Here is a 48,068-nt window from a genome sequence, read left to right on the forward strand (position 1 = left end):
TCCCGGCAGGAAGCGGACAAGGAATTTGGCGAGGATGTAAGAAACCATCACGGCGATCGCCGGAAGCAGGAAATAAACAATCAACGCGATTCCCGCAGCGGATACAGATCCGGCAAGCTGTCTTGCCGCAACAGCTATTCCTTTGTTTACGAATCGTACGACGATAAAATGGATCGCATAAAGGAACATGCTCTGGCGCATCCATGGACGGATCTTCGGAAGACGCACTCCGCAGGCAAAAGCCCAGCACGTCATCGGCACAGCCATACGATAAAAGCAGGTCCAGAGGACGGCTGCTTCAGGTGCCATCATCCTCCGGTAACAGAATACAGAAATCACGACTCCTGCCAGACCTTCTGCAAAACAGCGCCTTCTCACATGGTCCGGAATGCCACTGGCTGTATTTCCATCTTTGTCCTCTGGAGCAGCTTTCTTTTCTTTCGTTCCATGATCTTCCTTCCACCCGGCTGTTTCCTCCTCCATGCTTCTCTCCACCAGCCCGCGCCGATGGACTGCAAAGTATGCAGCAACCGAATAGTAAAGCAGGGCGTCCGTATTCGGATGGCGCATATCCAGATGGAGATGAACCGCAAATACAAGTCCCACGATCCAGAAAAGACCGATCGCCCGATTCTTAACAAGTGCGTAGATCAGCGGTGACACGATGATCAGGAAGATCAGCTGATAAAGATACCAGAAGATCGGCGCATACGCATACTGTGAGACCGCCCGCCAGATCTCCTGCACGGAAAATGGAATGATGTCACGTCCGACCACGGATCGTATGGCGAGAAACCGGGATGTTGCCATATAGCCCAGATAGTAGATGATATTCCAGACTACATAAGGGATCAGGACGCTGAAGATCCGGCTCTTCCATTTTCCGGTCAGCTTCCCCCAGGAAAAATTCCGGAAAAACAGGTAGGAGGACAGCAGGAAAAAGCCCGGAACGGCGATTTGTCCCAGTCCCACCGACACGAAATTTTCGATCCGGTCCGCAAGACTCCATATCCCATCCCGCGCCCCACCGGAAAACAGATCCACATTATAAGAGTGGACCCAGATCACAAATATGCTGAATAGAAACATCAGCCATGATATCTGGTCATGAAATCGTTTTTCTCCGCCGCCTGTCACCATACGCACTCCCCGCAGTTTTCTTTTATCTTATCATATCCCATCTGACATTTCCAGTAAGTGTTCAGTCATTCCATGTATTCCATGTATTTGCCCCGCAGACCGGAGGAAAATACATAATGACCGGCTGACCGTTTTGACAATGTCCTGTGCATGACAGTATTTCATTTGACATAACCAGAAATCCGCACTAATATTTAGCTCAGTACAGGTGCTTTAAAACACAACACCGCGCTTTCCATCTTACAGCGTATTTTAACTTTGTATACACTCCGGCATACAATATTTTTCTTTACCTGCGAATTTTAACTTTGAAAGAAGGTTTCTTTATTTATGTACGCTTTTTTCGAATCCATCCTGCGCGTGACCGCATGGCCGATGACGCCCCCGGCGCCCTATTCCGCCTTTCATATTCTTCTGACACTGTTCGGCGCAGGACTTGCGGTCTTTTTTGCCCGGATCTTCAGCAAAAAAATACGGTCCACATCAGCTCCCGAACCGTATTTTCGCCGTATTCTCTTTTCCTGCGGGGTGCTCCTCTCGCTCATGGAGCTCTATAAGCAGGCATTTTTATATGTCATCGAGTTTGACAGCCACTTCGACTGGTGGTACTTTCCATTCCAGCTCTGCAGCGTCCCCATGTACATCTGCCTGGCAGCACCGCTCCTGCGCTCCGAACAGACACTCCGCCGCGCCGCAACTTTTCTCCAGGACTTCGGTCTGCTTGGTGGAATCATGGCTCTGGCCGTTCCGCCGGGGCTCATGCATCCGTACTGGACGATGACGCTGCACGGGTTTATCTGGCATTTTATCCTGCTCCTTTTGGGGCTTTTATCCTGTATGTCAGGCAGTGCCGGACATACACGGCGGGACTATCTGGAAATTCTCCCGTTCTTTCTCCTCTGCTGCCTGATCGCCTGCGTGATCAACATCGCCGCAGGTCCCACCGCTGATGCCGACATGTTCTACATATCCCCATTCCACCCATCCTCGCAGCCGGTTTTCCACCAGATTGCCTGTGCGCTCGGTATCTTCTGTGGAAATCTGCTGTATGTTCTTTCAATGATAGTGGGCGGATTTCTAATGCATAGAATCTCATCACGGCTTGTCTAAACGTTCCTCGCATAAATAAAAGACCGATCTGCCATTCCATTCTTTGGTTCTTTATGATCTTTGGATATTAGTAAAAAATCAGGTATGGATATATCTGCTTTTTTACTGACCCGTTGCTTCTTATCTTTGGGTATTTATAGTATAATAAAACCATCACAGTCGAACGAAGATGATTCATTTGAAATACGTCCCAAAGTAAGACTATTCATTCATCAGCTTTTCAAATTCTTTAACAGAACCCGCTTTCGCAGCTAACTTTACCAGACAATACAAGTGTTCCTTATCCGCCTCGTCACGGATTTTCTTTTCAAGAGTCGCTGATACTCTTCCTTTTTCTTTTAGCAAACGTAAAATCATTTCAAGTGTTGCCTGATGTTCCCCTCGTTCTATTCCATCTTCTACTCCAACCGAATAAATGCTCATCCTGACATCCTCCCACTCTTCCGATTTCTTGACTTCTTCTACGATCCGGTTCAGATTCATAATTCTCTCATCCCGAACCAGGATCTCCGGATTGTCAAGTTCACTCTTTTTCATATATTGCAGCAGACTGACCAGTTCTGCCCGTCCATTTTTACTGGACATATTTAAAAAAATCTTTTTTGTTCCATCACCCAGATGAAGTCCCTGTATCTCTTCACACTGCTCTGTAAATGTATACATTGCCCGGTCCAGTCCGAAAATATCCTCCTGAGTAATAAATGTGACGATCGTGGACGGTAATTCCCGGTATTTCGTCTTCTTCCCCGCCTTCAGAATCGGTGTATCCAGTAGGCCCTGATAAAATCTGGATCTCCTGCGAACATCATCATTCTGGGTGTCATTCTGCATCTCTGTCACAAATTGGCGCTCGTCTTCCGACTCTGCCCACGCATCCAGCCGAATTGCCCTTTTTCCTATGGCATTTAGAACGACCTCTTCTACATGGACCCGCGCCAATTTCAAGTCCGGTTCATCCATGATAATACTGAGTACGCTTTCATGTGCTTCTGGATACTTCATCACCGATAGAAACAGTGCAAAATCACTCAGATTCACTCCTGCATCCTTGAAGGACGCAAGTTTCTGTCCATTTTCTTTCATTCAATCTTCCTTTCCTGTGTGCGGCAGGAAGATCTTTCCGATTCCTCCCTGCTTGTTTTCATTGGGTATTTAGCAAAGAGTCATCAGATGCTGTTTCCAGCTAAGAAATTTAGAATTTTAGATGTATAGAAACTTTGCCTGAGATAATAAAGACATTGATCTTTATATCTGGCTCTAAGATAACATATTCCTTTCAATAAGACAATGGACCAGACCATAAAATATTATTAAAATCCTGTAAACTGTTACAGTACACGGGCACTCCATGCCCGCGCACTGTAACAGGATTTTGCCGATGCTTCGCATTCCGAATCGGCAAAATCCACTACCACCACTGTATTGTACGGAATTTTCAGTTCAGAAAATTCCTACCCGTGTACAGTAACTGTAAACCTACAAGGTACTCTATCGGCTGCGATTTTCGGGTTCACACCATAAAAAGACCCCCAATAGCCTCATCAGCCGTCGGGGATCTCTTCGTGCAATCATATCTTAAGTTTTAGTTGGAGAATATCTATTTTATATTATAAATCTGTCTTAGTTTACATGAAACGCATCCATTCCCGGATATACCCCATTCTCTCCGAGTTCTTCCTCGATTCTGAGAAGCTGGTTATACTTCGCGACACGCTCGGATCTGGACGGGGCACCCGTCTTGATCTGGCAGGTGTTGAGAGCTACGGCGAGGTCTGCAATAGTCGTATCTGCAGTCTCACCGGAGCGATGGGAGGAGATTGCTGTGTAGCCGGCACGGTGCGCCATCTTGATCGCCTCCAATGTCTCAGATACGGAACCGATCTGATTTAACTTGATCAGGATGGAGTTTGCGCAGCCGAGCTTGATCCCTTTGGAAAGTCTCTCTGTGTTTGTTACAAAAAGGTCATCTCCGACTAGCTGCACCTTCGTTCCAAGCTCTGCGGTCAGCTTTTTCCATCCTTCCCAGTCTTCCTCATCAAGGGCATCCTCGATGGAAATAATCGGATATTTCTCAACAAGCTTTTTCCAGTGCTCGATGAGCTGCTCGGAAGTATAGACAGTTCCTGCCTTGGGGAGCTTGTACTCTCCGGTTTTTCCTGTCTTCCACTCGGAGGACGCCGCGTCCATAGCGATCCTGAAGTCACGGCCCGGCTCATATCCGGCTTTCTTTACTGCCTCGAGGATCGTCTCGATCGCTTCCTCATCAGACTTCAATGCCGGAGCAAAGCCACCCTCATCTCCAACGGAGGTTGCAAGTCCGCGTTCTTTTAAGATCGCAGCCAGTGCATGGAAGACCTCTGCACACCATCTTAAGCACTCCTTGAAGGACGGAGCACCGACCGGCATGATCATAAATTCCTGAACATCAAGACCGGAGGAAAGTGCATGGCAGCCGCCGTTGATAATGTTCATCATCGGAACCGGAAGACGGTTTCCGCCTATTCCACCGAGGAATCTGTATAACGGAATATCTAAGGAGATGGCTGCGGCACGCGCGCAGGCGATGGATACCGCAAGGATCGCGTTCGCGCCAAGCCTTGACTTGTCCTTTGTTCCGTCAGCCTTGATCATGGCACGGTCAACTGCGTAGATATCAGATGCATCCATGCCTGTCAGGGTCTCGTTGATAATTGTATTGATATTTTCAACAGCCTTTGTCACACCTTTTCCACCATAACGTGCCTGATCTCCGTCTCTTAATTCCAGCGCCTCGAACTCGCCGGTAGATGCACCGCTCGGCGCGGTTCCTCTCCCGATGGTTCCGTCTGCCAGATATACTTCCGCCTCAACCGTGGGATTTCCACGGGAATCTAAGATCTCCCTTCCAATGACTTTCTCAATTTCCAGATAATTCATCATCATAAGCTCCTTTCGAGTATCAACGCCAATTACTCTCCCACCCGGATCAGGCAGGAAAAACGACGTGATCTATTGATCTGTCCACCTGCGAAATCAACCACCGGCACATGTTTAGGAAATGCCAGTCAGTATTTCGGTTAGTTTTTTCTAACCATCATGATTTTATCATAGCATCATTTTCAGTTCAAGAGGATCGTATGCCAAAACATTCAATTGAAAAAAGTTGTCGTTACCATAAATTTATCGGCAATTCCCGGAATAAAAAAGAGTGTGTCTTTTTATGTAACAGAGAATTCCTCGAAATTTCCTGCTGCATAAAAAATGGACCATCCTGATATCCTTAGGATCGCCCATTTTTTCTATATTTATTCACATTTTTATTTCATCTGATATCAGCCCGTCACGTGCAGCAGATCAACCAGAAACAGCATCGCCAGTCCATAATAAACCACAATTGCGACAAGGTCGTTCACTGTCGTGATCAGCGGGCCGGACGCAACCGCCGGGTCTACGTTGATCTTCTTAAAGAACATCGGGATCAGTGTGCCGACCATACTGGAGATCACCATCGCTGTCACAAGTGCGATTCCGACACAACCGGAGACAAGCAGCGCATGGTGGATCGGATATCCCTTGATCACGCAGATATAGATTCCGAGGAAAAGCCACGCCATAACTCCAAGAAACAGTCCGTTCACGAAACCGATCTTCATCTCTTTCACAACAAGCATAAGCTTCTGCTTTGCAGTCAGTTCCTCATCCATAAGCACACGGATCGTAACAGCCAGAGACTGTGTTCCGACGTTTCCTGCCATGTCGAGGATCAGGGACTGGAAACACATAACAATCGGGATCACCGCAACGACAGATTCAAAAGCGCCCACAACGGAAGATACTACCATGCCCAGGAATAACAGAATGATAAGCCACGGAAGTCTCTTTTTCACGCTCTCCGTCAGCTTCTCGTTCAGATCCTCCTCCGCAGTCAAACCGGCTAATTTCGCGTAATCTTCGCCCATCTCATCATCCACGGCCTCAACGATATCCTGGGATGTGATGATACCGGCGATCGTTCCGTCTTCCTGCAGTACCGGGATGGAATCCTCAGCATAATCCTTGATCTGCTCGATACAGTCCGCAACCTTTTCATGATCCTTGACATACGGATAGGAGTGGCTGATCAGGTCCTCAAGGTCCGTATACTCTCTTGCGATGATCAGATCCTTCAGATCGATCGCACCGTAAAATTTATCCTCGTCATCGATCACATAGATCGTGGAGATATTGTCGTTTTCCCCTGCCTGCTCGATCAGTTCCCGCATCGCCTGGCGGATCGTCAGGTTATTGTGGATCATAATAAAGTTGGTAGTCATGCGGCTACCGATCTCATCCTCATCGTATGAGAACAGGAGTCTTACATCCTCGCTGGCTTCCTTATCCAGCATACCGACGATCTTATGCTTCGTCGTCGCATCCATCTCTTCCAGGACATCCACCGCATCGTCGGAGTCCATCTCGGAGACGATCTTTGCGGCGCTCTCGATCGGAAGCTCCTTCAGGTACGGCTCCGCGTCATCTAAGTACGCAAAGATCTCCGCAACCCGCTCCACACCGATCAGCGGATAGAGTTCCCGCCTCTCATCCGGCGTCAGCTTTGTGAGGGCATCCGCGATATCGTTATCATGATAATCGGATAACCGGTCGATCAGCTCCTCCTTCGGAAGTCCGCTGCGGATGATCTCGACCAGTTCTTCCACATAATGTTGTTCTTTTAAAACTTCTGTTTCCATTTCTGCCTCCTTTTCCGTTGTAACTGTCCTTTATCCGTCCAGTTACTTTTTATCATCAGGACTGTGCGTATCTTCGCGCCTCCTGATCGAATTGCCTAATTTCGGCAACAAAAAGAACACCGCCCAGGATAATTCCTGGCGGGGTCCAACCATACATCGCTGTGATGGACAGGCCGTTCCCTTGCGGTGTTCTCGAGACATCTCAATCTGGAATCCAGCTATCAGAGGGTTACATCATCGCACTGATAGCCGCATTCTGCGCCTGTCTGTTTTTCACACCGCATTTCGTACTTCGCCCTGTACTATCGCAACTATCCATGCAATTCACCTCCGTAAAATTTCTTGGTTTTAAATATTCTCTGCGAAAAAAGGAAACTGCTGCGTGCAGATATCTTTTTCCGCCCACAGCAGTATAACATTTTTCCATAGGAATTGTAAAGTAAAAATCTGGCAAAATAAAGGTAGGACATACGGTTAAAACATGTAAAATGTTCCGGCTGTCTGCCGTCCTGATCCTCACCGTCCACGATAACAGAAATACACGTCCATCCGGAAAAAGCCCGTAATTTTTCTCTACCTCATCAGCACCACCGTTGCCAGAATACACGCAAACCCGATCAGATCCGTCGGAGAAAAGCTGGAGTGCAGCCAGACGACGGACAAGGTTGCCGCGGTCAATGGTTCCAGACAGGACAGGAGTGCCGCTTTTACGGGGCCTACCAGAGCGATCCCCTGGAGGAATAACGTAAACGCACCGACAGTCCCAAGCAGGACGATCACCGCCATATAGAGCATCGCCCGTCCGTCCAGCCCTGCCGGGATCCTCCAGCTCTGGGCGATCAGGGACAGGGCGATCCCGCCGATGAACATCCCCATTCCGGACACCGGGATACTTCCGCGGTGTTTTACCGGTGCTCTGGAAAGCAGGGAGTAGCTTGCCGCGCCGATTCCGGCCATGAGTCCCCAGAAGAGTCCTCTCGGTGTGAGCTCCATGTTTCCGGGCTTTCCGCCGGTGGCGAGAAGCCAGACACCAAACAGCGCCAGAATAATGCAGAATACGGTCCGTTTATCCGGTGCTGTCCTTGTGGTCAGGCAGACATAGACTGCGATAAATACGATGGATAGATTCTGGATCACCGTTGCGGTTCCGGAATTCGTCCATTTGATGGCGCTGAGGTACGCGTACTGGCAGAGCGCCAGACCCGCAATGGCAAACAGAATGATCTCTATAAGACCTTTTTTGTCTTTTCCAAGTTCTTTCAGATTCAGGCTGTGCTTCGCAAATGCAAGAAGCAGTAATATGATCCCCGCCGATGTCATTCTCACCGCCGTCACCCACGTCGTGTCTACCGGATACTGGGAAAACAGCGCCTCACTGCAGGTTCCCGAAAGTCCCCAGCTCGTCGCCCCCGCCGTGCAGCAGAGAATTCCAAGTTTTTCTCTCTTCTTGTCCTTTGTGTCTGTCATAACACCCTCCAGATAATCGATCTTCATGATATCGTCATTGCAGCCTGCCCGCCTGGACCTGCTGCCCTGACATTTGAATTATATCGGGATTCCGAAGATGTGTACAGCAGAATTTCCATAAAAAGCCGAATTTGTCTTTCTTTACATCCGGTCAAGAACCGTCTCTTCCTCCGGAATACTCGGAATCCCGCCCGACTGTGTCGTGGAGATGCTTGCCGCCGTGCAGGCGAACTGACCGATAAATCCAAGTTCTTCCGTGCTGAGCTCTTCCGGCGCTTTTCCTGTCTTTAACAGTCTGGACACCGCGCTTCCTCCGAAGATATCCCCGGCTCCCGTCGTATCGATGGGCTTTACCTTGGGGCACTTCGCATAGGCAGCGCCATTCTGATTTGCAAGATACGCTCCCTTAGGTCCCATAGTGACCATGGCGAGGCAGATCCCAAACTCGTCGAGCAGCTTCTCTGCCGCCTCCTTCTCGTCCGTGATCCCCCAGAGGAATTCCACCTCCTCATCGCTGATCTTCACAACATCCGCATGAGCCAGCCCCCATAAGATCTGCTCTTTCGCCGCGTCCGTTGTCTCCCAGAGCGGAAGTCTTAAGTTTGGATCAAAAGTGATGAGCTTTCCATGCTCTTTCGCATATTCCACACACTTTTTCGTCGCCGTGCGGACCGGATCATCGGTAAGACTCAGGGTTCCGAAGTGAAACACCGATGCCTCATCGATCATGGTAAGATCGATCTCCTCAAAGCTCAGTCTCGTATCCGCTCCCGGTTTTCTCGCGAAGCTGAAGGAACGGTCACCTTCCGGCGAAAAAGTCACAAATGCCAGTGTCGTAAACACGGACGGATCTGTCAATATCCCCTTTGTCTCAATTCCGGCTTTTTCAAATGTCTTTAAGAGGAGCTTTCCAAAGGCATCATCTCCGACTTTCCCGAGAAATGCCGTCTTCATTCCGTATTTATTTAACGCTGCAAGGAAATTTCCCGGCGCTCCGCCCGGATTCGCCTTCATCGTCGGATATCCGTCCGCATCCGTCTCCTTCGCCGCAAAATCGATCAGAAGCTCACCAAGAGCGATCACATCGTACATTCCAATACCTCCCTGCACTCATGGTGCAACAGTATATAGGAATCCCCCTTTCCTGTCACGACAGCTAAAAGGGGGATTTTCTTTATATTTTTACTGTTCTTTCATACAAACGGTCGGTCTCTTTAAGTCCTGCGAATTCATGTTCACCCACCGATCCATTCTTACATCTCCATGATCCCATGTGAGCGTCACATGATCCCAGAATGCCATTTCCGGATATCTCCATTCCATCATCAGGACATCCGGAGCTGTCCAGTAAGCGATCGCTGCGATTTTTGAGACAGGCTGTTCATACTGATGATGAAGATAAGCTCCCGTCATCGTCGTCGTGCCATGGATCCAGTGGTCCAGTCCGGCATGGACCTCATGGACTCCTCTGTCATCCTCCATCCGATAGATCAGATCCTTGTCTTCTGTCGGACACAGTTCTATTTTTCTGATCCCATCCACATGATTCTCAGGAATCCATGTCATTTTCTCCAAGATCTCCTTATGTCCCGGTACAGAACAGTTTTTTCCTTCCAATGTCATCCGCAGAGCTTTCTGCTTCAGGACGTCATCCATAGTCCCGTCTGTGATCAGCCTTCCATCATTTTCTTTTACCGGATCGATCACCTCTTTCTGGAACAATTTCATCGCCTGATACCCGCTGTCTGCAGCTGTGACGGCAAATACCATATCTAAAGCCGGAACAAGTCCGCATGTCTGCCCGAACATTCCCCGGGCTGCCCAGATGTCTCCGGCATGATCCCAGTGGAAGTTATACTGAAGTCCATCCACCGGATCCAACGGATCTGTATATCCGAGCGCATGATCGATCCATTCCTCCGAAATCAGCTGTTTTCCGTTCCACTTTCCTTTATTCAGGTAAAGCAGTCCGATTCGGAGCATGTCCCCTGTTGTGAGTGAAACTCCGTTTCCCCCCGAGCAGACACCTTCCGGGCTGAGCATCCATGGAAAGTCTGTCAGACCGATCTCCTTTCCGACTCTCTCCTGAACAAGTTCCCGGCATGTCTTTCCGGTAAGTTTTTGCACGATATAGGACAAAATGTAACTGTTTCCGCTGGAATACATGAATGTTTTCCCAGGCTCCTTATCAAACGGTATTTTAAAATACGCATCTTTCCAGCTTGTCTTTAAAGGTCTCCATTCGTTGCCGCCGACGGAGCGCTCCTGTCCGTTCCGCATGGTGATCATATTGCGGATCGTACATTTTTTTAAATACTCATTTGCTTCCGGCTCATATTCCGGAAAATACTTCAGGATCGGATTATCCAGATCCAGAAGACCATCATCATAAGCCAGAGCAACCGCCGTGTTGGTCAGTGTCTTCGTGAAGGAATGCATGATATGCGGAATCTCTGCTGCATACGGAGCATTATAAGCTTCAAATATCACGTTTCCATGTCTCGCGATCATGATCCCATGGATCTCGGAATCTGCTTTTTCACAGGCATTCAGAAAATTAACAATATATTCCGGATTCACTCCTTCTGCTGACGGCCACGAATATCTCAGTTCTGTTTTCATAGTCACTCTCTCCTTTTTAACGATCCATCTCTGTTAGAAGAATGGGAATACCTGCGGAAGGATCGCGATACATAAGATCCAGGAGATGATCAGCAGCGGCCAGCCAAATTTTGCAAAATCCTGGAATTTCAATTTTGTAAAGATCATCATGGTCTGATTTGTTCCTGATGCGATCGGTGTCAGGTAAGAGCAGCCGGCTCCGATTGCAATCGCAAGAACGATCGCCTGTGGGTTTGCTCCTAATGCATTTGCAATGGAGATACCTACCGGAGCCAGCATTCCTGCGCATGCCATGTTATTCATGAAAGAGGTCGCAATGGAAGCGCCGATACATAAAACTGCGGTGATCAGATACAGGTTTTTGGATTCGCCGATAATGTTGATGATCATATCGCCAAATACCTGTCCAAGCCCACTCTGGTTCATAACTGCGATCATTAAGTTGATGCCTGCACAGAACAGGATCATCTGTGAATCCAGAGATTCCAGTGCCTCTTTTGGTGTTACAACCGTTGTCAGAACTGCAACTGCGATCATTGCATATCCGATAAAGTTCGGATCGATCGAGATCACCTTCAGGGATTTTAATACAAGTGCTGCTACAAATACAAGGAATGTGATGCCAACGACCATCTGTTTTCTTCTCTGTCCGCTTGTAAGAGCTTTTTCTTCTGTCTCTTCGCCAAAATCATCATAAGATGCACACCAGCGGTTCATTACGATCATATAAATTCCGCCGACGATAAAGATCGGAATGCCAACCCATGCAAAATCAAGCATGCCGAACAGCTGGAGACCCGCTTCCTCTAATGCGGTGTTTGCATACACGTTCGTCGGAGTGCCGATCAATGTGATCGCGCCGCCAAGTGTCGTTGCAAAAATAACAAATAAAACCAGTTTGGAAAGGCTGATCCGGTTCTTTCTTGCAATACTCTTGAGAACCGGAAGGAATGCCAATGCTACATAACTGTTCTGAAGGACTGTAGAGATCAGTCCTGATACCAGATACACGATCGCAAAGATCATCATTTCTTTCTTTTTCCCTGTCTGGGAGCTTGTCATGTGATCCACGAAATCCCCGATGATGATGTCCAGACCGGTTGCTGCGATCATACCGGAAAACATACAGATAATGATCATCAGATGCAGGCTGGAGCTGTTAAGCACCGCATAAATATCTTTTGCCTCCATAACTTTTGCCAATAAAACAACGGGAGCCATGCAGATAAATGTCATCCAGTTCGGAAGTTTCGGGTGTGCCAGTACCGCCACAAAAATGATCAGACATACAAATGCCCATATTAATGTCGTACTCATGAAAATTTCCTCCTTCGTTGAAATTTCTTACTAAATTTCCCACAATCATTCAGTATCCTCATAGTTACGATTTTATGTCGGCCGACATCTTTCATCTGTCCTTATTGTAAAACATTCTCCCGATCTTTTCCAATGCCAAAACGAAAGAGGGGCATAGCTTTATGCTATGCCCCTTCAAAAAATCTATTCCTATTCCCTTTCCTTCATTTCCCATGTTCCAAAGCGCTGCATGATCTTCTTTTCACCTTCCCGGAGCGCACGTCTGATCAGAGCAATGCAGCATTTTTCCTCTTCCGAAAATATTTTGTTATGCAGATAAGCCACGCCGCAGGAGGAAGTCTCTTCGCCTTTGATCAGATAGACCTTTAAATTGGCTGACTGGTTCAGATAGGCCAGATGGCCGGTCGATACAATACAACATCCAAATCCATTCTCCGCTGCCTGCAAAGCAAGCGTACTGCTCGTCACGACCAGACGGGGAGCAATGCTGAGCTTTTGTTTCTCCAGGATCCGGTTGATCCCTTTTCTCACAAATGTTGTTTCATCCTGAAAAATATAATCCATCGGCGGGAGTTTTTTCATATCGATCACAGGGAACGATCCCTGTTCCCCATATTCCGCATACGTTTCGAGATCATATCGTTTCGGCACTACCAATACATAGAAATCACGGTACATCAGATCATAATCAACATTTTTTGAAAGGTCGGCCATTGGACCGATCACAAAGTCATATGCCCATTCCTTCAAGGCTTTCTCCATGTCTTTTGAGAAAATATTATATATTTCGACTCCACAGTCCGGGTATTTTTTCTCTACCTCCTTTACTACATCAAATGCGGCAAGAGAAGCAGCATTTAATGGCATTCCGATCCGGATCCGGCTCTTCTTTTCTCTTTTCAGTTCTTTCAGCTTGGAGTTCATCGTTTCTTTTAACAATTTTATTTCTTTTGCATATTCCAGATAAATTTTCCCAGCTGCTGTCAGCTCCGTTCCATTCAGCGTCCGAACAAACAGATTGACTCCCAGTTCATTTTCCAGGTTTGAAAGGTACCGGCTCAGCGATGGCTGGCTGATATACAGCATTTCCGCTGCCTGCGAAATACTTTTGCATTCTGCCACAGCGATCACATAATCAATACTTCTGTCCATATCCTTTCCCCTTTTCGCAATTTATAGCAAATAAATCCGTCTTTCCTCTTCTGCGTTTCTATTTCCATTCAGTATACCAGAAAAAAGGAATTTCTGCCAGAAGCCGGCGCCCGCATTCCAATAAAAATGTAAGTGATTTCCTGCAGGATCATAAAAAGCCGGGAATTCCCGGAAGATCCCAGCCTCACCATCGCTGAGATCGCCCAGAATACCGGCTTTTCCTCACAGGGTTATTTTACAAACTGCTTTAAGCGAATCTTTGGATGCACGCCAAACAAATACCGGAAACAGTGAGTCAATGCCACTCCACATAACACCGGCCTCATCGCCTAAATACATCTTTCCATTTATCCCTATATTCTCTCCAGGACCACATCTTCCTCCGGAATACTCGGAATCCCGCCCGACTGTGTTGTCGAAAGACTCGCCGCCGTGCAGGCAAACTTGCCGATAAAGACAAGTTCTTCCACTCCCAGCTCTTCCGGCTTCTTCCCGGTCTTTAAGAGTCTTGAAACAGCACTCCCGCCGAAGATATCCCCGGCTCCTGTCGTATCGATCGGTTTTACCTCCGGGCACTTTGCGTATGCAGCGCCGTTTTGGTTCGCTAGGTACGCCCCCTTCGGTCCCATCGTGATCATCGCGAGGCGGATCCCGAACTCATCGAGGAGCTTCTTCGCCGCCTCTTTCTCATCCGTGATCCCCCAGAGGAACTCCACTTCCTCATCACTGATCTTCACCACATCGGCATGTGCAAGTCCCCATAAGATCTGCTCCTTTGCCGCATCCGTTGTCTCCCAGAGCGGAAGTCTTAAGTTTGGATCAAACGTGATGAATTTTCCCTGTCTCTTCGCATATTCCACACATTTTTTCGTCGCCGTGCGCACCGGATCATCCGTGAGGCTTAAGGTTCCGAAATGGAAGACCGATGCCTCATCGATCATCGCAAGGTCGATCTCCTCAAAGCTCAGTCTCGTATCCGCTCCCGGTTTTCTTGCGAAACTGAAGGAGCGGTCTCCTTCCGGCGAGAAGGTCACAAACGCCAGCGTCGTAAACACCGACGGATCAGTCACGATCCCCTTTGTCTCGATCCCGGCTTTCTCAAATGTCTTTAAGAGGAGCTTTCCGAACGCATCATCTCCGACTTTCCCGAGAAATGCCGTCTTCATTCCGTATTTATTTAACGCTGCAAGGAAATTTCCCGGCGCACCGCCCGGATTCGCCTTCATAGTCGGATATCCATCCGCATCCGTCTCCTTTGCCGCAAAATCGATCAGAAGCTCACCAAGAGCGATCACATCGTACATTCCAATACCTCCCTGCACTCATCTTCCAGCTGTTTTATCTCGTCTTTTCCGTCCAGGATCTGGAATCGGATCCGGTTCTCATGTTTCTCAAATGGCTTTAAACTCTGCGTCTTTCCGGCCCGCCCGTCAAATCCGCAGTTCGTCGGCTCCAGCGCCATCGCAAAATCTCCGGCCGCCGTGCTCTTCCACTGGGTCAGGTAGGGGATCACAGATTTTTCAAAACGAATGCAGAGCCCAATCTGCAGCTCGTCATTGACAAATGCCGCAAACGTATTTCCATTACGATCCGCTGCCAGCTCATGCTGGAATACCTGCTCCGGCGCATGCTCCACCGGCTCCTCCATGACGTTCCAGGCCGCCGCGCCTGCCTTTGCGTCCGCATCTCTCGGACCGCAGAAGATCGATGGCATCACGACCCGCAGCCCCGGCACCAGAAACGGGTATCCGGCATTGCAGTGATAGAGAAAACAGAGCGGCTGGTCCTCAAAGCCCTGATTTTCGATCTCGTCCGTGAATACGATCTCCCGGCTGCCGTAAGTCGTCTCAATCGTTCGTCTGAGTACCAGGTTTTCACCAAAGATCTGTGCCTCCCGCATCTCCCCGGACACCAAAATCTTATACTCCCCGTTCTCCCAGAACGCGTCCATGGAGATCTTTTCCGCCGGGGTTGTTCTCATCCGTCCGTGAACCGGATATTCCACACCGTCCACCACCCGGTTTCCGTGGACATTTCCAAGACCGCAGGTGAACATCGCGCCGCCCATAATGGAGCGCACCGCCTCGTCTCCCGCAGTATCATAGGGATTTCTCCCCTGAAGCCCCGGTTTTGTGAGGAGACTTAAGTTGATCCCCTTATACCGGATCCAGGCCGGGTCCAGGCATTTATCGAGCATCAGCGGAAGCTCCAGCGGTCCATTATGAATCATCGCACAGCGAAGTCCCGCTGCCCGCCCATCCTGAAATTCCATCTGACGGACTCCGGCGATCTGATCCATATGACCGCAGACCGCCATCAGCGTTTTCTGATCTGTCATCTATTTTGCCTCCGGATATTCGTTGCACAGCAGACGATACGGTGCTTCATCCTCCTCGATCTCCGGGAATCTTCCCATCTTCTCATAGAAACGGTTGTCCACGTTGTCATCGTTGCACTGGCTGACCTCACCTAAGAGAACCGGGCCGCTGCCCTCTTCCACCTCGAAATCATGGTACATGTACGGGTAGATGGAAATGCTCTCGCCGGGAGTCAGGCGCACCTGGGTGCCGGCCGGAACGACCATCTCTCTGCCGTCCACATGGACATGGACATCGTTCACTTTATCAAGGTCCTCATCCTTTGTGGAATTGTATACACGAATCAGCACATTTCCGCCGCCGCGGTTGATGATGTCCTCCATCTTTGACCAGTGGAAGTGCATCGGAGAATACTGTCCTTCTTTGATATACAGGAGTTTTTCCGCGTAGGATTTTGTATATTTGTCCTTCATTTTCAGGTTTCCGTTCCGGATCGTGATCAGGGAGAACCCGACTTTATCAAAATCACCGAGACCGTAGTCTGTGATATCCCAGCCTAACATATTGTCACGGATCTCATCGTAATCATGTCCTTTTTCCTTCCACTCTTCCGGTGTGAAATTACAGAACGGCGGGATCGCAAATTGGTATTCCCTGATCATCTGTTCCATCTCTTTTAAAGCCGCGTTGATCTCACTGCGTTTCATACAAATGTCCTCCTGTCCCTGATATGCAGGAACGCCGATCCTTGCGGTCCGGCGTTCCATTGCGTTACATGTTTCAGTAACTGTCCGTCGCGCGGAAGCTACCGTTATTTTAATTCATTTTCGTGCCGGTTTCCAGTTTATTTTTCCAGACCAGCACTCTTCCTGTCATTCAGTTTTTCCGAACTGGGTTCACCAACTCAGGGTTCTTCCTTTGATAGATGGATCTTCCTTTTTACAGTTCTTAATTAGTTCTTCTTCAGAACGGATACACCAGTATCGCTTACAGCGCCGCCGAGTTCTTCTCCCTCTAATGCTCTGACAGCTGCCTTAACGCCCTCTTTACCCATGACATCCGGGTTCTGAGCCATTGTGCAAAGGAGATATCCGTCGTTGATGAGGTTCATGATCGCATCAGATTTATCGAAGCCTACGCCTACGATGTCTGTCTTTCCGGATGCCTTGATGGCATTACCGGTACCGGTTGTGGATCCCTCGTTGCAGCCGAAGATACCGACAACACCCTGTGTGATATAGTTCTCAGCGATGGTCTGGGACTTCGCTGCGTCACCTTCGCCGTACTGGGTCTCCATAAGCTCGTAACCTTTTCCTTCGAATGCGGAACGGAAGCCGGCTTCTCTCTTAACTGTGGAATCTGTTGCTGCGTTTACGTTTACGATACCGATCTTACCGGATGTGATGCCTGCTGCCTCGAGAGCCTTGATCATCTCATCGCCTGCAGTCTTACCGGCTGCCTCGTTGTCTGTGGAGAAGGTTGCCTCTGCCTCCACGTTTGCCGGAGAGTCAACATACACGATCTTCACGCCTGTGGAAGCTGCTTCCTTTAATGCGGAAGAGATCGCATCCGGGCCGTTTGCTGCTACGATGATCGCCTCATAGCCGCCTGCGACTGCGTTGTTCACACACTCGATCTGCTGAGCGTCGTCCTTTGTGTTCGGGGACATGAAGCTCACTGTCACGCCAAGTGCCTTTGCCTCTGCCTGAGCGCCCTCATTTAAGGTTACCCAGTGCTGGTCGATGGAGTCCATGGTGATCAGCGCGATCTTCCAGTCTTTTGTTGCTGTCACATCGGTTGTTCCTGCTGCATCCTCAGTGTTGCCTGCCTTGATGACAGAAACGCCTGTATCCGTTACAAGACCGCCAAATGTCTCACCCTGAAGCGCACGGACAGCTGCCTCAACACCGTCTCTACCCATGAGATCCGGGTTCTGAGCCATTGTGCAGAGAAGATATCCGTCATTGATAAGGTTCATGATCGCGTCGGATTTATCGAAACCAACGCCGATGATACCTGTATTGCCGGATGCCTTGATTGCATTACCGGTACCGGTCGTGGACCCCTCGTTGCAGCCGAAGATGCCGACAACGCCCTGTGTGATGTAGTTCTCAGCGATGGTCTGGGACTTCGCTGCGTCACCTTCGCCGTACTGTGTCTCCATAAGTTCAAAATCGGTTCCTTCGAATGCTTTGCGGAATCCGGCTTCTCTCTTAACGGTGGAATCAGTTGCCGCATTTACGTTTACAATACCGATCTTACCGGATGTAACGCCTGCGTCCTTGAGTGCTTTTAACATCTCATTTCCTGCTGTTGTACCGGCAGCCTCGTTGTCTGTGGAGAAGGTTGCCTCTGCCTCCACGTTTGCCGGGGAATCAACGTATACGATCTTAATGCCCGCGTCCTTTGCTTCCTTCAGTGCGGAAGAGATCGCGTCCGGGCCGTTTGCCGCTACGATGATCGCCTGATAGCCGCCTGCGACTGCGTTATTTACGCACTCGATCTGCTGAGCGTCATCCTTTGTGTTCGGGGACATGAAGCTTACTGTCACGCCGAGCTCTTTCGCCTCTTCCTGAGCACCCTCGTTTAAGGTTACCCAGTGCTGGTCGATGGAGTCCATGGTGATCAGCGCGATCTTATAATCGCCGACTTCTTTGGACGGAGCACCTGTGGTGGACTCTGCCTCTGCAGACGCAGCTGCGGATTCTGCAGGTTTCTGGCTGGAACAGCCGGTGATGCTGGCTGCCGCAAGGGCTGCACAGCTTAACAGTGCCAATACTCTCTTTTTCATAAAAATCCTCCTTAATATTTCTTATATGTAACCCCCTAAAGTTGCCTGGGTTAAATATACTTGATAAAATGTTGTCAGACAGCCAGACGGACTGTGCGCCCGCACGCAAGTAGCAGCTGCGTTTTTACTTAGTGGCTTTCTTTCCAAAGTTTCCGGAACGGACAACTACGTCTAAGAGTACGGAGAATACAACGATGATACCGATGACCAGTCTCTGAATGCCGACCTGTGCACCGATCATGTTCAGTCCGTTCTCAAGTGTCTGCCATACAGCCGCGCCTGCGAATGTACCGAGCAGAAGTCCTGTTCCGCCGAGCGGGGAGATGCCGCCGATAACGCCGGCCGCAACACCGTACATCTCGTACATGTTTCCTGCTTCCATGTTGCCCATTCCTGCCTGTGCGCAGAGGATATAACCAACGACACACGCGCAGACAGCACTTACCAGATATGCCTTAATTGTTGTATTTACAACATTCACACCGGACAGTTTCGCAGCATCCACGTTGGAGCCGATGGCGTAAATATGTCTTCCTGTACGGGTCTTTGAGAGCAGGAAGAAGAAGATCAGAAAGATCACGAGAGCGATCCAGAAGGTGTTGTAAACACCAAGTGTCTTTCCATAATAGAAGAAGTTCTGGAACTTATCTCCTGCTTCCTTTCCGATACCGGTGGCGATGGCGTCCGTGTTTCGGTTATTGTTGACCATGTAGGCAACGCCTCGTGTCACGAACATGGTACCAAGGGTCGCAATAAACGGCGGAAGCTTAAACTTTCCGACTAACATACCGTTTACAACACCTGTGACCAGACAGCATATCATTGCAACTGCGATAGCCACGAACGGGTTCACGCCCATCGCCATCAGGGTTGCCGAGATCATGGCGCTCATTCCGACCATGGAGCCGATGGAAAGATCGATATTTCCGGTGATCAGAAGATAGCTCTGTCCGACGCCGATCAGAAGATATTTTGACATGGATCGTAAAAGGTTCATGACATTCTGTCCGGCAAATACTTTACGGTCGATAAGACCGAACGCTACATAAATAATGATCAGACCTGCGAAGGCGGTGATGACCGCTCCCATTCCGCGCGTTCCCAGGATCCGCTTTACTGCGCTCTGTTTCTTTTCATTCATCATCCTGTCCTCCCTCATCCAACGGCTTTCTTTTGCTCGAACTCAGTTGCGAACTTCAGTACCTCGTTCTGGGTCGTCTCTTTCGCTATGACCTCACCGGTGATCCTTCCGTCACACATGACGATGACACGGTCCGCGATTCCTAAGACCTCCGGCATCTCCGAGGAGACGAACATAACGGCGATTCCCTGTTTCTTCAACTGATTCATCAGGTTGTAGATCTCGACCTTCGCGCCTACGTCGATGCCTCGCGTCGGCTCGTCGAAGATCACGACTCTCGAGTTTCTCGCCAGCCATTTTCCGACAACGACCTTCTGCTGGTTTCCACCGGAGAGGTTGCCCGCATTGACTTCCACCGTCGGGGTCTTGATCAGAAGATCCTTCACTGCTTTCTCACAGAGGTCATCCTCCTGCTTTCTGCTGATAACACCAAGCTTGCTGCAGATCAGATCCAGATTCGGAAGCGCCAGATTGTGGCGGATGCTCAGTTTCGTGCAGAGGCCGTCTTTTTTGCGGTCCTCCGGTGCCAGAACGATTCCGGCTTTGATGGCGTCCATCGGACAACTGATCTTTACCTCTTTTCCATCCAGAAAGATCTCCCCGCTGGTCTTCGGGTCAACTCCGAAGATCGCTCTCGTTGTCTCGGTACGTCCCGCTCCCATCAGTCCCGCGAATCCGACGATCTCGCCCTCATAGAGGGAGAAATTGATGTCGCGGACGAGATGTCCGGCATTTAAGTTTTTCACCTCGAAGATCTTCTTTCCTTTCGGGCAGGAGACTCTCGGGAACTGTTCTTTGATCTCACGGCCGACCATGTTCGCGATGATCTGATCCATAGTCATATCCTTAAAGTTTCCGTCTGTGATATACTGGCCATCCCGCATGATCGTTACACGGTCAACGATGGCCTTGAGTTCCTCCAGACGATGGGAAATATAGACGATTCCGCATCCGTCCGCCTTTAACTGACGGATGATCCGGAACAGCTCTTCGATCTCCTTCGCTGTCAGGGATGAGGTCGGTTCGTCCATGATGAGGATCTTCGCGTGGATCGAAAGTGCTTTTGCGATCTCGACCATCTGCTGCTTGGATACCGGAAGATCGCCGACGGTCTGTCGCGGATCGATATCGATCTTTAAGTCCCCGAGGATCTTTGCCGCTTCCGCTTCCATCTCCCTGTCATTTAAGACGATCCCGTTTACCTTTTCTCTTCCAAGGAACATGTTTTCCGCAACCGATAAATGGCGGCACATGTTTAATTCCTGATGAATGATCGCGACGCCGACGGCCTGTGCCTGTTTCGGAGTCAGATTCTCATATTCCGTTCCGAAGATCGTCATCGTCCCGCTGTCCTTCGTATAGACGCCGCTTAAGATCTTCATCAGTGTGGATTTCCCCGCTCCGTTCTCTCCGAGAAGTGCCATGACCTCACCGGAACGGAGTTCAAAATTCACATGATCTAGGGCTTTTACGCCCGGAAATGTCTTGACGATGTCTTTCATTGAAACAATTACTTCGCCCATCTTCTCCCCCGCTTTCTGTTTACTCCCTTTGCAGCTGTTTTGCATCTTCATCCGGCGTTTGCAGCCACATTTTCGATTTTATTTCGTATGCATCGCAACACTCAGCGCCGCAATATCTCCGATCTTCTCTCCCAGTCCTGCCGGAAAGATCCGGCAGGCCTTCACGTTTCCGGGCAGTGCCTCTTTTTCAATGACGGCTTCCATGCCCGCTTTCATGTACTCTCCGGCCCGCGCGTAGATGCTTCCGATGACGATCGCCTCCGGATTAAAGAGATCGATCAGGATCGCCAGAAGCTTTCCGAGATTTTCGCCGATCTCGTTCCAGAGTGCCAGCGCCTCAGGATCACCTTCCGCCGCCCGTTTTCCGAGTTCTTTTGCAGTTCCTTTTCCGTACTGGGCGATCCCGCCGCCGCTCACATATCCCTCAAAGGATCCGGCTTTTCCGTGACCGATATGTCCGGTCTCAAAGAGTCTTAAATGGCCTGTCTCGCCGGCCATTCCGGTACTTCCTTCATAGAGTCTCCCGTTTAAGATCAGTCCCGCGCCGATTCCCGTTCCGAAGGTGAGAAAGATCATGTTCTCCGTGCCTTTTCCGGCTCCGAACTTCCATTCCGCCACTGCGCAGGCATCCGCATCATTCTTTAGATATGCCGGAATCCCAAACGTTTCTGTGAGCATGTCCGTGATCGGTACTTCGTCCCAGCCCGGAAGGTTCGGCGGTCCTAAGATCACGCCCGTCTTACTGTTTAACGGTCCGCCGCAGCTGACACCAATGGAGGTTACATGCTCATTCATGAGCTCCGAAACGTCCTCAAAGATCTCTTTTAAGGTCTCGTCCTTCGTTTTCGTCGCGAATTTTTTCTTTTCGAGGATATTTCCTGCCGCGTCCCCACGGATCACCGATATCTTCGTTCCGCCGATATCAATCCCTATGTATTCGTTCATATAATCCTCCTGTTAGTTCCATCTTACATGAAAAATCTCCCTCCTAACAGAGGACAATCCTACGGTTATGGGGGACAATATTTTGATGTATACAACAGCCTGATCTTTCTTACGGTCAGCGCAGCGGGGTGCAACGACCTGCTATACAATGTTATTGCCAGAACGAGTGCTCTACCTCACAATACGTTTGAACTCGCTCCTGTCATACGATGCCGCAACTTTCCCCTGCTCCACCACAAGCAGACGGTCGGAAATGTCCATGGTATCTGAGACGCTGGAGGTGATCATAAGGATTGCCGTTCCCTGCTTCTGGATCTCCCGCAGAGCATTTAAGATCTTCATTCTGCAGAACATATCGCCTTTCGCCAGCGGCTGGATACAGACCATGACCCGCGGTCTGAGAAGATTCATCTTATGGTAAAGCAGCGCGAACTGGTCTTCCTGCGGGATATCCCGGACACAGGGCGCATCGATCACCGGCCCTACAAGCGGCAGATACTCCGAGTGGATGCTCTTATAGATCTTCCCCGGGATCAGGCTCTTCTTCAGCTTCCGGTCAAGAAGAAATGTCAGATTCTCCATATAACTCATTTCCAGAAACAAAAGGCGGTTCACCCCGTCTGCCGGAATTACAGCGATCCCCTCATCCAGATAATTCCCTGCTTTTTTCTGCGTATAAGTCACATGATCCACCGTGATCCATCCGGACTTACACCGCATTTTCCCGGTCATAAGGTCCATCATGTCCCCGGCGATCTTATTTTCCTTATCAAGGAGCGTCACACACTCCCCACGGTGTAAAATAAACCTCAACCCGTTCAGATTTCCGGCCCCCACCGTGTGAAAATGCAGGATTCCGTCATCGTTCTCCTGTTCATTTTCCGTCGACAGGATCTTCCATTCCGACGTATAGGGCGCCATGTTCTCGTCCGTCATCTCATCCCGCTCAAAGACCTTGTAGATATACCCGTCAGAAAAAAGGGCCGTCCTGTCCGCGATCTTAAAGAGCTCCTGATGGTGGTTTCCGATATAGAGAACGGATATCCCCTCTTTCCGGATCTTTTTTAACATCCGCTGAAACTTATAAAGCTCATATTCACTCAGGTAGTTTGACGGATTGTCCACGATGACCAGATGGCAGCCGGATAACAGTGCTTTGCCGAGCTCCACAAAGCACCGCTCCAGCTCCGAAAGGTTTTCCACCCGCTTATTGAGCTCGACCTCAAGTCCCTGTTCTTCCATAAACCGTACTGCCTGCTGAAAGATCACCTGTTCGTTGATAAAGTACTTTTTAAAACCTTCCCGCAGGATAAAAAGGTTGTCCACAACGCTTAAGCCCTGCACAAGATGGCTCTTCTGTTCGATGAGCGCCACCTTATTGGACTCCCCGCTGCTGTAAGAGTAGCTGTTTACGATCTTCCCGTCATACCAGACAGACCCCAGCGTAATCGGATCGTTCCGGCAGATCAGATCCACCATCTCCTTCTGGCCTTTCCGGTTCCGCGCCACGAGACCAAAGATCTCACCGGCAAACATCTGGAACTCGAGATTATCTAAAAGCTGCTCCCCGTCCCGTTCCAGACTCACATGGGAAATTCTGAGAAGTTCCTTTCTCACCGCCATCCCCCCTGCCTGTTTTCTTCCCGCACAAGAGGAAGCTCTACCACAACATCGGTTCCGACTTCCTCTTTGCTGTAGACATGGATGCCATATTCCTCGCCAAAAAGCAGTTTGATCCGTCGGTTGACGTTCACGACGGCGATTCCGCCTCTGGTCTGCTTTTTCTCCCCGTCTTTTTCCGGGTCGTCCGTCTCGTCGCCCAGGCGGCGCAGTTTTTCATTCAGTTCCTTTAACTTCGCGTCCGTCATTCCCTGTCCGTCATCGGAGATTCTGATATAAAGCCGTTCCTCGCTGGCACTAATGCGGATCACGAGGTGGCCTTTCCCGATCTTTCTCTCGATTCCATGATAGATGGAGTTTTCCACGATCGGTTGAAGTGTCAGTTTCGGAAGCTTACACTGTAAAAAGTCCATTTCACTGAAATCATCGTCCCCGTCCCGCTCGTAGCGGATGCTGAGATCCAGTTTTGAACCGAAACGGAACTGCTGGATATAATAGTAATTTTCGATATTGGCCAGTTCGTCCTCCAGCGTCACAAGGTTTTCCAGATCTGAGATCGTGTACCGGAAGAAGGTCGCCAACGCCTCCGTCATCTCCGCGATACTGTCAAGCCCCGCAATCAGCGCCTCGCTTCGGATTCCCTCCAGTGTATTGTAGAGGAAATGTGGGTTGATCTGGTTCTGAAGTGCCAGATACTCCGCCTGTTTTTTCGAGATCGCAATCAGGTTGCTGCGGTCGATGATCTCGTTTAAGCGCAGAATTGCCTGCTCGCTCTCCGGTGAAAACGGATAGCGGACCTTGAACAGGTCTTCCATGACGTATCCCATGACAAACTGCTCGTATATCTTCCTCGTCTCCCTGTACGGCACAAGAACCAGGCGATGGACCGCTGCCGCCAGAAGGACAAAAAGTACGGTAAAGGCCGCCGGAATCGTAAACGGCCGCATCTCCCGAATGCAGACAGTCCACATCTCCACGAGGAATGCCCCGATCAGCCCGGCCGCGAGAAGTGCGCACCATTTGATCCGGACGGACAGGTAATTTTTCTCATCGGTATGTTTCTTCTCCATCATGAGTACAGCTTTCTGTATTCCTTGGGCTTTAAGCCCGCATATTTTGTAAAGGTCTTCGTGAAATACCGCACATCACTGTAGCCGACCTTCCCGCAGATATCGGCCACCGTGTCATTTGTCTCCTTTAAGAGCTTTTTTGCCATGTCCATGCGAACCTTCGAGAGGTATTCCAGAAACGTCATCCCCGTATCCTTTTTAAAGATCGTGCTAAGGTACGTCGGGGAGAGATCCACAACCTGACTGAGTTCTTCCAGCGTCAGCGGCTCTTCAAAATGTTCTTCCACATACTTTTTCACCACGCGGATCGGCCGGTTTTCGTCCTGTCTCTTTAATCTCGCCGCCTTCTCGTAGGAGGTCGTGATCCGTCTCGTCAGATAATCGAAAAGCTCCGCCGCATCTGCACAGTTGTCGGCACTGACGCTGAAGTTCTCCATAAAGTTCTCTTCCACCGGAAGGCGGTACTTTTTCATAAAAAACAGGTACTGGTTGCAGATCTCCTTCGTCATCTGAAGGATCTCATGACCGCTGATCTCCTTTTCAGCCAGCATTTTCGTTTTCAGATAGATCAGTTCTTCCCGCACTGCAAAGGAATCCAGACTCTCGAGCGTGTGGGCGATCCGGTCATTAAATTTCGCGAAGATCTCACTGTCCGCGAAGGACTCCCCGCTTTCGATCTTTCCTTCCATCAGCTTTCCCGTTCCTGCGAGCAGCCGCTCCTCGATGAGGAGTCTGGCATTTTTCAAGGAACTGCCGATCTCCGGGAGACTTTCCACGCCCTCTCCGAGTGCCAGCGTCACCGACAGGTTCTTTAAAATATCCCCCTGGACCCGGATTTCCGAGAGCAGGCCTTTCATCTGTCTCCGGATCTGCATCCGGTCCTCTGCGTCATAATTTAACAGAAAGAAATGGAATCCGTTGAGCTCCGTATTCTCTGTCTCCATAACATAGTCTTTTAAAAATCTTTCCGCCGCAGACTGGACTTTCTCCGCCATAAACTGGACATTCTGCTCCTCGTCGCAGACACGCCCATCCAGTTTTAAGATGGCGATGCAGAATTCCCCCGGCTCAAAACGATAGTGAAATTCCCGGTTGATCTCCAAAAGCGGCTGCGACAGGGTCTCCTTATTTCTTCTCCCCACAAGATCCTGTAAAAAGGCCTGTCTCAGGTTCTTCTCATCGCTTCTGATCGCCAGTCTGGTCTTCTCCTCCTGGCTCAGCTGTTCCGTCTGTGCCCGGAAACGGGTGCTGAGGCGTTTTAATGTCTCCGTCAGCTCGTCCTTTTTTATCGGTTTTAAGAGATACGCATTCACCCCGTACCGGATCGCCATCTGCGCGTATTCAAAATGGCGGTAACCGCTGATGATCACAAACTCTGCCTTTGGAGCTTCCTCTTTTCCCAACCGGATCAGGTCCAGCCCGTCATATCCCGGCATCCGGATATCCGTGATCACGATATCCGGGTGAAATTCTTTTATTTTTTCCAACGCCTCGATCCCGTTCTCGGCAACTGCGACAACCTCCATCCCAAGCGCATCCCAGTCCACAAGCTTCTCGATCAGCTGGCACACCTTGCTCTCGTCGTCGGCGATCAGTACTCTCAGCATCCGCAATTCCCCCCTGTTTCCCCCGAAAGTAATATAATTTCATTGTACCCCGCATGGGACATTTCCGTCAACCCATATGAATTACTGCCCTTTGCGTTTTTGGTCAGACCTTTTATTTCCACTTGACTTCCCCCACAACATCTGGTATATATAGCTTATACCGATCATATGACTGACGGATAAGTGGATAAACCACGTGAAGTATGATCGAAGAAAGCCGACCGTCTGGGCAATCATAGCGCAGACCGTGGGCTGTTTTTTTGCCCTTTTGTCTGATGGCGCATTCTGCGCCGCGCTGTGATTCTGTAACAGCTGAGATCTCCCTAAAGAGAAAATTTCCCATATGACGGATTTTGATAATGGTTCTCATTTAAAGTATTGTTTTTTCCTGTCACGATCTGTTATAATGGCGAAGCATTTCTTCACAACCGAAGATTTCAGAATGATCCCTTTTTAACAATATGTAATAGTAATGGAAACAAGGAGGAACCACCATGTCTGAACAGAATACCAGAAACGGAAGCGCTGATGTTTTCAAAAAAGCCTGGAGAGGATTCCAGGGCGCAAAATGGACCGACGAGGTCAATGTCCGCGAATTCATCCAGAATAACTATACCCAGTACGACGGAACCGAGGATTTCCTTGCAGCTCCGACCGAAGCTACCGATAAACTCTGGGGGCGTCTTCAGGAACTCCAGAAAGAGGAGCGCAAAAAAGGCGGCGTTTTAGAGTGCGAGACTGAGATCGTGTCCAGCCTGACCTCCTACGGCCCGGGCTACATCGACGAAAGCTTAAAGGATCTCGAGACCATCGTCGGACTCCAGACAGACAAGCCGTTAAAGCGTGCCTTCATGCCTTACGGCGGAATCAAGATGGCTGAGGAAGCAGCCGAGACCTACGGCTACAAGGTAAATGAGAAGTTCCACAAGATCTTCACAGAGTACCACAAGACACACAATCAGGCAGTCTTTGACGCTTACACACCGGAGATGAAAGCTGCCCGCCACTGCCATATCGTAACCGGTCTTCCGGACACCTACGGCCGCGGACGTATCGTCGGTGACTACCGCCGCGTGGCCCTCTACGGTATCGACTTCCTGATCGAAGAAAAAAAGAAAGACCTGGATCTCTGTGGAAACGGCGCAATGTACGATGAGATCATCCGCCAGAGAGAGGAGATCGCAGAGCAGATCCGTGCCTTAAAGGGTATGAAAGAGATGGCAAAGATCTACGGCTATGACATTTCCGCTCCGGCAACAAACGCAAAAGAGGCGATCCAGTGGCTTTATTTCGGCTATCTTGCCGCTGTTAAGACTCAGAACGGCGCAGCTATGAGTGTCGGACGTATCTCTACCTTTATCGATATCTACGTAAACCGTGACCTCGAGGAAGGTACACTTACCGAGTCCCAGGCACAGGAACTGATCGACCATATGACCATGAAGTTCCGTATGGTGAAATTCGCAAGAATCCCGTCCTACAACCAGCTCTTCTCCGGTGATCCGGTTTGGGCGACACTGGAAGTTGCAGGTCTCGGACAGGACGGACGTCACATGGTAACAAAGACAGACTTCCGTTTCCTCCATACTTTAGAGAACATGGGCCCGTCCCCGGAGCCGAACCTGACTGTACTTTACTCCTCCCGTCTCCCGGAGAATTTCAAAAAGTACGCGGCAAAGATCTCCGTTGATACATCCTCGATCCAGTATGAGAATGATGATGTGATGCGTCCGGTATGGGGCGATGACTACAGCATCTGCTGCTGCGTATCCGCTACCCAGACAGGTAAGGAGATGCAGTTCTTCGGTGCCCGCGCAAACCTTGCAAAGTGCCTGCTCTACGCAATCAACGGCGGTAAAGACGAGAAGTACAAGACAAAGGACGGAAAGCCGATGCAGGCTGGTCCGGAGTACGCACCGATCACCTCCGAGTATCTTGATTATGACGAGGTGATGCATAAGTATGACCTGATGATGGACTGGCTGGCAGGAATCTATGTAAACATCCTGAACCTGATCCAGTATATGCACGATAAATATTACTATGAGGCAGCCGAGATGGCTCTCATCGATACCGATGTACGGCGTACCTTCGCAACCGGTATCGCAGGCTTCTCCCACGTGGTAGACTCCCTCTCTGCGATCAAGTACGCAAAGGTAAAGGTTGTCCGCGACGAGAACGGTATGGCGACAAGCTTCGTAACAGAGGGTGATTTCCCGCGTTACGGAAACGATGACGACCGTGCGGATGATATCGCGGTTTGGCTGTTAAAGACATTCTTAAAGAAGGTTAAAAAGTACCACACCTACAGAAATTCCGAGCCGACTACTTCGATCCTTACGATCACATCCAATGTGGTTTACGGTAAGGCAACAGGTGCTCTCCCGGATGGCCGTGCGGCATTTACACCATTTGCTCCGGGCGCTACACCGTCCTACGGTGCTGAGCAGAATGGTCTTCTCGCTTCCTTGAACTCCGTTGCAAAGCTTCCGTATGAGTACGCTCTCGACGGAATCTCCAACACTGAGACGATCGCTCCGGGTGCACTCGGACATTCTGAGGATGAGAGAAAGAACAACCTTGTCCATGTTCTCGACGGATATTTTGATCAGGGTGCTCATCATCTTAACGTGAATGTATTCGGTCTTGATAAGCTGAAGGACGCGATGGAACATCCGGAGAAACCGGAGTATGCAAACTTCACGATCCGTGTTTCCGGTTATGCTGTTAAATTCATTGATCTGACAAGAGAGCAGCAGCTGGATGTCATTGCAAGAACCTGCCATGAGGCAATGTAAAAAAATATATTTCTTCTTAAAATGAGTCAGGATATACCTCGCAGGTCTGACTGTTACCACATCAGTCTCTGTGAACATGGACTTCGACTCACATAACAAAAATCAGCCGGGAACCTGATGTTCCTGGCTGATCTTAGATTATGAATGATATACCCGCACCGCACTTTTTGAATACACCAATCGATCGAATCATCGAGAAAGGAATCTGATATGGAAACAACAGGCTACATTCACTCCATCGACAGTTTTGGCTCCGTAGACGGTCCCGGCGTCCGCTTTGTGACATTTCTTCAGGGCTGCCATATGCGGTGCCGGTACTGCCATAACCCGGACACCTGGAAATTGGCCGGAAACCGCGCGGATGCCTGTCCTCAGTCCGGCGATCCTGCCTCTGCCGCTTCCGGCTGCAATTATAAAGAAATGACCCCGTCCGCCCTCTTAAAGCAGGCGCTTCGCTATGAACGCTACTGGGGAAAAGAAGGCGGGATCACTGTCAGCGGCGGCGAACCGCTCTTACAGCTCGATTTCATGACGGAGCTTTTCCGCCTTGCAAAAGAAAACGGTGTCGGCACGGTGCTTGACACTGCGGGACAGCCGTTTACAAGAACAGAACCATTTTTCTCAAAACTTTCGTCTCTCATGGAGAACACGGACCTTGTAATGCTCGACTTAAAACACATCGATCCGGAAAAACACCGCGCGCTCACCGGTCACACCAACGAGAACATCCTGGACTTCGCCAGATACTTAAACGAGATCGGCAAACCCATGTGGGTCCGCCACGTCCTCGTCCCAGGCGTGACCGACGATGAAGAAAACCTTCGCGGTATCCGCGCGTTTTTAGACACACTGTCCAACGTGAAAAAGGTGGAAGTTCTCCCGTACCATACGCTCGGGATCTACAAATGGGAGTCACTCGGCATCCCGTATACCTTGAAAGATGTGGATCCACCGACGGCGGAATCGGTGAAGCGGGCGGAGGAGATTCTGGGGTGTCAGAAATAAGTTTTGCTAATAAAACACGTACTGTCTAAAGTTGATTTTATCCGACTTAAACCAGTACGTGTTTCTTTTATCTTTTCTGATTATAAATTTCCTTCAGATTCTCGATCGCAAGAACCGGATCCATCGTATGAAACATCATGTAATTTCGTTTCATAACTTCGACCGGCGCTTGTTTATATATCTTTCTGCTGTCCTCACCGCTGTAATAATGCCAATAACGGTAAATATAACCGATCCAATACAGAACATCTTTTGAATATACTTCTCCGCCGACTAAACTTTCTATCTTGGAATTTCCAATGACCTCATCTAAAAGATACTCTTCTCCTGCCCATTGCATACGATTATACTCAGAATCCAATGCTTTTGCCGTTTCAGAATTCATGAACAATTTAATAAATTCCATACTACTGTAATTATGATCAGCTGACAGTTCAAAAAGTCTTCCCTGTATGTCACAGAGTTTTAAAGCTATCTCATTCATTGTTTTCCTCCGGCTTTGGCGTTATCCAGGATTTCATCAAAAAATAGTCCCTCACGGCGATAATTCTTACAGATATCGTTTGCAAGAGAAACTCCCCGTGCACGATTTTCCTCTGCAACCTCCTTAATAAATGCTCTCTCCAAATAGGAAAGCTCTATTTCCGATTCAATATGGATTGCATCACATCCTCTTTGTGACACCGCAACGTACTGACTTCCCAATTGCAATGCAGAAAGACTGTGCACCGATGCTGCATCTGTGATATTTCCAATAAAGAAATTATCAATCACATAAAACATCCTGTCATTTGCAATGCTTCCAATAAGCAGATCTTTTCCGGCTGCCATATTCCGATACTTGTTATAAAATTCAGTATCCTTTATGCTCTCCATTCTTCCCCTGTTATATGCTACAAGCATTGCCCACTCAATATCTGCTGGTACATTCAGCAATTTAAGCTCATTCACATCGACAGAAACGATATAAAATTTTGATTTTTCATAGTCACAAATCAGTGTCAACGCCTGACCTGGATCTGTTCCCATATAAAAGCCTCTGCCAAAATCACACTGTTTCCGGCTCTTCGGCTCAATAACTCCTTCTATGCCGGATTTCGATCCATGATAAAGCAGCACCTTTCCGTGAACAGCTTCTATTTTTTTTGCCGCTTCCGCAATTTTCTCCAACGTCATATCATAAACCGGAACTGCCCGTGCCTTACACAGCTCATGCAATCTCATCTGCGCCAGTTTATTAGGAACAGCCCGGCCGTTTTCCCAGCGGTTCACGGTTGCAAAAGACACATTCATATGCTCTGCGAACTCGGTCTGACTCATGTTCAAATAAAACCTGATTTTTTTAATCAAATTTTTCATGTCGCTTCTCCAAAATATAACATTATTTATAATGTAAAATATATCAGATGTTATGTTTCGTGTCAATGTATCTACCAGAATCCACTTCATACCATGCTGTCAATATGTTGTCGTTTATTCTTTGCATCTTTTTTACTTCTCTCGAAACACGATAAATATCTGTTTGTGAACTACATCGGCAATTGAATTACCGAGCATCTGATTACGAAGCATAACTTCGTCGAAAGCGAGCCTGTTTCTGTAAGTCTCCGCAAACGCACAAATGCCGATAAAGCTTGATAGGACAGGCATTTTCGGTTGAAGTCAAAACATATAAGTTTCTATTTCCCTACGCATCCCCACGCAGAAATGGCGTAAAAATGGCGTAGAGGAACCGGCGATACGCAGTTGCGAAAATCGCCTGCTGCAACATTACTAAGAATATTCAAGCTGCCCTGCGCACAAGCAGGGCAGCTTTTTTATCTGCGCACCGGCGTGGAGAGATACAAGGCGTTTCACTCTGCGTTCGTTTGCGTCGCAGTGTCCGGTGCGAAATATTTCCGCCATGGGAAGCGGTCGCAAAATGTCCAGTGCTCTTCATAGAACGCGGAGAATCGCCCGATGACATAGCCGTTGATCAGCGCGCACAGCCTGCAAGCAGTATTCCGCCATGCCGAAGGTGACGAAGCTCCACACGGGAGACAGCCAACGGTAAAGAAGGTATGCAGGCGCGACCACCATGGAAACGCCGAAGTCGGCCTTTTCCATCAGGACAACGCCCCGCGCGACAAATACGATGCCGAATACATAGGCAAGCTCCGTGCTGAATGTTCTCTTCATTTTTGATCCTCCAAACAAAAAATGAGCCTTCTCCGTTTGGTATAGAAACGGAAAAAGCTCATTTATATTGTACCACGCCTGTCAAGCGGCGCAGAACTTTGGCAACGCTATGCCTCATCCTCCGCCAGCATCCGGTATCCGACGCCAAGCTCATTGATGATGTAGCGCTTTTCACCGGGCGTCACGCCCATTTTCTTGCGGATGTTCTTCATGTTGACTTGCAGCTTCTTGACGCTACCATAGTCTGAATACCCCCAGACCGAGCGGATGATGGCGGCATACGTCAGCACCTTTCCCGCATGGACGGAGAGAAACGCCATGATGTTGTACTCCGTCTGAGTCAGGTCAATCTCCTCTTTGCCAACAAAGACCTGCCGCGTATCATAGTCGATCAGCAGATCCTGAAGGTGGAATTTTCCGCCGGGGGAGCTTTCTTCCTCTTCACTGTGCCGATGACTGCGGAGAACGGCGCGGATACGGGCCAGCAATTCCTCCGTGCCAAAGGGCTTGGTGATATAATCATTCGCCCCCAGATCCAGGGCTTCCACCTTATCCCGCTCGTTGGAACGGGCGGAGAGCACAATGATGGGCACGGTGTCCGATTCCCGGACTTTCTGAATCAAGTCCAAACCATCCCGATCCGGCAGGCCGAGATCCAGAACGATGAGATCCGGACGATGGGAGGCGTACATCATTATGCCGAGCGCACAGGTCTCCGCGCAGAGCACCTGATAGTCGCTGGTTTCCAGATTGGCTTTGATAAAGCTTCGGATGTTGGCCTCGTCCTCTACGATCAGGATCTTGTACTTGTTATTGCCCATCGTCCTCACCCCCTCTTTCCAGCGCAAAGCGGAATACCGCACCGCCGCCCTTTCTGTTTTCTGCGGTAATGTCACTGCCGTGCGCTTTGACGATGGCAACGCACACAGATAGCCCGATCCCCATATTGCTGCGTGTCCCGTCCACCGGCGCGGCGGACTTTTCATAGCTCCCGCTGAAAATCTTTTGGAGCGCATCCTCCGGAATGCCGCAGCCGTTGTCGGCGACCTCAAATACCGCCTTGTCTCCCACGAGAGAAACGGAAAGCATCAGCTCCGTCATGCCTTTTGCATGGAATACAGCGTTTTCCAGAAGATTCAGCAGCACTTGCTCGATGAGAAGCGAGTCCATGGGAATATCCACAAACTCGTCCGGTATCTGCGTGATGACCTTCTGGTTCGGATGCTTTTTGGAAAACTTCATGAGAACCGAGTCGATCAGCTCATCCAGAACAGTCGGCGTCTTCACAACCTCGACCTTTGCACCGTCGATCCTTGTGACGGACAGGAGATTTTCGACCATGCGGATGAGCCACTCGCTGTCCTCCTGAATTTCTCCCAACAGCTTGAGCTGCTGCTCCTTTGGCAGCGCGTCATACTTGGAGATCAGCGTGGAGGATGACCCGTATATGGAGGTGAGGGGCGTGCGCAGATCATGGGAGATTGCCCGCAGCAGATTGCCCCGCATTCTCTCCTTTTCATTTTCTGAGCGCAGCTTCTCCTGATCGCGGATGCGAATGTTCAGAGTACTGGTGGAAACGGCGACGATGAGCATGATGACGGCGGACAGGATACTTTCCTCCACAAAAAAGTCGAAGGCATAATAGGGATAGGTGAAGGCGAAATTCACCGCAAACACACTGACGATAGCCGAAGTGATGCCATAGCAATACCCATGCGTTTTCAGCGAGATCAGAAACACGCCGAACACAAAGATCATGGGCACCAGCGTCTGCGTGGTAAAGAGCTTCTGAATCAGCAAATTGACGGCAAAGGCGCTGCCAAAAATAATGATTGAAAATAAAATATCCTTTTGTCGTTGACGGTTCTTCATCATGTTTCTCCTGTACGATACTGCGACATTATTATACCGCAGAAACGGAAACGCTTCAAGATTTCTCACAGGGGGATATTGCGCCGCACTTGTTTCTTTACCGAATCTACACCGGAGAAATGCTATGATGTAAGCACATAGCAAAAAGGAGGAAGAAAACCGTGGAAAACGACAGTAGCGACAACAACGGTAACCGCTCTTATATGGTCTGTTCGTATGTGGCATATCTATGCCCTTTGCTGCGGTATCGGGTATAGGCGTGTCTTTTTTGCTTGGTACGATAATACGAACAGAACATAAAGGAGTTTTATATGAGTTATTCTATTGCATCTTTGCTGCTGATACAGATTATTTTGATTGCATTAAATGCCGTGTTCGCCAGTGCAGAGCTGGCTGTATTGTCTGTAAACGAATCGAGAATCAATCGCCTTGCCGAACAGGGAAGCAAAAAAGCAAGGCGATTGAGAAAGCTCACAAAAGAACCGGCGAAATTTCTGTCTACAATTCAAATTGCTATTACATTGTCCGGTTTTCTTGGCAGTGCATTTGCAGCCGATGGCTTTTCAGACCCGCTTGTTGATTGGCTTATCGGTCTCGGCGTGACGCTGCCCCGAAACACGCTGGATACTTTGTCCGTAATTTTTATTACGCTTGTTCTTTCTTACTTCACGCTGATTTTTGGAGAATTGGTTCCCAAGCGAATTGCCATGAAAAAAGCGGAGGCATTGTCGCTTAAGGTGTCGGGTATTGTCAGCGGAATCTCGATCCTGTTTAAGCCGATTGTGTGGCTGCTATCCGTTTCAACAAATGCCGTGCTGAAAATGCTTGGTGTCGATCCTGATGAATCAGAGACACATATTTGCGAAGAAGATATACGTATGATGGTTGAAACAGGTGGTGAAACCGGGGCGATAGATAAAGATGAGCAGAATTTTATACAAAACGTGTTCAAGTTTGACGACCTGTCGGCCAGAGAAATCCTTACGCATCGCACAGACCTGATCATGCTTTGGTTGGAGGATACAGACGACACATGGGAGAAAATCATATGCAGCAGCAACTTTTCACGGTATCCCGTTTGTGACGGCTCCCCTGACAAAGTTGTGGGCGTGCTGAATGCAAAGGTTTATCTGAGAGAAAAGGACAGAAGTCGGGAGAAGGTTATGCGTTCAGCGCTGGAACTGGCCTACTTTGTACCGGAAACGGTGAAAGCCGATGTTCTATTTCGGAACATGAAGCAGACGCATACTACATTTGCTTTTGTTTTGGACGAATATGGCGGTCTGACCGGCATTGTTACAATGCATGATTTGATTGAAGAACTGGTCGGTGAAATTTGGGACGAACATGACGAGGTGGAAGAAGATTTTGAAAAGCTGGACGAGAATACCTACCGCGTGGACTGCTCCGTCAGCTTGGAGGATTTTATGGAATTCTTTGATGTCAAGCTGGAATCGGACAGCGTTTCCGTTGGCGGATGGGTCATGGAGCAGCTCAATAGAGCCCCCATCAAGGGAGACTCCATCACCGCACAAAATTTGGAGATCACAGTCTCCGGGCTGAGCGCATATCGGGTATCCTCTGTCACAGTCAGGCGATGCGGCGTATGTTTGGCCTGCGCACAATAAATCCATCGCACGATTCACAAGGAGTGAGGAAGATGTCAGAAGAAATGGTTTGCAGAAAGCGTCGTCTTTCGTCTTTTCAGATCATCATATTGGGCTTTGCAGGGGTGATCCTGCTGGGCGCGCTGCTGCTGATGCTGCCAATTTCTGCGACAGCTCGGTGTGTAACGCCGTTCAATGAAGCGCTGTTTACCGCGACCTCCGCTGTTTGTGTAACGGGTCTTGTGGTGCAGGATACCGGCAGCTATTGGTCGGCCTTTGGTCAAGCGGTGATCCTGACGCTGATTCAGATAGGCGGGCTTGGTGTTGTCACCGTGGCGGCATCGTTTGCACTGCTGTCCGGGCGAAGGATCTCTCTGATGCAGCGCAGCACCATGCAGGACGCCATCTCAGCGCCGAAGGTAGGAGGGATCGTCCGGCTGACACGGTTCATCCTGCGGGGAACACTTTTGATCGAACTGATCGGTGCGCTTGCCATGCTGCCGGTGTTTTGCCGCGACTATGGATGGCACGGGATCTGGTTGGCGGTATTTCACTCCATCTCCGCCTTTTGCAACGCAGGGTTTGACATTCTGGGAACAAACAACAACTTGTATCCGTCCCTTACCGGTTACGTCCAAAATCCGGTGATCAATATCACGATCATGCTGCTGATCATAACCGGCGGCATCGGATTCTTAACGTGGGATGACATTTGCGAAAACAAGCTGCACATCCACCGTTATCGAATGCAGAGCAAGGTCATTCTCGTTACAACACTCGTGCTGATCGTCCTTCCGGCACTGTTTTTCTTCTTTGTGGACTTTGATGCCCTTCCCCGCGGAGAGCGGGTTCAGGCAGCCTTGTTCCAATCGGTCACGCCGAGAACGGCGGGCTTCAACACGGTAAATCTATCCGCGATGTCCGGTGCGTCGCAGGGCATGATGATTCTTCTGATGCTCATTGGCGGTTCTCCCGGCTCCACGGCAGGCGGCATGAAAACCACCACGCTGGCAGTTCTGCTTGCCAATGCTGCCGCAACCTTCCGTCAGCGGGACAGCGCCCAATTCTTTGGGCGCAGAGTCGATTGCGGTGCCGTCAAAACCGCTGCGACCATTCTGACGATGTACCTTGCGCTGTTCTTTGGGGGAGCCGTCTTTATCAGCGTGTATGAGAATCTTCCGCTGTCCCCCTGCCTATATGAAACCGCGTCGGCGGTGGGCACCGTGGGACTGACTCTGGGTATTACGCCGCAGCTGCACATTCCCTCGCAGGCGGTATTGATCGCGCTGATGTATCTGGGCAGGGTCGGCGGACTGACGCTCATTTATGCGGCGGTGTCCAGCAAAAAAAGCGGCAATGCAAAGCTGCCGCAGGAAAGAATTACGATTGGATAAGTAAAGGAGTTGTCTATCCCATGAAAAATGTTTTATTGATTGGAGCAGGTCGCTTTGGGCGGCATATCGCCATGCAGCTTTCTCAACTGGGGCATCAGGTCATGGCAGTTGATACCAACGAGGAGCGAATCAACGATGTGCTTCCGTTTGTCACCAACGCACAGATCGGCGACAGCACCAATGCGGAGTTCCTGCGTTCGCTCGGCATCGGGAATTTTGATGTTTGCTTTATGACCATCAGCGGCAACTTCCAGAACTCGCTGGAAACCACCTCGCTGCTGAAAGAGCTGGGCGCAAAATGCGTGGTATCCCGCGCCGAACGCGACGTGCAGGCGAAGTTTCTGCTCCGCAACGGCGCAGATAACGTGGTCTATCCCGAAAAGCAGATGGCAAAATGGGCAGCGATTCGATTCACTGCCGACCATATTTTTGACTATATAGAGATCGACGAGCAGCACGCCATCTTTGAAGTTCAGGTGCCAGAGGCGTGGGTCGGGAAAAGCGTTGGAGAACTGGATGTTCGCCGAAAGTTCGGCATCAATATCCTCGGCATCAAGTGTGCAGGAAAAACGGATGTTTCCGTTACGCCGGACACTGTATTGTCCGATGACATAACGATTCTGACAATGGGTGAGTATAAAGCGCTGCAAAAGTGCTTTCGGATTTGAATGGGCCTGTGCACAATAGTGGAAAGGAAGAAACATGGCGAAGAAACCGCAAAACACAGCCGGTAACAGAAATGAGGATTCCGCGCCGCAGGAACGCAAATGGCCGGACAAGGCGATTATTCGTTACATTATCCGCGCATTGGTGCTGCTGATTGTATTTGCGTGGGCACTGGTAAACCTTGACGCTGTTTTGCGTTTTCTCGGCAAGGTGCTTGCGCTGTTCACGCCATTTCTGATCGGCGGCGCAATTGCGTTTTTGATTAACATAGTCCTTCGACCGTTGGAATGCTGCTGGAACAAGGTGTGCCGAAGGGCTCCTGAAAAGCTGACCCGCCCTGTGTGCCTGAGCGCAAGCACCGTGCTCGTTCTTGGGATTCTGTTTGCTGTGGTGTTTATGATGATCCCCAGCCTGCGGGAGTCCGGCGACGAGTTTATTCAAAACATTCCGGCCTATGTGGAGGAAATCGGGCGGTGGTGGACAGGCGTTGTCCGGTTTGCTGCAAAATATAACATTGTCCTGCCCGAATACGCCATAGACTCCGACCTGTTGATCGAGAAGGTCACCGCCTTGATCAGCGATGAGGGAAGCGGCATCCTCACCGTGACGTGGGGCGCGGCAACCTCTGTCCTGTCGGCTTTGGTGGATGTTCTCTTGGGACTTGTCTTTGCGCTGTATCTGCTTGCAAAGAAGGAAGTCGTCGCGGCACATTTGAAAAAACTCATTGTGACAGTCCTTCCGCAAAAGAAGGCACAGCGGCTTCTGAGTATTGCCTTTCTGACCAACCAAACCTTTACAAATTTTGTCAGCGGACAGCTTACCGAAGCGGTCATCATCGGCGTTCTGTGCTTCTTTGGAATGCTGATCCTTGGGATTCCGTATGCTGGTGCGGTCTCCGCGTTTGTGGCCGTTACTGCGCTGGTACCGATTTTTGGCGCATGGATTGGCGGCGGTCTTGGCGCGTTTTTGATCCTGCTGGCAGAACCCGGCAAGGCTCTGTGGTTCATTCTCTTTCTGCTCATTTTGCAGCAGGTGGAGAGCAATCTGATTTATCCCAAGGTGGTCGGCAAGTCCGTTGGGCTTCCCGGACTGCTTGTGCTGATGGCTGTTACAATCGGCGGCGAAGCATTCGGCGTCTTAGGGATGCTGTTCAGCGTACCCGTCTGTGCTGTGTTGTACAGTCTTTATCTGGAGTTCATGAAGAAAGCAAGCACCAACCACTGAATGATTCATGATCGGCTGCCTCCTGAATATAAGGCTGCGAGCCAAATGCAAAGGGCTTGGGATTATCCCAAAATCGCCACGTGTCCGGACAGCGGCTGTGCTTGCTATTCTCCCAAATCTCAGTTTCCCCATCCCCGCGCTGCGCTTTTCCTTCGGCGTGATCTGTGGTATACTGTAGGAAAATCACCAAAGGGAGGGCTGCGTATGGCAGAGAGACGCGTATTTGCCGGTTACTACAAGCGCTACGACGGCAAGCCGATTTTCGTCATCCGGGTGCTCAAGGACATCGACACCGGCGAGGCCATCGTGGTCTGCAAGGATGCCAGCTTTTCCCGTGAGGACAACGAACATTACTACCTCATCCGCTACGCCTCCTTCTGCGAGCAGGTCGAAGTCGATGGTGTACTGCGGGATAAATACGTCCGTCAGACCCGGCGCGAGATCGACGAAGGCACCGTCCGCGAGGTGTATGAGGATGGCTTTCCGGAGCCTAAGAGCAAGCCCTTCACTTATGTTGATGACGGGTACGCGGAGCGCACCATCCGTTGCAGCAGAACCTACTATGAATACGCCGACCTCTTCCGGAAACGCTTTTCCGAGGGGCTGTCCATCCGCAAAGCAGCGGATGCCATGCAGCAGAATCGCGGCGTGGTCGAGCGGCGGCAGGCCGCGCTCTATCGGGCGTTCGCCCAGCTTTTGCAGCAGCGGGATGAGGCAGATGGTGTCTGTCGGCTGATGCAGAAAACTGAATACGATCAAAGGGATATAGAGGATTTGCTCGAATAACTGATGCAAATCCAAGCGCTTGTCGTAGTGGCAGGCGCTTCTTTTTTTGCCCTTGTTATGACAAAACCGTGACGCCCCGCATCATTTTGTCCGTTGGAAAGTAGAAAGGGCAATTTGGAGCAGCGCACAGAATTTATTTCACCGACCTCGAAACTTTTTTGAGAAATCTGGGACAAAACCGGTCTCTGATTCACTTAGCTAAGTAGAGGGAGGATCAGGGGCAAGAAAAGTTTTTTGAAAAAGGGTGCTAAGTTTTTGAGAAAAAATGTCCGTTGGTTATATAGAGGACCTTCTGCACGACCAAAATTTTTTCGCGCCACCTGACAAACGATCAAAAATTGTCTGCGGGATGGAGAAAGGGAAACCAATCCATCCAAGCCGCCCTTCAAACAAAGTTTTTCAAAATCGAAAGAAGAATCACAATGAACATCATGCACTACGATTATTCCGACAAGACCACCGTCCCCACGGAGCTGCTGCAAGACCCCTATCTCTCTGTCGATACCAAGGGTCTGGCCGCAATCCTCTGTTCCTTCGGCAAAGAAGCCTTTGAGCTGTCCGAACTGAACAAACTGCTGAAAGATAACATTTCGGATGAGCGAATCTTCCGCACGCTCATGGAGCTTTACGATATGTGCTATCTGGACGTTTGGGAAGAGGGAGATAACAGACACCTGATGCTGAGGGGGATGTAAGTCATGCCGGACCGCACGCGACCCATCCGCAAAGAAATCTGCCTCAACGAGCAGGAGTTGAATCTCATTCAGCACAAGATGCGGCAGTTGGGGACGCACAACTTCGGGGTTTACGCCCGGAAAATGCTGCTCGACGGGTACATCATCAAGGTCGATTACACCGAGCAGAAAAAGTTAACTGCCGCCGTCAGCCGCGTCACCTCGAACGTCAACCAGATTTGCCGCCGCATCAACAGCACCGGGCGCTGCTACGAGGATGACGTTGCCGAGCTGAAAGCGCGGCAAGCCGAGATCTGGGAGCTGCTGCTGGACAGGGCAAGCATTTCCCGGCAGAACGGCTACGTCGAGCCGGACGGCACCATCCGGCTGTACTTCACCTTGGAGCAGGCGCAGACAAAGCTCCACCGCAGCCGCCAGAGCGCCACACGAATCTTCCGGGAACTGGAGTACAGCGGCTTGATCGTTCGGCGCAAGCAGGGCTTTGCCAATACTAATGATTGTGCGAAGAGGGATAAAATCCGTTCAACTTGAAGTATACCTTGTTTCACTGGGACACAATCTTTATAAATTCCACAACAAACAGATGAAAATAAAATCAGCTGCACAGATTTGAAAATCAACAAATTTATGGGGTAAGGGGGAAATGCGCTTTTAGAGACTACTTCGTTTATAATTTTTTAGTCTAAAAGAGCGTGTAAAAAATGATTTCTCATTTTTTCACACGCCCTATTTTTACCATATGCTTTTATTTTCTGCTCTCCGCCAGTTCCCCAAGCTTCCCCAGCAATTCCTTCGCCTTCTCCATCATCGGCTCGCAATCCTTATGCTTCTTTCCTTTATCCTGATAGAACAGCACCGGCTTCTCTCCCTGGGCAAAGCGTAACGCAGTCTTATACTCGGCAATAAGCGCCGGGATCCCGGTGACATCGAGCTTTGCCTTCGGGTAGAGTTCGATGCGGATCTCCTGGGTGTTGATATCCACCTCGGTCACATAGGCGCGGTGGGCCATAGCTTTTAATTCCGCTACACGCAGCAGGTTATCCACAGATTTCGGAATATCGCCGAAGCGGTCGATCAGCTCATCCTGCATATCCATATACTCGTCGTCCGTCTCGATGGCGGAAATTCTCTTGTATACATCAAGCTTCAGATACTCATTCTTGATATATCCGTCCGGAATAAACGCGTCGATATCGCAATCCACCACAGTCTCAAAGGTCTCTTCCTCTTCCTGTCCGCCCTTTAAGGCAATAACAGCCTCGTTGAGCATCTTGCAGTAAAGGTCATATCCGACTGCCTCCATGTGTCCATGCTGTTCCGCTCCGAGAATATTTCCCGCGCCGCGGATCTCAAGATCACGCATCGCGATCTTGATCCCGGATCCCAGCTCCGTGAACTCCCGGATCGCCTGAAGACGTTTTTCCGCGTCCTCCTTTAACATCTTATCCCGTTTATACATCAGGAACGCATAGGAGGTCCGGTTGGACCGTCCGATCCGCCCCCGGATCTGGTAGAGCTGGGAAAGTCCCAGACGATCCGCGTCCTGAATGATCATCGTGTTGGCATTCGGAATATCCAGCCCCGTCTCGATGATCGTTGTAGACACGAGAACATCAATATCGCCGTTGATGAAATCCAGCATGATCTTCTCAAGCTGATGCTCATTCATCTGACCATGGGCAAAGGCCACATTCGCGTCGGGCACGAGAGACGCCACATGGTTTGCCACCTCGTCGATGTTATTGACACGGTTGTATACATAGTACACCTGCCCGCCGCGCCCTAATTCTCTGTGGATCGCCTCACGGATCATCTCGTCGTTGTACTCCATGACATAGGTCTGGATCGGAACACGGTCCACCGGCGGTTCCTCTAGAACACTCATGTCACGGATCCCGATAAGGCTCATATGCAGAGTCCGCGGGATCGGCGTCGCTGTCAGGGTCAGAACGTCCACGTTCTGCTTCATCTGCTTGATCTTCTCTTTGTGGGTCACACCGAACCGCTGCTCCTCATCGACGATCAGAAGTCCAAGGTTCTTAAACTGTACATCCTTTGACAGGACTCTGTGTGTGCCGACAATAATATCCACATACCCCTTTTTCAGTCCTTCTACTGTCTTCTTCATCTCTCCCGGTGTCCGGAAGCGCGACATCATGTCCACCCGCACCGGAAAATCCTTCATTCTCTGGACAAAGGTATTGTAGATCTGCTGCGCGAGGATCGTTGTCGGGACCAGATAGACCACCTGCTTTTCTTCCTGTACGGCTTTAAAAGCTGCCCGGAGCGCGATCTCCGTCTTTCCGTAGCCCACATCTCCGCAGATCAGGCGGTCCATGATCTTCTTGCTCTCCATGTCCCGCTTCGTATCATCGATGGCGGTAAGCTGGTCGTCCGTCTCATCATAGGGGAACATCTCCTCGAATTCCTTCTGCCACACCGTATCCGGTCCGTACTGAAATCCCTCCGCGTCCTGACGCGCCGCATAGAGCTCCACAAGCTCCTTTGCGATCTCCCGGACTGCCGTGCGGACCTTTGTCTTCGTCTTCGTCCACTCAGTCCCGCCAAGCTTATTTAACTTCGGGACCTTTGCGTCAGCCCCGGCATACTTCTGGATTCCCTCCAGACGGGTCGCCGGAAGATAGAGGTTTCCGCCGTCACCGTACTCGACCTTGATATAGTCCTTGATGACATGATCCTGCTCGATCTTCTCGATTCCCTTGTAGATGCCGAGACCATGGCTCTCATGCACCACGTAGTCGCCGACAGAAAGTTCGGAGAAGCTGCTGATCTTCTTTCCCTCGTAATTGTACTTTTTCCGCTTCTTCTTCCGTTTTTCCACGCCGAACATGTCGCCCTCGGTGATGACGACGAACTTGATCAGCGGGTACTCAAAGCCCTTATGGAGTTTTCCGTAGGTGACCATGATCTCCCCCGGAGCGACCGGCTGTCCCGGGTCTTCCGGACAGAACGCCCGCAGGTCATACTCCCTTAGATCCCCCGCAAGACGGCTCGCTCTGGTCCTCGACGCAGAGAGGAGAACAACGCGGTATCCGTCCTTCTTCCATCTCGTCAGGTCCTTGATCAGGATCTCGAAGCTGTTCTGGTAGGAATTTAAGTTCTTTCCGGTCAGGCTGTACTTCGCCTTCGGAGTCATGCCGGGGAGTCTCTGGTCAAGTCCGGTCATGAAGATCGTGTGCGGCGTGTGCGCGTCCGCCAGGATCGTTTTCGATGAAAACAGGAGGTCCGCCTGCCCCGGCAGGATATAGCCCTGTTCCAGGCGATGGGACATGCTCTCCCGGAATTCCGTCTCGACGGTCTCCGCTTTTTCTTTCATGCGCTGGGGTTCATCTAAGAGCAGGGCGAGTCCTGTGTATTCCTTTTCTGTGCCCGCTGCTATCCTATTTGAGTCACCGACAGCTTTTTTCCCTGTCCCCCCTGCCTTTTGTTCTGACATTCCGCTCTCTGCAGCTTTTGCCGTTTTCTTGTCAGTCTCCTCTCCCGTTTTTACCTCAGAATGCGTGCAAACAGCTCTGTTTCCCACATCTTTCATGTAATCCAGAAATGACACCGTGTCCTTACAGAAATACCGGATATACGCATCCAATGTCTGCACATCGAATCCCTCTCTCAAGGATTCCACAAGCTCTCCGACGGCCCGCCGGATCCGCGTCGCTTCCTCCGGCTTTTTCTGATCGCGGAAGGTCTTTTCCTGCTTCTTTCCCTCTGACTCCAGGCGCAGGATCCCATCCTCGATATGTTCCTTCGTGAGGATCAGTTCTGCTGCCGGGTAGATCGTGACCTCGTCCATCTGCTGGATCGAGCGCTGGCTCTCGGCATCAAACGAGCGGATCGAGTCCACCTCGTCTCCCCAGAGTTCGATCCGGACCGGGACCTCCTCCGTAAGCGGAAAGACATCGAGAATTCCACCGCGGACCGAAAACTGTCCCATTCCATCGACCTGTCCCATCCGCTCATATCCCATGTTCGTAAGCTGTGTCTTGATCTCCTCGATATCGAGCGTCTGTCCCGCCATGATGTTCAGGCAGCTCTCCCTGATCATGGAAAGCGGCAGAAGATGATCCATGAGACCGTCCACGGTCGTCACGACAACGCCGCCTTCGTCCTCCAAAAGGTGTTTAAACACCTGCATCCGCTGTCTCGTCAGGAGATTTCCGTGGATATCAGAGCTGTAAAACAGAAGGTCTCTTGCCGGGTACAGCCATGTATTCGGCTCAAAATAGCTGAAATCATCATAGATCTCCTTCGCCCGGTTGTCATCATACGTCACGACAAGGCGCCACGGATGTTCCTTCGAGAGTTCATACATGACATGAACTTTCTGGGAATCTGTCACGCCGCTGACCTGGATCGGACCTTTTCCTTTATCCATATCCTGTTTCATATCGGTATACTCCGCCAGCTCCGCGAGCGGATTTGCAAAAACTTCAGCCATGGTTCCTCCTGTTTTTATTCGTTTCCTGTCCGATCATATTTCTGATTCTATTCCAGTTAGTGTGCATAGGTATTCTCCGCACGCACACTGCGGCAAAATTTTACCAATACTTCTTTTATTTTTCTTCTTTCTTCCGGTTATGATCATTCATCGCCTGCGCGATCCCGACATTCACGATCTCGCAGACTGCGTCGGCCGCTTCCTTCACGGCGTCATCCATCGTCGCCTGCTCTTCCTTTGAGAAGTGTCCGAGCACATAATCTGCAAGATCCATTCTCGCCGGTTTCTCACCGACTCCGACCTTCACGCGCGGGAATTCCTGGGTTCCGAGATGTGCGATGATGCTCTTGATCCCGTTGTGACCGCCGGCACTTCCCTTTGCGCGGATCCTTAACTGGCCCGGAGCCAGACTGATATCATCGTACACGATCAGGATATCTTCCGGATCCACCTTATAATAATCGGCTGCCGCGCGGATACTCTCCCCACTGGAGTTCATATACGTCTGCGGCTTCATGAGAATCACCTTCTCCCCGCCGATCACGCCTTTTCCGCAGAGCGCCTTGTGCTTTTTCTCTGAAATGTCCGCCCCGATCTTCTCCGCCAGAGCATCCATCACCATAAAACCTGCATTGTGTCTTGTATTTTCATATTCCTTTCCCGGGTTTCCGAGACCTGCAATTATTAACATTTTTATCTCCTTTTCGAATTTCCGCTGACCGCCAGGTATTCCCTTCCACGGTCAAAACGGAATCTGATTTTTCTAAATCGCAACGCATTTAAGGGGCCTTTTTCCAAAGTCCCCTGATTTCTACATTTTATCAGTTTTGAACGTCCAGTGCAAGAGGCAGTTATGACAAGAATCTGCCGCCAGCAACTCCGTCATGACACCCATTCCGTCCATGATCACAGCTGTTAGCGGCAGATTCTTTTATATCCTATACTCGTTTTTCATACTCCGGCAGATACCCCCTGATGTACCGTCCGAATCGTGCGGGATTTGCGCTTTTGCGCTCATCCCTTGTGCATTCCGTGTCATGGAATGTATCTATTCATAGATTACCATATTTTCAGAATTCATGCAATCCTTTTCAGGAAACACATACACTTGCGTTTACAGTAACTATCCTTCACAGACATTCGACTTGAATTTTCGACATAAAATCAATTGTTTTTTCATTCCTGTATCTACGTGCTTTTTCTGTATCCGTAATTTAACCGACACTTTATTTATTTTTCCAATGCTCCGTATGCAGCAGCATATGTGCCTTGTGGGACATCGGTTTTCCGAAGAAATCGCTGTAGATCTCCTTGATATCCGGGTTTTCATGCGAATACCGGAGTTCTGATTCCGCATCCAGTTCGTATAACTTCTTTCCGCGCGCAAACGCCAGCTCCTCGCCGTCGTGGATCGGCTGTCCGCCGCCGCCGACACAGCCGCCCGGGCATGCCATGACTTCGACAAAGTCGTAGTGGACTTCCCCGCGCTCGATCTGCTGCAGCAGTCTTCTCGTATTTCCAAGGCCGCTGACTGCTGCGGTACGCAGCTTAATGTCGCCGATCGCAAACTCCGCTTCCTGGACTCCTGCGTTTTCCTGGAATCCTTCACTGCGGACCGCACGGAACGCGTCTGCCGGCGGATTCTCGCCCTTTAAGGTGAAATATGCGGTGCGCAGGGCTGCTTCCATAACGCCGCCGGTCGCGCCGAAGATCACACCGGCGCCGGTTCCCGCGTGCATCGGGCTGTCGCCCGGGATCTCGACCAGTGTATTCGGACGGATATGGGCGGAGCGGATCATCTTCACGAGTTCTCTCGTCGTGAGAACCGCATCGACGTCATGTCCGGCATACTCCCCGTAGAAGAGGTCCATCTCACGCTCGCCTTTTTTTGCCACGCAGGGCATGATGGAGAGCGTAAAGATCTGATCCGGGGAAACTCCGAGTTTTTCCGCAAAATATGTCTTCATGACCGCCCCGAACATCTGCTGCGGGGATTTTGCTGTGGAGAGGTAGTTCACCATATACGGAAACTGGCTCTTCGCAAATCGAACCCAGCCAGGGCAGCATGAGGTGAACATCGGACGGTCTTTCAGTTCGCCGCTTGTGAAACGGCTGATAAACTCCGTGCTCTCCTCCATGATCGTGAGATCCGCGGAAAATACCGTATCAAACGCGTAATCGACGCCCATTCTCTTTAATGCATCGAAGATCTTTCCGACCGGAGCGTCCGCGCCGGAGAGTCCAAGTTCCTCTCCCCAGGCCGTGCGGACCGCCGGGGCAACCTGCGCCACAACGATCTTCTCTTTATTTTCGATCGCTTCCCAGACTTTTTCCGTATCGTCGCGCTCCGAGAGGGCGCCAACCGGACAGTGGGTGATACACTGACCGCAGAGAGCGCAGTTCGCTTCCCCGATCGTCTTATGTCCTGCGACATTCACGGTCGTTCTGGAACCGGTTCCTTCCACATCCCAAATCCCGAGTCCCTGGATCTTATCACAGACCTGAACACAGCGCATGCACTTGATGCACTTCGCGGAATTGCGGATCAGCGGGAAATTCTTATCCCACGGCTGATATTCCGGTTCCTGCTTAAACGGGATTTCCAGAATATTCAGATCATATGCCACCTGCTGCAGACCACAGTTTCCGTTTCTCGGACAGACCACGCAGCGGTTATCATGCTGGGACAGCAGCAGCTGGACCGTATTTCTTCTGTGATTCCGGACCTTCGGGCTGTTCGTATGGATGACCATGCCTTCCTTCACGAGATTGTTGCAGGAGGTGATCAGTTTTTCCTTTCCTTCCAGCTCCACAACGCAGACTCTGCAGGCCGCGATCTCGTTGATCCCCTTTAA

38 protein-coding genes and 1 riboswitch (1 of these 39 only partly in view) are annotated in these 48,068 nt (G+C 50.1%); of the genes, 11 read left to right on the forward strand and 27 right to left on the reverse strand.

Going from position 1 to position 48,068, the window contains the following annotated elements; translation table 11 throughout:
* Nucleotides 1-1,140 carry the 5' portion of an acyltransferase gene (locus DWY93_RS12670; protein WP_117472468.1) on the reverse strand. Its footprint begins 42 nt before the window's first position, so only the first 1,140 of its 1,182 coding nucleotides appear in the window; the start codon lies at nt 1,138-1,140; its stop codon lies beyond the left edge, outside the window.
* Nucleotides 1,141-1,470: 330 nt separating this feature from the next.
* Here DWY93_RS12670 and DWY93_RS12675 point away from each other — a divergent pair, with 330 nt between their 5' ends.
* Nucleotides 1,471-2,250 carry a YwaF family protein gene (locus DWY93_RS12675; RefSeq protein WP_117470453.1) on the forward strand — a complete coding sequence of 260 codons (780 nt, stop codon included), beginning with the start codon at nt 1,471-1,473 and terminating at the stop codon, nt 2,248-2,250.
* A 201-nt stretch (nt 2,251-2,451) separates the two neighbouring features.
* Here DWY93_RS12675 and DWY93_RS12680 read toward each other — a convergent pair whose 3' ends face one another.
* From DWY93_RS12680 to DWY93_RS12715, 8 genes are all read right to left on the reverse strand, one after another.
* Nucleotides 2,452-3,333, reverse strand: a complete 882-nt coding sequence (locus tag DWY93_RS12680) for a hypothetical protein (protein ID WP_242990618.1) — start codon at nt 3,331-3,333, stop codon at nt 2,452-2,454.
* 537 nt (nt 3,334-3,870) lie between these two features.
* Complete coding sequence (gene eno / locus DWY93_RS12685; protein WP_117470454.1) at nt 3,871-5,166, reverse strand: phosphopyruvate hydratase; 1,296 nt, start codon at nt 5,164-5,166, stop codon at nt 3,871-3,873.
* A 395-nt stretch (nt 5,167-5,561) separates the two neighbouring features.
* Entirely contained in the window at nt 5,562-6,959 is a 1,398-nt protein-coding gene (gene mgtE / locus DWY93_RS12690) for a magnesium transporter (protein ID WP_117470455.1), read from the reverse strand.
* A 573-nt stretch (nt 6,960-7,532) separates the two neighbouring features.
* Entirely contained in the window at nt 7,533-8,426 is an 894-nt protein-coding gene (locus tag DWY93_RS12695; RefSeq protein WP_181968544.1) for an EamA family transporter, read from the reverse strand.
* Between the two features lie 141 nt (nt 8,427-8,567).
* On the reverse strand, nt 8,568-9,518 hold the full coding sequence (locus DWY93_RS12700; protein WP_117470457.1) for a carbohydrate kinase: 951 nt from the start codon (nt 9,516-9,518) through the stop codon (nt 8,568-8,570).
* Nucleotides 9,519-9,608: 90 nt separating this feature from the next.
* The gene (locus tag DWY93_RS12705; RefSeq protein ID WP_117470458.1) at nt 9,609-11,048 is read right to left on the reverse strand and encodes a serine hydrolase; all 1,440 of its coding nucleotides are present in this window, start codon (nt 11,046-11,048) and stop codon (nt 9,609-9,611) included.
* A 33-nt stretch (nt 11,049-11,081) separates the two neighbouring features.
* The gene (locus DWY93_RS12710) at nt 11,082-12,365 is read right to left on the reverse strand and encodes an SLC13 family permease (protein ID WP_015552489.1); all 1,284 of its coding nucleotides are present in this window, start codon (nt 12,363-12,365) and stop codon (nt 11,082-11,084) included.
* A 189-nt stretch (nt 12,366-12,554) separates the two neighbouring features.
* Entirely contained in the window at nt 12,555-13,517 is a 963-nt protein-coding gene (locus tag DWY93_RS12715; RefSeq protein WP_015552488.1) for a LysR family transcriptional regulator, read from the reverse strand.
* Between the two features lie 132 nt (nt 13,518-13,649).
* On the opposite strand from DWY93_RS12715, the gene DWY93_RS12720 reads away from it, so the two are divergent.
* On the forward strand, nt 13,650-13,811 hold the full coding sequence (locus DWY93_RS12720) for a helix-turn-helix domain-containing protein (protein ID WP_117470459.1): 162 nt from the start codon (nt 13,650-13,652) through the stop codon (nt 13,809-13,811).
* A gap of 59 nt (nt 13,812-13,870) precedes the next feature.
* On the opposite strand, the gene DWY93_RS12725 is transcribed toward DWY93_RS12720, so the two are convergent.
* From DWY93_RS12725 to DWY93_RS12770, 10 genes are all read right to left on the reverse strand, one after another.
* Nucleotides 13,871-14,821 (reverse strand): carbohydrate kinase, encoded by a 951-nt coding sequence (locus DWY93_RS12725; RefSeq protein ID WP_117470460.1) that lies wholly within the window; start codon nt 14,819-14,821, stop codon nt 13,871-13,873.
* Complete coding sequence (locus tag DWY93_RS12730; RefSeq protein ID WP_015552484.1) at nt 14,809-15,855, reverse strand: aldose 1-epimerase family protein; 1,047 nt, start codon at nt 15,853-15,855, stop codon at nt 14,809-14,811. Before DWY93_RS12730 ends, DWY93_RS12725 begins: the two co-directional genes overlap by 13 nt.
* Complete coding sequence (locus DWY93_RS12735) at nt 15,856-16,542, reverse strand: D-lyxose/D-mannose family sugar isomerase (RefSeq protein ID WP_015552483.1); 687 nt, start codon at nt 16,540-16,542, stop codon at nt 15,856-15,858.
* 245 nt (nt 16,543-16,787) lie between these two features.
* A complete protein-coding gene (locus DWY93_RS17880; RefSeq protein WP_015552482.1) occupies nt 16,788-18,626 on the reverse strand; it encodes a substrate-binding domain-containing protein in 1,839 nt (612 codons plus the stop codon).
* A 124-nt stretch (nt 18,627-18,750) separates the two neighbouring features.
* Nucleotides 18,751-19,767, reverse strand: coding sequence for an ABC transporter permease (locus DWY93_RS12745; protein WP_015552481.1), 1,017 nt, complete (start codon nt 19,765-19,767; stop codon nt 18,751-18,753).
* Between the two features lie 14 nt (nt 19,768-19,781).
* A complete protein-coding gene (locus tag DWY93_RS12750; RefSeq protein WP_015552480.1) occupies nt 19,782-21,290 on the reverse strand; it encodes a sugar ABC transporter ATP-binding protein in 1,509 nt (502 codons plus the stop codon).
* A 78-nt stretch (nt 21,291-21,368) separates the two neighbouring features.
* Nucleotides 21,369-22,235, reverse strand: a complete 867-nt coding sequence (locus DWY93_RS12755; RefSeq protein WP_117470461.1) for an ROK family protein — start codon at nt 22,233-22,235, stop codon at nt 21,369-21,371.
* A gap of 171 nt (nt 22,236-22,406) precedes the next feature.
* A complete protein-coding gene (locus DWY93_RS12760; RefSeq protein ID WP_117470462.1) occupies nt 22,407-23,858 on the reverse strand; it encodes an ATP-binding cassette domain-containing protein in 1,452 nt (483 codons plus the stop codon).
* Nucleotides 23,849-24,928, reverse strand: coding sequence for a histidine kinase (locus DWY93_RS12765; RefSeq protein WP_347466164.1), 1,080 nt, complete (start codon nt 24,926-24,928; stop codon nt 23,849-23,851). The genes DWY93_RS12760 and DWY93_RS12765 overlap by 10 nt, the downstream gene beginning before the upstream one ends.
* The gene (locus DWY93_RS12770) at nt 24,925-26,532 is read right to left on the reverse strand and encodes a response regulator (RefSeq protein WP_117470463.1); all 1,608 of its coding nucleotides are present in this window, start codon (nt 26,530-26,532) and stop codon (nt 24,925-24,927) included. Before DWY93_RS12770 ends, DWY93_RS12765 begins: the two co-directional genes overlap by 4 nt.
* A gap of 158 nt (nt 26,533-26,690) precedes the next feature.
* Nucleotides 26,691-26,770, forward strand: a riboswitch (ZMP/ZTP riboswitch).
* Nucleotides 26,771-27,026: 256 nt separating this feature from the next.
* On the opposite strand from DWY93_RS12770, the gene pflB reads away from it, so the two are divergent.
* On the forward strand, nt 27,027-29,330 hold the full coding sequence (pflB, locus tag DWY93_RS12780) for a formate C-acetyltransferase (RefSeq protein WP_117470465.1): 2,304 nt from the start codon (nt 27,027-27,029) through the stop codon (nt 29,328-29,330).
* Nucleotides 29,331-29,540: 210 nt separating this feature from the next.
* Nucleotides 29,541-30,335 (forward strand): radical SAM protein, encoded by a 795-nt coding sequence (locus DWY93_RS12785; RefSeq protein WP_117470466.1) that lies wholly within the window; start codon nt 29,541-29,543, stop codon nt 30,333-30,335.
* Between the two features lie 67 nt (nt 30,336-30,402).
* On the opposite strand, the gene DWY93_RS12790 is transcribed toward DWY93_RS12785, so the two are convergent.
* The 5 genes from DWY93_RS12790 to DWY93_RS12810 all read right to left on the reverse strand — a co-directional run bounded on the left by DWY93_RS12790 (nt 30,403) and on the right by DWY93_RS12810 (nt 34,388).
* Entirely contained in the window at nt 30,403-30,819 is a 417-nt protein-coding gene (locus DWY93_RS12790) for a hypothetical protein (protein WP_117470467.1), read from the reverse strand.
* Complete coding sequence (locus DWY93_RS12795; protein ID WP_117470468.1) at nt 30,816-31,694, reverse strand: DUF3990 domain-containing protein; 879 nt, start codon at nt 31,692-31,694, stop codon at nt 30,816-30,818. The genes DWY93_RS12790 and DWY93_RS12795 overlap by 4 nt, the downstream gene beginning before the upstream one ends.
* A 576-nt stretch (nt 31,695-32,270) precedes the next feature.
* A complete protein-coding gene (locus DWY93_RS12800) occupies nt 32,271-32,531 on the reverse strand; it encodes a hypothetical protein (RefSeq protein WP_147324208.1) in 261 nt (86 codons plus the stop codon).
* 89 nt (nt 32,532-32,620) lie between these two features.
* The gene (locus DWY93_RS12805; protein WP_117470470.1) at nt 32,621-33,334 is read right to left on the reverse strand and encodes a response regulator transcription factor; all 714 of its coding nucleotides are present in this window, start codon (nt 33,332-33,334) and stop codon (nt 32,621-32,623) included.
* Nucleotides 33,324-34,388, reverse strand: coding sequence for a DUF4118 domain-containing protein (locus DWY93_RS12810; protein ID WP_181968545.1), 1,065 nt, complete (start codon nt 34,386-34,388; stop codon nt 33,324-33,326). Before DWY93_RS12810 ends, DWY93_RS12805 begins: the two co-directional genes overlap by 11 nt.
* 308 nt (nt 34,389-34,696) lie before the next feature.
* On the opposite strand from DWY93_RS12810, the gene DWY93_RS12815 reads away from it, so the two are divergent.
* The 7 genes from DWY93_RS12815 (at nt 34,697) to DWY93_RS17555 (ending at nt 41,288) form a co-directional block, all read left to right on the forward strand.
* Nucleotides 34,697-36,013, forward strand: a complete 1,317-nt coding sequence (locus DWY93_RS12815) for a hemolysin family protein (RefSeq protein WP_117504737.1) — start codon at nt 34,697-34,699, stop codon at nt 36,011-36,013.
* Between the two features lie 32 nt (nt 36,014-36,045).
* Nucleotides 36,046-37,386 (forward strand): potassium transporter TrkG, encoded by a 1,341-nt coding sequence (locus DWY93_RS12820; RefSeq protein ID WP_117470472.1) that lies wholly within the window; start codon nt 36,046-36,048, stop codon nt 37,384-37,386.
* Between the two features lie 20 nt (nt 37,387-37,406).
* Nucleotides 37,407-38,054: a TrkA family potassium uptake protein gene (locus DWY93_RS12825; RefSeq protein ID WP_117470473.1), complete on the forward strand. Its 648-nt coding sequence runs from the start codon at nt 37,407-37,409 to the stop codon at nt 38,052-38,054.
* A gap of 34 nt (nt 38,055-38,088) precedes the next feature.
* Nucleotides 38,089-39,276: an AI-2E family transporter gene (locus tag DWY93_RS12830; protein ID WP_117470474.1), complete on the forward strand. Its 1,188-nt coding sequence runs from the start codon at nt 38,089-38,091 to the stop codon at nt 39,274-39,276.
* Nucleotides 39,277-39,480: 204 nt separating this feature from the next.
* Complete coding sequence (locus DWY93_RS12835) at nt 39,481-40,062, forward strand: hypothetical protein (protein ID WP_117470475.1); 582 nt, start codon at nt 39,481-39,483, stop codon at nt 40,060-40,062.
* A gap of 422 nt (nt 40,063-40,484) precedes the next feature.
* A complete protein-coding gene (locus DWY93_RS12840) occupies nt 40,485-40,757 on the forward strand; it encodes a hypothetical protein (RefSeq protein ID WP_117470476.1) in 273 nt (90 codons plus the stop codon).
* Between the two features lie 3 nt (nt 40,758-40,760).
* A complete protein-coding gene (locus tag DWY93_RS17555; protein WP_242990620.1) occupies nt 40,761-41,288 on the forward strand; it encodes a replication initiator protein A in 528 nt (175 codons plus the stop codon).
* A 214-nt stretch (nt 41,289-41,502) separates the two neighbouring features.
* Here DWY93_RS17555 and mfd read toward each other — a convergent pair whose 3' ends face one another.
* From mfd to DWY93_RS12860, 3 genes are all read right to left on the reverse strand, one after another.
* Nucleotides 41,503-45,213, reverse strand: coding sequence for a transcription-repair coupling factor (mfd, locus tag DWY93_RS12850; protein ID WP_242990621.1), 3,711 nt, complete (start codon nt 45,211-45,213; stop codon nt 41,503-41,505).
* 115 nt (nt 45,214-45,328) lie between these two features.
* Nucleotides 45,329-45,904, reverse strand: a complete 576-nt coding sequence (gene pth / locus DWY93_RS12855; protein WP_117470477.1) for an aminoacyl-tRNA hydrolase — start codon at nt 45,902-45,904, stop codon at nt 45,329-45,331.
* 535 nt (nt 45,905-46,439) lie between these two features.
* On the reverse strand, nt 46,440-48,068 hold a 1,629-nt coding region (locus DWY93_RS12860; RefSeq protein WP_117472470.1), incomplete at its 5' end, for a [FeFe] hydrogenase, group A.

Source organism: Clostridium sp. AF28-12, from assembly GCF_003435225.1.
Lineage (GTDB): Bacteria > Bacillota > Clostridia > Lachnospirales > Lachnospiraceae > Pilosibacter > Pilosibacter fragilis.

What these genes read in the sequence shown, in the direction of transcription:
- DWY93_RS12675 (WP_117470453.1), top strand. Translation starts at nt 1,471, where the DNA reads ATGTACGCTTTTTTCGAATCCATCCTGCGCGTGACCGCATGGCCGATG.
- DWY93_RS12680 (WP_242990618.1), bottom strand. Translation starts at nt 3,333, where the DNA reads ATGAAAGAAAATGGACAGAAACTTGCGTCCTTCAAGGATGCAGGAGTG.
- eno (WP_117470454.1), bottom strand. Translation starts at nt 5,166, where the DNA reads ATGAATTATCTGGAAATTGAGAAAGTCATTGGAAGGGAGATCTTAGAT.
- mgtE (WP_117470455.1), bottom strand. Translation starts at nt 6,959, where the DNA reads ATGGAAACAGAAGTTTTAAAAGAACAACATTATGTGGAAGAACTGGTC.
- DWY93_RS12695 (WP_181968544.1), bottom strand. Translation starts at nt 8,426, where the DNA reads ATGACAGACACAAAGGACAAGAAGAGAGAAAAACTTGGAATTCTCTGC.
- DWY93_RS12700 (WP_117470457.1), bottom strand. Translation starts at nt 9,518, where the DNA reads ATGTACGATGTGATCGCTCTTGGTGAGCTTCTGATCGATTTTGCGGCG.
- DWY93_RS12705 (WP_117470458.1), bottom strand. Translation starts at nt 11,048, where the DNA reads ATGAAAACAGAACTGAGATATTCGTGGCCGTCAGCAGAAGGAGTGAAT.
- DWY93_RS12710 (WP_015552489.1), bottom strand. Translation starts at nt 12,365, where the DNA reads ATGAGTACGACATTAATATGGGCATTTGTATGTCTGATCATTTTTGTG.
- DWY93_RS12715 (WP_015552488.1), bottom strand. Translation starts at nt 13,517, where the DNA reads ATGGACAGAAGTATTGATTATGTGATCGCTGTGGCAGAATGCAAAAGT.
- DWY93_RS12725 (WP_117470460.1), bottom strand. Translation starts at nt 14,821, where the DNA reads ATGTACGATGTGATCGCTCTTGGTGAGCTTCTGATCGATTTTGCGGCA.
- DWY93_RS12730 (WP_015552484.1), bottom strand. Translation starts at nt 15,855, where the DNA reads ATGACAGATCAGAAAACGCTGATGGCGGTCTGCGGTCATATGGATCAG.
- DWY93_RS12735 (WP_015552483.1), bottom strand. Translation starts at nt 16,542, where the DNA reads ATGAAACGCAGTGAGATCAACGCGGCTTTAAAAGAGATGGAACAGATG.
- DWY93_RS17880 (WP_015552482.1), bottom strand. Translation starts at nt 18,626, where the DNA reads ATGAAAAAGAGAGTATTGGCACTGTTAAGCTGTGCAGCCCTTGCGGCA.
- DWY93_RS12745 (WP_015552481.1), bottom strand. Translation starts at nt 19,767, where the DNA reads ATGAATGAAAAGAAACAGAGCGCAGTAAAGCGGATCCTGGGAACGCGC.
- DWY93_RS12750 (WP_015552480.1), bottom strand. Translation starts at nt 21,290, where the DNA reads ATGGGCGAAGTAATTGTTTCAATGAAAGACATCGTCAAGACATTTCCG.
- DWY93_RS12755 (WP_117470461.1), bottom strand. Translation starts at nt 22,235, where the DNA reads ATGAACGAATACATAGGGATTGATATCGGCGGAACGAAGATATCGGTG.
- DWY93_RS12760 (WP_117470462.1), bottom strand. Translation starts at nt 23,858, where the DNA reads ATGGCGGTGAGAAAGGAACTTCTCAGAATTTCCCATGTGAGTCTGGAA.
- DWY93_RS12765 (WP_347466164.1), bottom strand. Translation starts at nt 24,928, where the DNA reads ATGATGGAGAAGAAACATACCGATGAGAAAAATTACCTGTCCGTCCGG.
- DWY93_RS12770 (WP_117470463.1), bottom strand. Translation starts at nt 26,532, where the DNA reads ATGCTGAGAGTACTGATCGCCGACGACGAGAGCAAGGTGTGCCAGCTG.
- pflB (WP_117470465.1), top strand. Translation starts at nt 27,027, where the DNA reads ATGTCTGAACAGAATACCAGAAACGGAAGCGCTGATGTTTTCAAAAAA.
- DWY93_RS12785 (WP_117470466.1), top strand. Translation starts at nt 29,541, where the DNA reads ATGGAAACAACAGGCTACATTCACTCCATCGACAGTTTTGGCTCCGTA.
- DWY93_RS12790 (WP_117470467.1), bottom strand. Translation starts at nt 30,819, where the DNA reads ATGAATGAGATAGCTTTAAAACTCTGTGACATACAGGGAAGACTTTTT.
- DWY93_RS12795 (WP_117470468.1), bottom strand. Translation starts at nt 31,694, where the DNA reads ATGAAAAATTTGATTAAAAAAATCAGGTTTTATTTGAACATGAGTCAG.
- DWY93_RS12805 (WP_117470470.1), bottom strand. Translation starts at nt 33,334, where the DNA reads ATGGGCAATAACAAGTACAAGATCCTGATCGTAGAGGACGAGGCCAAC.
- DWY93_RS12810 (WP_181968545.1), bottom strand. Translation starts at nt 34,388, where the DNA reads ATGATGAAGAACCGTCAACGACAAAAGGATATTTTATTTTCAATCATT.
- DWY93_RS12815 (WP_117504737.1), top strand. Translation starts at nt 34,697, where the DNA reads ATGAGTTATTCTATTGCATCTTTGCTGCTGATACAGATTATTTTGATT.
- DWY93_RS12820 (WP_117470472.1), top strand. Translation starts at nt 36,046, where the DNA reads ATGTCAGAAGAAATGGTTTGCAGAAAGCGTCGTCTTTCGTCTTTTCAG.
- DWY93_RS12825 (WP_117470473.1), top strand. Translation starts at nt 37,407, where the DNA reads ATGAAAAATGTTTTATTGATTGGAGCAGGTCGCTTTGGGCGGCATATC.
- DWY93_RS12830 (WP_117470474.1), top strand. Translation starts at nt 38,089, where the DNA reads ATGGCGAAGAAACCGCAAAACACAGCCGGTAACAGAAATGAGGATTCC.
- DWY93_RS12835 (WP_117470475.1), top strand. Translation starts at nt 39,481, where the DNA reads ATGGCAGAGAGACGCGTATTTGCCGGTTACTACAAGCGCTACGACGGC.
- DWY93_RS12840 (WP_117470476.1), top strand. Translation starts at nt 40,485, where the DNA reads ATGAACATCATGCACTACGATTATTCCGACAAGACCACCGTCCCCACG.
- DWY93_RS17555 (WP_242990620.1), top strand. Translation starts at nt 40,761, where the DNA reads ATGCCGGACCGCACGCGACCCATCCGCAAAGAAATCTGCCTCAACGAG.
- mfd (WP_242990621.1), bottom strand. Translation starts at nt 45,213, where the DNA reads ATGGCTGAAGTTTTTGCAAATCCGCTCGCGGAGCTGGCGGAGTATACC.
- pth (WP_117470477.1), bottom strand. Translation starts at nt 45,904, where the DNA reads ATGTTAATAATTGCAGGTCTCGGAAACCCGGGAAAGGAATATGAAAAT.